Below are 56,766 nucleotides of genomic sequence, written 5' to 3' on the forward strand. Positions count from 1 at the left end.
CAGGACAGCAGCTCCGCAGGGTCGTCACACGGGTCATAGACCGGATCGGCCGGCGGCCGGGGTTCGGGGTGGAGCCGCTCGTACCGCTCGATGACGATGAGGCCTGGCTTGCGCCCGCCGATCAGACGCTGCGCCTTCGCGTTCACGTCGGCGGCCGTGGGGTTGGGCGTCGCGTCCACGACGAGAGCGTCGGGAACCGTGACGGGCGGGTAGCCGGTGTACAGCACGGTGGGAACACCCGCCCGGGCCGCATGGACGGCGGTGTCCCGCCCGATCTTCGCTTCCCGGCTGCCGCGCTGCGCGATCATGCCCACCTTGTGCCGGTGGTTCAGCTCGGCAAGCTCGGTCAACTCCGGCCAGGGAGTGGGAACGGGCCGCGAGTTCTCCAGGTCCCCGTACAGGCGCTCCCGTAACGTGCGCTTGTGAGCCGCCTGGTCACCTTCGATGGCCAACTCCGCGCTCCCCTCCGGTCAATGAACGACCAGTATGGGGCTGCGTGTCCGGCTCTCAGACCTTTTTCCGCTTCTGCCCATGGCTACGGCCAGGCGTTCGACCCCGGTGCCGCCGTACTCCCCCGCCACCGCGCCCGGTCAGACGCGGCCGGCTCGTTCGTCGGCGAGGCGCCTGAGGGCCCGCGTGTGGCTGGCGTCGACCGGCGACGCCCTCTGCCGGGCGCGCTCGCGCAGGTCCTCCAGATCGGCCCGCACGTCGGTGACGGCCGCTTCACGCTGCTCACGCAGGGCACGGTCCTGGCGTGCGATCGCGGCCGCGACAGCCGGGGCCGTCGGCCGCTCGGCCCGGACAGCACGGTGCGCTTCGAGGGCGCGGTGGTAGCCGGCCGACCCCGACTCCCGGGTGCGCACCGGTCCGGGCGCGGGCGCAGCGGGCACCGGTTCCGGGCCCGCGGGCGCCCTCTCCGTGGCGGGTGCGGTGGCAGTGGGGGCAAGCGCCAGGACGTGGATGGTACGGACGTTCGCGTCCTTGACCTGCTGGTTGGCCCGAGCGATCAGGTTCGGAGCGGTCCAGCGGAGTGTGGTGCCGTAGGCCGGCGCGTCGGGGACGACATCCAGCCCGGCTCACCGCCCAACGCCCGGCCGTCGCCTGATGCCCACACCGCAAAATCCACTCCGCCGCCAAGCAGCTGGAAACCATCACCAGTGAAGCCGAGCTCACTGCCCTGCTGCTCTAGCGGTTAACAACGATCGTGGTGGACGCAATAATCGGGGGTGCGGGAATGTGCCAGGCGGCTAGTACCACGGGCCCGCTCGCGAACTGAATCTCCTGATCAACGAGCAGGCGATTGACCCGGATGCCGTTGTGCTTCAGGACTCTCTTGATGAAGCCGGTTGGGTCCGACGCCGCAGCCTGCACGTCCTCAGCAGTCAATGCCAGCTCGTACTCCTCAAGCTCCCCCTGAACAGTCCCTTTCGGCGTCAACTCGGCCATGACTTCCTCCCAGCCATCACTTTGGGCGATCTGCCAATCTTCATCAAGAATGACCGATTCGCCGTAAATGGCAAGCCGAAGGTCAGCGGCAGCCCGGCAAGGCACCCTTCGATGGCCAGCTGTGCCCCTCTGGACGTGGACCTCGCGAGGCACTCCGGATTTTCGCCCGACGATTCGAAAAGCCACTGACCAGTGGTCGACTCGTGTCGAGCCGACCACGGCACCGGCGTATCGCGGCTGGTACCCAATGTGCCGTACGTGCCTTACACCTCGCCCAGGGCGCCGGCCTCTGTAAGGCCGGCAGCACCGGGTCCTGGGGGACGTGTGGTGGGTCCAGGCGGACATGACCCGCGCGGCCGCCGCGTACGAGAGGGCCCGCGTCGAAGCCGAGCAGCACGGCGTCGCCGGTGAACGGGCGACCGCGCAGGCCCAGCGCGCCTTCGTTCTCGCGTTTACCGACCCCGCCCGCGCCGACGACGAACTCGAACTCGCCCAGCAGCTGCTGACCGGACTCGATCTGCGCGCCACGACCTTCACCACGGAGATCGCCGCCCTGGTCCGCGACGCCGGATGCGCCCGTGACGTCGAAGACCGCGCACGCCGGCTCCGTACCGACATCCGGGTCGCCGGGCTCGCCTCCACGGAAGCCACCCTCGACCTCGCCCTGTGCTTCCACCACGCCGTCCAGGACGAGCGTGCCGCGCTGGCCACCACCATCGCCCGGCTGCGTGAACGCACCCACTCCGGCGACTACGCCTACTACACCGACCTCACCCACTTCATGGCCGGCCTCCCCCTCCCCGCCCCCTCACCGGCCCGCTGGCTCGACACCGAACAAGAAACCGCAACCGCTGGCACGCCCTGGTCACCACCCGACGCGAACACCTGCGCCCCGGGGCATAGGCCAGTGCCCCTCCTGGCCGGAAACGGCAGAAGGGTCCGCCACGGACGCCGTGGCGGACCCTTACAGGGCTATGGAAGCGGGGAAAGCTCAGCCTCGACCGGGATCCCTGCCTACGAGACCGGAAAGCAGTTCGGTCAGTGTCGCGTTGACGGCGCGCTGCTCGGTGGCAAAACTGTCCATCCGCGCCGCCAGGCCGTCGATCTTCTCGTCCAGGTGTCCGACCAGAGTGGCCAGACCTTCGACCTTGTCGTCCAGGTTCCCAACCTTCTGATCAAGGTTGCCGACCTGGAGGCGCACCGCGGTCAGGTCGCTCTTGACGATGCCGAACTCGCGGTCGTTCTTCTGCGCGGCGTCTTCGTAGCGGCGGGTCAGCGCGGCAATCTCGCTCTGAGCGATGGGGTCTTCAGGCACGGTCTCGGCTCCCGGAAGTCGTGTAGCGGTCAGGCCGCGCCTCCGATTGTCGCAGAGACCACAGAGGGGCGGTAGCCACTCCAGAACCGCCGCCCGACGTTCGGCGTCCGGCGTCTCGGGCCCCAGGTGGCGGCCGAACAGGTTCTTGATCTTGAGTGGCCGAGTCGCGGGAGGGGTGACAGTCCGATCTTGCTCCCCGCTACGTGTGCAGCCGACCCGGCCCTCCGCTGACGGGGGTGCAGCGGAGGGTCGGGCCAGCAGGCCAGCGTCGCCTCTCGCTGTACGGCGATGCGTGCGGGCCTCTAGCGCCACGCCGATTACACAGATAACAATCATGGTGACGAAGAGTTGCGGGGTGGGATGGTCGGAGGGGGAGACGGGTGAGTGTGCTGTGGGGGCTGGAACCGGCGACGGAGGCCAAGCACCGTTTGTACAGGCATTACTTCGATGCGTGGTGGCCGATCCTGCTGCAGCCCCAGGCCCGAACGGGCAGGAGCTGGTCGAAGGTCACCTTCCTCGACGCGTTCGCAGGTCCGGGGAAGTACGAGGGCGGGGAAGAGGGCTCGCCGGTGTTCACGCTGGACCGGCTGCTGAACCACGCGGCTGTCGAGCGCATGAACCTGTCCCGTCGCAGGGTCCAGCTCGTCTTCATCGAAAGGGACCGGGCACGGCATGAGCACCTGGTGCAGGAGCTCACCGGCCGGTTCGGGCCGTTGGAGGATCTGCCCGTACGGGTGGAGGTGCGCCGCGGGGACGCGGGGCAGGACAGCGAGCGGATCCTGACGGAACTGGGGGCCTGGGGGAATCCGGTCCTCGCGGTCTTCGACAGCTGGGGCAGTGTGAACGTGCCGCTGGGCCTGACGGCGCGGATCGCCCGGAACACGGCCAGCGAGGTCATCACCACCTTCGGGCCGAACTGGTTCAGCCGCCGCGAGGAGCTGAATCCCGACCTCCTGGACACGGTCTTCGGCGGGCGCGCGTTCTGGGCCGGCGCGGCCGATGTGGAGGCGAGCGACGAGAAGTGGCGGGCCTGGCTGGCGGCCTACCGCGACGCGCTCAAACGTGCCGGGTTCGGCTTCCGCCTCCAGTTTCAGGTCGTCCCCCGGACCGGTCAGCCCCTCTACCTGGTTTTCGGCACCGGTCATCAGAAGGGGGTGGAGGTGATGAAGGACGCGATGTGGAAGGTCGACCGCAGCGACGGCCTGAGCTTCAAAGACCCTCGCTGCCGCTCCGCCGTGTCGGTCGGTCAGGGCTCGATCTTCGAGATGGAGGAAACCGTCGACCCGGAGTTGCTGTCCCTGGTGGAGCAGAGGCTCCACCAGGGACCCACAGCCATGGAAGGGCTCGGGCAGTGGCTGCTGCTGGAGACCTCCCAGTGGCGCGTGCGGGACGCGGCCAAAGCGGTCCGGGCTCTGGACGACGACGGCAGGCTGTCGCTCCCGCCGGGCCGTCTGACCAAGGCCAGCGTGATCACCCTGAGGTAGCCGTTGCCGGCAAGGGCATCTGGTCCCAGGTCCGTCCCTCCAGCTCGCGTCCCAGTGTCTTCGGCGTGCGGCCGCCCCACTGCTTGAAGAAGAACGCGACCTCCGCCTCCAGGCAGGTGTCACGGATGCCGGTCACCCATGCCTCATCGATCGGCCGGTGCCGGGGCCCGGACTCTCCACCGGCGATCACCCAGTCGATGCCCTCAAGGTCCAGCCCCTCCAGCGGACCCAGGAGCGGCTCGCACGACAAGAACCGCACGGCCGCGGGCACCTGCCGCAGATCGTCCACCCGCGGCAGTTCCCGGGCGCTCTCCACCGATACCCCCATCCACACGTTCGGCGGCCACTCCAGACGGTCGGCGACCTGCCGCAAGCGCCGCGCCCGCTTGGTCAGTACCTGATACGTGTGCTGGGGCGTGGCGGCCATCACCTCGAAGACCTGCCGGACGAAACCGATCGGTACCCGCGCGTGGAAGAGGTCCGACATGGAGTTCACGAACACGGTGCGCGGGCTCTTCCACCCGTACGGCACGGACAGCGCGTCCGGATGTACGGTCAGGCCGAAGCCCGGCCCGGACGTCCTGGGGTCACCGTCGTTCTGGTACTTCGCCGACCCCATTGCCTTGAGGCGTTTGGCCAGCGTCATCGCGTAGCAGTTGTCGCACCCCGAGGACACACGGTCGCAGCCTGTCGTCGGATTCCACGTCGCCTCGGTCCACTCGATCGCGCTTCGGTCGCTCACCAGCTACCTCCCCGTCGTCCCGGCCCGCTCCCGCCGAACAGCGGAGCGGCATGCTCAACGAACCTCCACCGGCTTTGGCACCGGCCATCCAACCACCCCTGCCCACCGCGTTTTCCGGGTCTCGGTGACCTGCGGACATCACCCCGCGCCCTGTGCTCGCGCGCAGACCCCGGGCCCCCTTCACGCCGTGCTCCGCAACGGATCCGACCGGAACGAGGGCGCCGTACCGTCCTGCCGGGCACGCTCGGCACGGGCCCACTCATCCCTGTTTCCTGGCGGCGCGTTGCACTGCGGAAAACCGACGGGGACGCGCAGCGCGGGGGTGTGCTCGGCGGGCGGCCTGTGTGATGCCCGCGGCCAGCTCACCGACGACTTCCAGCACGCCCTGTCCGAACGCGGTGGGCGCCACCAGGACGCCGAAGACGAGGACGATGAGCACGTCCCGGGAGCGACACGCAGCCGGGAAGCCCTTTCTCGGCCCGCCGATCACCGTACCGCCATTCCGAGGCATGGTTGCGAACCGGCGTGAGGGAGGGCTGTCGGGTCAGGCCCGCGAGTCACCAGCACCGGCCGGGGCAGCTACTGCCGGAGCCCAGCGTGTCACAGGCTGCAACGGGCGTCGGTGGGCGGGGATTCGAGGTCGAGGAGATATTCATTGACCACGTCGTCGACGCACTTGCTGCCGCCGAGGAGGTAGGCACCGTGCTGCTTGCCGTCGACTGTGAGCAGGCTTCCGCCGAGAGCTCGCCGCAGCGCGATGCCGCCCTCGTGCGGTGTCACAGGATCGCCGGTGACCGACACGACGAGCGTCTCGGGGAGGTCTTCGACATCGGCGAGCCAGGGTTCGTCGCGTGTTGGCGGCGCGGGCCACGCCTCGCATTCGCTGTGGTGGTTGCCCGCCGTGAACACGTCGATATCGAACATGGGGGCGGCCTTCCCGATCTTGCGTGTGAGCGCGGTCTGTTCCTCCGGCGTCGGACGGGGTGAGTCCATGCAGCGCACAGCGATGTTCTTGTCGAAGTCCAGGCCGTAGGCGCCGTCCGCCGTGCGGGCGTAGAAGGTGTCGCGCAGGGCGAGCATCTCGTCGGCGTTCCCCGCTTCGAGCGCGGTCAGGGCGGAGATGACGTCGGGCCAATTCTTTTCGGAGTACAGTCCGCCGCTGATGCCGAGGTAGACGTCCCAGACGCTCAGGTCCCGGCCGTCGGTGGTCGGTGCTGGTGTCTCGACGAGCGGCTGGACGATCTCGTGCAGGCGGTCGTTCGCAGCCGCGGGGTCGGGGCCGAGAACGCAGTCGGGCGATTCTGCGCAGTGTGCGGCGAGGTCGTCGAACCGTGCCTGCAGACCGGTGAATGAGGAGAGGCGGAACTCGCTCGCCGTCAGGTCGGGCGAGACGGCCCCGTCGACCACGATCGCGCGGACCTTCTCGGGGTAGGTCACGGCGTACATGGCGCCGAGCTCGGAGCCGTAGCTGTAGCCGAGGTAGGTCAGCTGGTCGTCACCGAGCACCTGTCGCATGATGTCCATGTCGCGCACGACGTTGGTGGACCCGGCGTTCACGAGGTTCGCGATGCCGCCGGAGCCGGCTGCGCAGCGCTCTGCGAGCTCGCCCGCCTCCTCGGCGCTCGTGATGTCGTACACCGCGCCGAACCGCGGCGCGTCGCCTGCGTCGTACTCCTCGTCGGTGTAGCAGTCAAGGGCCGGGGTCGACGACCCGACCCCGCGAGGATCGAAGCCGACGATGTCGAAGCGCTTGGCGACGGGGCTTTTCTGCCACAGTGGCAGGGTGGACGCGACGAGGTCGGTGCCGGATCCTCCGGGTCCGCCCGGGTTCAGCAGCAGCGAACCCTCGGCCTCACCCGCGGCGGGGAGGCGCATGAGCGCGATGCGCGCCCTCTCGCCCTCCGGCTTGTCGTAGTCGAGCGGTACCTCGACCGAGGCGCACTCGAGCGCCGGGTTCGCGAACAGCTCGGCGTCCGTCGCGCTCGTCGCGGTGTCCTCGCACCCGACCCAGTCGAGCTCTTGCCCAAGATAGGCGCCGAGGCCCGCATCCGCGCCGGGGCCCGGTGGAGGAGCGGCGGGCGCGCATCCGGCGAGCAGGAGGAGGAAAGCCGTCGCGGCCGCGCCGAGCACGGTTTCGCGGTATCGGGATCGAGGGTCTGAGCGCATGCGTTTCTCCTGTGTCGAGCCGCGGCCGTGCGCGAGGGTGCGGCGCTGGTTGACGGACTGTTCTCGGTCGGGGCGCTGAGGTGGCAGACAGGGCGGCAACGTGACCGGTCAGTGCGGGGGTGTTAGCTCTCGATCCCGTCGGTCCCGGCGTCCAGGAGCCGGTGACGGCGGAAGGTGAGTGCTCGTTCGATCCCCGCGAGACCGGCCGTGATGGTGAGAACCGTGTTCCCCCATGCCGACAGGTCGATGGGCGAGGCGAACGGGGTGAAGCGATCAGCCCAGAGCGGCAGGTGGGTAACCAGATCGAGCAGCTGCGGGGCGAGGATCAGCAGATTCATCATCAGCACGATGACGGCACAGGCAGCGAGGGCGCGCCCGACCCCGGGGTGCCGGCGGGAGAGCTGGGCGCGCCAGTGCTCGGGCGTCCCCGGCGCGGGATCGAGACGTCGTCGGCTGTCGTCCGCGCTGATCAGGTGAATCCGCCGCATGCCGTACCTGCTGGCCGCGACCTCGATGCTGTCCGCTCCGAGCGCGAACCGTACCGGCATGTCGGAGCTCTGCACGTGCCGGTCGTCCCGGTAGAGCGAGGCCCGGCCCGACATGTGATCGACATCGACCGTCGCCGTCGACGCATCGGGGAGGCCGATCGCGAATCGTGTGCGCTGCAGTGAGAAGGAGGGGCGGAACGGTGGCAACGGTGAGCCCGGCTCCGGAGCGGGCGTCGACCACGCTTCCGCATCGCCGTCGAGCCCGTCGAAGCCGTAAGGATCCTTCCGCGCCGCACCGGTCCAGGGATCGTGCCGGTCGTTCATGTCTCCCCTGTCCGGGGTCGTGACGGGGCAGAGCACCGCCACGACGCCTTTCTAGCATGCCCGTGCTAGATAAAGTAGCACGGGCATGCCAAAGAATGACTAGGATGGGGTCATGTCCAAGAGAGCCAACCCGGATGTCCGCCGAGAGCAGGTCGCCGACGCCGTGATCGAGGAGATCGCCGCGCACGGGATCCGCTCGGTGACTCTCGCCCGGATCTCCGCACGCACCGGCCTGGCCATCGGGAGCATCCGACACTACTTCGGCGACACCGTCCGCGAGGTCATGCGCTTCACGTTGGGCGTCCTCATGCAGCGCGCCGCGCGCCGCGCCGCGACGATGTCCGACGACCCGGTCGCACGGATCGTGGATGTGATCGCATTCACCGCTCCGACCAGCGAGCAGGAGCGCCGGGAGAACATCGCTCTCGTCGAATACCGTGTCATGGCGCGCACGGACGCGGAGCTCGCGGCTGACATCGCTGCCACGTCCCTCGCGGGCGCGGAGGTCATCCGCTCGTTGCTGCGCGACGCGCTGGCCGACCGCGCGATCGACGAGGAGGCGCTGCACCGCGAGGCGCTCCTGCTGTTCGCCCTGGTCGAGGGCTTCTCGTTCAGTTCGGCGCTGTTCTCCGCCCCGTTGCACGAGGCGGACGTCCGTGCCGTCGTGACGGCGGCCCTGCAACGTCTGCGCGACGCCTTTCCGCCTTCCGGAGAGGCCGTCGAGGGAGCGGCTGGAACTCCTGAGGCCGCCGAGGAGTCACGGAGCCACCGCTAGTGCTGTGACCGCATAGGTTCGCCGGGGTGGGAAGTGACGGGTTTACCTGTCCCGTTCGGGCCGTGGTGCTGCCTTCAGTTCATCGTTGAGTGCCGGCGACGAGGGCGGCGACCTCTTTGGCGAGGGTGGTGATGTCGACGGTCTGGGAGGTGTCGATGATCAGGGGGCGTCTGCCCAGTCCAAGAGGTCCTGGGTGGGCGGCCCAGGCGGCGACGCGGTCGTTGATCTCCTCGCGGGTGAGGTCCTGATCGAGGTGTCCTGGGTGGCGTTTGCGTGTCCGGAACCGCTCAGCGACACGTCTGGTGTCGCAGTCGCAGAACACCTCGACCAGAGGGGCGTCGAGTTGGGGTGGGCGGGGACGACCGCGTCGATGTCGGCGGCTCCGGCCCGGAGCGTACGATCCGCCCGTGGCGAAAGAGTAAGAGACCCGAGGTGCCTGACCGTCTGATCGAGCTCCAGCGCGTGTCGAACGCGGCGCGCCGGGTAGCGACGCGTGAGGCGTACACCCCGGAGGGGTGGCGGCCGTGGCGGGATGCGGCCGACGAGGTGCAGGTGGCCGTGACCGCGCATGCGGCAGAGGCCGGGATCGACCGGTACGAGCTGGAGATGGAGACGAAGAGGATCGCCCGGCAGGCCGACGAGGCCGAGACCGTCTCCTGACCATGGGTGTTCCAGCGGTGGCGTTCACGGCGTACGGTTTTCCGCCGCGGCGTTGCCGCCGTCGCCGTTCAGCCGGCGCAGGGCATGAGGGCGTTCATCGGGATGGCGTTCGAGGCGGGCCAGCGTCCACGCGGTATCGGCGTCCATGCCCGGCCCGAACGACGCTGCCAGCCGACGGGCCCGCCAGCTCGTTCCGGGGGCGAGTACCCACCGCCACAGCCAAAGCCGGCTCCCGCGAGCCCTGGCCGTCCCGCCGGTGCGGGGCTTCGCCCTGCCGTCCCCGGCGAGGCGTTCGGGGGTGTTGTCTCCGGTATCGGCCACGGAGCGAGTCTCACGGCCGCCCCAGACCGCGCGGGCATGATCAGGCAGGGGCCATCACAACGAGTGAGTGCATGCCGTACCTGTCAGCGAACCCCGCACGGGCGCACCAATGAGGAAGGAGCGCGGCTGGCGACACCCGCGCACCCGCGCCCTCCCCTGGCATACGCCGTCGAGGCTGGCTGATGATCCCGCTGACACGGTCACAGCCACCGTGGCAGGGTGCGGTGACCGGATCACCTGACGGCAGGGGGCTCCCGTGGAAGCACGGATGTGGAACGGACTGGTCGGCGTCGCGAAGGGGGCGTCGGCCGTCTCGCTGGGCGAGGGGGTCGTGCCGCGTCCGCTGATGATGCCGCTCGTGCGCGGCGAGCTGGTGCGGCCGATCCGGACTGCGGTGGACTTTTCCTTCCCCCGGTTCGGCGTCACCGTGATGCTGAGTGACGAGGACGACTACCGCGTGCGCGTATGTGATGGACGAGGACCAGGCCGGGCTACTCGCCTGTCTCTTGGCGGGCTACGCCGACGCCGCGCAGGAGATCCAGGACCGTAGCCGCATGGGGTCGGTCGTCGCGCTGCTCCAGGTCGCCCGCGATGACCTGGAGGGCCTGGAGGGCGCCCTGCTGCTGGTCGCCCGTACGGCCAGTACCCGCACGGGCAAGACGCTGCTGACGTTCAAGAAAATCGCTGCCGCGCTCGGCGTCGAGTCCGAGCAGGCCGCCCAGGGCCGCTACCGCCGCAAGGTCGGCAACCTCAACGGCGCAGATTCCGGACTCGACGGCACACCGTAGGGGGCGGCCGGAGCAGACGGACGCACCGGGTGATGAAGCGTCAGCCCGCCCACATGGTGCTGTTCACATGCGCCGTGTCGTGGTGCTCATGATATGTGCTGATCTTTCCTCCACTGATCTCGAAGAGGAAGTGATAGTGGTTGCGGTAATCGCGCCTGTTCTTCAGTTTCATTGTCGAGTACGCCTCCACGGCGACCCGAGCACCTTGGATGGTCCACGCGGTCGGCGTTATGACCAGCGGGCCGCCCGTGACCGAGTCGAGCGGCTTGAGCATGGCGCGGAACTGCTCCTTGGTGACGTAGCCGTCTCCCGGAGCCCCGCTCATCCACCATTCAACGTCATCAGTGAGACAGTTCAGGAGCTCCTCCAGCGCTTCCGTGTTGTCGGCCGCTCCCCACCGGCCCTTGGCATAGAGGCCCAGAAAGTGTTCGACGATTGCCCTCTTCTGTACGTCGTCCATCACGTGTCTCCGACTTCATGTGGTTGGTGGCGAGTGTGTGCCACCCAGCGTGCACGACCGCAGATGCGCGCACAAATGATGATTGAACACTCCAGGTATGCCTTTTGGGAATACCTCGGCTGTAGGGTGAGGGCTATGGCGGATGTGACTCTCGTTGGGCTGCGGGTAGTGCGCGAAGTCGCTGCGACGGGGTCCTTCAGCGAGGCAGCAGCTTCCCTCGGCTACACGCAATCGGCTGTGTCCCGGCAGGTGAAAGTTGTCGAGTCCGCCGTGGGTGCGGCCCTTTTCGAGAGGAGGGCGCGCGGGGTGGCACCCACGCAGGCTGGTGTGGCGTTCGCACGGCACGCGGCCGACGTGCTGTCAGGCATCGACGCCGCCGTCCGTGAGGTCAGCGCACTGAGTCAGCACATCACGGGCTGTGTCACAGTCGGCGCCACCCCGGCTGCGGCTGTAGCGCTGGCTCCCCGTGCCCTCGCGCAGCTGGCGGACGAACACCCCCATGTGACTGTCGGTTTCGTGGGGGATTCAACCCCCGGCCTTTTGCGGCAGCTACGTTCCCACCGTCTGGACATTGCCGTCGTGGGCGTGTGCGCCGGGCCACAGGAGCGTGACCTCGACGGGCTGCGCCAGGAAACGCTCCTGGAAGACGATCTACGCGTCGCCCTACCCCGGCATCACCCATTGGCCACCCGGCACACGGTGAGGGCCGACGAACTGCGCCACGACAGTTGGATCGTCGAAAACGCTACCGGCGACACCCCGTACTACGGCGCCTGGCCCACCCTCGTTCGGCCAACGGTCACCCATCAGGCGCGCGAATGGTCCACGCGCCTGGGAATGGTGGCTGCGGGCCTCGGGGTCTGTCTGCTGCCGGGCATGGCGGTCCCCTCCGCTCCAGCCGGCGTGAGAATCGTCCGGGTCGAGGACCGCCACTGGCAGGGACGCGCAACCCTCGCCGTGACAAACGAACAGCGCTCAGCGGAAGCTGACGCGGCTGTCGCCGCCCTCAGGCAACAGGCGTCTGAACTGCGTTGAGCCTATTCCCCAACGTCATTCAGTTCGTTCTGCTCCGTGACCCTCGCCAGGGGTGCCGTTAACGAACGACGAACCAACCGATCGTGGTCATGTTCGTGGTCCTCTCGCCGCGGGGGTGCCGGACGACGCGCCCGGCCTGCATGGGTACGACGAACGGCCCAACGCTTCGGGTGCGGATCAGCCCTCGTCCTCGTCGTCGTCCAGCCCGAGGGCGTCCGGGTCGCGCAGCGGGCGCAGGCTCCCATCGTCGGGGACGGAGGCGGTGAAGCTGTAGCGGCCCAGCACGTTGAGGTTCTTGTGCTTGAGCGGGGAGAGCCGCGCGATGTCCTCGTCCCGGATCTCGTGGCCCTCGGCCCGCAGCTGGGCGACCGCGGCGCCGATGTACTTCGTTGTCCAGAGCACGACGGCGTTCAATACCAGTCCCAGAGACCCTAGCCCTAGCTGATCTTCCATTCCGTCCCGGTATGCCTGGTGGATGGTGCCCCGCTTGCCGTGGCAGATGTCCCGGGCGAGGGTGTGGCGGGACTCCTGGACGGACAGCTGCTTGCCCATCTGCCGCCGGTAGGTGTCATCGACCGGGTCGACGACCTGGAGCAGGTGCAGGGTTTTGGCGATGCGCCCGTACTCGGCGAACGCCTGCCCCAGCGGCGTGGGCCGTCCATGGTTGCCGAACATCCGTAGCAGGTCATAGGCCCGCACCTGGTTGGTGACCAGCGAGCCGGCCACCTTCAGCATGTCCTCCCACTGCGTGGTCACCTTCTTCAGGTTCACCTTGTTGGTGCGGGCGAGGTCGCCCAGGGCACCGTAGGTGCCGGTCTCGATCCCGTCCATCTCCGCCCGCCAGAACCCTTGGTCGTCCAGGTCCTTGAACCGCGGGGAGAAGTTGTAGCCGAGGATCTTGAACAGGCCGAACGCCATGTCCGAGTTTATGTGGACAGTTCAAGTTGATCTTCCTCTGAGGTGTTGTCAGGCCGTGCGGACATAGGGTGAGGCTTCCGACGAGGTGGCAGGGGGGAAGCGTTGTGGAGGTCAACGTTCAATGGATACGGACGTCGTGGACGAAGCAGTCTCGTGGAGGGGAGGCCGCGGCTCGCAGGAACGCCGTCCCGGTCGGCTTTCGCGTACCGCCTATGTCGCCCGCGGTCGCGCACGTGGTCCGTATGCATGAGAGCGACGGCTTCGACCCCTTCGACGGCCAGGAAGACCTGCGCAAGGTCGACGTCCAGCTCCGGGAGGACAACGGCCGGTTGCGAGTCCTTCCCCGGGTCCAGCCCCTCTTTGCCATACCTCCTCGGCCACGACGGCCCCCGGCCGTACGGCTTGTTCCCGGACAGTGGGTCCGCTGGCAGCTCAACTACCGTTTCAGCAGTGCGGCGGGGGTGCGGGGCTGGTCGTACTGGCTCGACACCTTCAATATCGCTTACGGCCCGGTGGAAGCTGACGTGTTCTTGTCTCCGCCCACGGTGCTTGTCGATGAGCGAGGACCGGTCCGATAACCCCCAGGTAGCAGTCACGGGCTGGTGTTCTCGGCTTCCTCTTCCGGATGGGCGGGTTGCCCGAGGCCCGCGAGAAGCTTGTCGATGCGGTCGCTGGTGCACCGGTGTCGTTCGACCTCGCGGTCCCAGCCGCGTTGGGCGGCGTCGATAGCGAGAGTCTGCTCGACTTCGCGTCGGGCCCGCAGACGTGGTGCGTACTCGGGCGTGGTGACGAACTTCGCGCAGGTCAGGTGGAGGTCGCACTCGCAGGGGCCTTCGGCGGGGAGACGGAGGCAGCGGCCGAGTTCGCGTTCGGTCTTGAAGAAGTTCGTCGTGAGCCAGTCGACCGCGGTGTCCGGCAGTGAGCCGTTGCGCAGTTCGTCGGCGGCCGGCCCGGCGATCGTGGCGCCGGGGCCGAGCACGGCCTTCTAGTAGGGCTTTGTTAGGTGGTGTCGTAGGGCTGTCATGGGGTGGGTTGTCGGCAGGTGGGGCAGGTCCCGGTCCAGGTGGCTAACAGGTGTTGGAGGAGGGTCAGGGCCTGGTAGAGGGTCAGGCCCTGGCAGGGGCTTTTGGGCAGGACCTCTGTTCGGTCAGGAAGAGGTGGGCGGCGGTGACGAGGGTGACGTGGCGGTGCCGGCCGGTGAATGAGCGGCCCTCGAAGTGGTCGAGTCCCAGGGTGGTCTTCAGCTCGCGGTAGTCGTGCTCGATGCGCCGGCGCAGTTTCGCGAGCCGGACCAGGTCACGGGCGGGGATGTCGGCCGGGAGGTTGGAGATCCAGTACTTGACCGGTTCGTTCTGCCCTTCGGGCCATTGGGCGATCAGCCACCGCGGTGCGATGACACCGTCCGGGGCGGGTTTCGGGCGGCGGCCGGTGAGGCGGACACGCAGGAAGACGAAGCGGGCGGACATGGCAGCTTTCGAGCCTTTGCGCCAGGTGACCGCGACTGCCGTGTCGCGTCCTGCGGCCAGGACGTGTTCACGCAGGCTGACCGGGCGGGTGCGGTAGCGGGGCAGCGGACGCGGTCCGCGCCCGCTGTAGGGCGGCTGGTGCGGCACGGCCGGCTCGGCGTGGGCGGTCATGTCGCCCTTGGCCTGCAGCGCGTAGGCCAGGCCGCGGTTTTCCAGGCCGCAGCGGAAGCCGGCGTTCGCCCCGTAGCCGGCACCACCACCCTCTTCGCGGCCCTGGAGGTCGCCACCGGCAAGGTCATCGGCTCCCTGCACCGCCGCCACCGCGCCGAGGAGTTCAAGAAGTTCCTCGTCAAGCTCGACCAGGAAGTGCCGGACGGCCTCGGCATCCACCTGGTGCTGGACAACTACGCCACCCACAAAACCCCGGCCGTCAAGACCTGGCTACTGGCCCACCCGCGGTTCCATCTGCACTTCACACCGACGGGATCGTCCTGGCTCAACCTCGTGGAGCGATGGTTCGCCGAGCTGACGAACAAACAGATACGGCGAGGCGCCCACAGATCCGTCCAAGCCCTGGAGAAGGACATCCGGACCTGGATCGCAGCCTGGAACACCGACCCCAGGCCCTACATCTGGACCAAGACCGCGGACGAGATCCTCGAACGCCTCGCTTCATATCTGAACAGAATTCCTGACTCAGAAGACTAGGGCCTGTCCGGCGGATCATGTGACCAGTCGGCGTTGTCTGGTTGGGGGCGGGGCCTTCGTTCCTGTTGAACCATCACGCAGAGGCTGCGCAGACGCAGAACTCGTTACCCTCCGGGTCGGCCATCAGAACATGGTGTCCGTCGAACTTCTCCAGGACGGTCCCGCCGGCTCGCACCAGCGATGTCCCTCGCTGTCTCATGCCCATTGACATGGCGTTGGTCTCAGAGCGTTGTCATTTCCTTGAGCGCCTGAAGGTCGTTTCGTCCGCCTTCGCAACTGCGGAACCTGGCACTGCGCCCGAGGTGCTACTCGTTCGGACATGCAGGTGGCCTTCGGTGGGGAAGGTGGGTGGCTGCGGCGGGAGTACGGAGCTCAGGACGTAGTTGCACTTTTCTGCCACCCGGCAGGATGCGCGGTTGCCCAGTGCGTGGATGAGGTCGAGACGTTCGAAAGGCAGGGGGCTCTGCGGGCCGAGCGCCCATCGGGAGACGGCTTCGAGCGTTCGCGGAGCAATGCCCCGACCTCTGGCTGCTGCCGATACCCAGTAGCCGACCTCTGCTGCGGGGATGCCGTTGTCGGTCACCGGCTTGAGCACTGCCTGGGCTATCGGCGGGTCGGTGTCGCGTTGCTTGGGCTCGTGCTCCAGCACGGCGAAGCTGAACCGTTCGCCGCTGGACCATCCTTCGTTCTGTTCATGGATCCATCGGCGGGCGTCCTCAACGCTGGTCACCGTGGTGGTGAGCCAGCGGCGCATTTCCGGGTCATGGTGGGCCCTCACGAGGGCGTCCGCGTCTTCGCTCTTCCACGGCCGCAGCTTCAAGGCGGGGGCAGTGAAGGTCGGGTCCGCAGTCAGGATGACGGTCATCAGCCCAGGTCCATGGGGCCGTAGGGGGCAGCAGCCGCTCCGGTTGTTAAAGCCCAGTAGCGGTCGCCGTATGACCAGTGCCACCACTCTGTGGGGTAGTTGACGAGACCGGCAGCGATGAGCGCAGCACTCAGGATGTCCCGATGGGAGCGAGCCTCGATGCTGATGTTGTCGGCCTGCGTGTAACAGGCTCCCGCACTCTCCTCGGGGGTCGCATTCATGCGGGTGCCCATGTCGAGTTCACGGCCGTCGGCATCTGCGAGCGTCAGGTCAACGGCTGCGCCTGCGCTGTGCGGTGCGATCTCGGGCGGGGACACGTAGCGGCTGGCTGCCGAGCGGACCTGCTCAGCAGCCCATTCCGGGTGTTCCGCGCGCAGTTGGGCTGCGTATTCGTCGAAGTAGCGACGTTGAAGGGACGGCGGGCGGTATCCCTCGACGAACAGCAGCCGCATTCCTTGAGGCAGCTGTGCCTGTGCTTTGAGGAGTCGATCGAGCACCCCTTCCCGCATGTGGGCGAAGGCACCGGCGGAGTCCTGCCCCTTCCGCTCGTCGACCAGAAGGGGGCTGCGTCGTCGCACATCTACGAGCCGTTCACCGCACTCGTGGACAGGCACGGCTGCGACCTTCGGGTCGGACATCAGAACGATCTCAGTCATGAAGCGATCATCTCGTGGCCTTGCGCCTGCCTTCAGCCGAGATCTTCTGGGCGGCTGCGACGACGCGTTTACCGAATCGGGTCAGCTTCATGGCCGTGCCGCGTTCGGCTCGTTCGAAGAGAGGCTGTCCGAGGTCCGCTTCGAGGCGGTTGATCTGGGTCACCAGGGCGGACTGATGGATGCCGAGATCTCGGGCTGCCTCGGTGAGAGTGGGATAGGACCGGGCTGCCAGGAAGCGGGAGAGCCGCTGCCGCGCGTATGGGCTGGTGAGGGCTTTGCGGAGCATGGCGGGGAGAGTGTCGACTTCGTCGGCAACACGGAGGGCGGTGTGGTGGCTGGCTCCGCCGCGAGCGCGGAGGGAGATGAGGAAGCCATCATCACCCCGGCAGTGTCCCGGACTCCTCGGCGGCTCGGACGTCGGTGGCGGTCATCAGCGGCGGCAGCGAGAACGGCGGCCGCGACAGGGACGCACGGATACGCCGCTGGAAGTGCGAGGCCTCGACCTCGTCACTCTGCTGCGGCTCTACATGCTTCGGGCGGGTGTCAACGTTCTCTACGGCACGGCGGCTCATGTCATCAGTCATGTGCGGAGCGTAGTCGCCGGACCGGCCCAGTCACCGCCGTCGCCTGGTCACGGACACGTTCCCACAGTACGCCGGGAGGTCGGGGCCAGCAGTCCGTACGGCGCGTGGGGCTCCGGGCAGTGCAATCACTGGCCGAGGGCGTCGACGCGGTTCTCGTACTCGCGGCGGGCCTTGCGCTGTGCCGGGATCACTGGGGTGTCCGAGGTGGGTCGAGGAGCTGGCAGCGGGCGAGGAGCCCGTGGTGCACGGCGGTGACGGCCGTGACGGCGGTGACGCGCAGGGTGTAGCCGTGGCCGCGCCGCACGGTCACCCCCTGGTCGAGCACGGCCCGCTCGGCCGGCTCCAGCTCGGTGGTGCGGAGGAATTCGGCGACCTCGCCGCTTCCCTGGCCGTGGCCAGGGCCTGGCGCGCGAGGTCCACGCGGCTCAGCTCCGACTTGGTGGTCATGCGATCACCGCCCCGGTGACGTCGGCGTCCAGCGGGCGCGCCGCGAGCTCGGACAGCCGGTCCGTCCACGGCACGGACACAGCCGTCTCGACATGGACTGCGGCCTGTTCGCGCAGCTGCTCCAGGCGCACCGTCAGCAGGTACTTCGCGGCGCGTTCCCGGGCTGCGTCGGCGGCCTTCGTCGCGGCGGCGATGGCGTCCGCGCCGTTCGGGTTGTGCTTGAACCAGTGCCGGCCCTGTTCGGTCTTGTATGCCCGCCGGGCCTCGGCTTCGGCCTCCTCGCTCCGGCCCAGCACTGCCAGGGCGTTGCGCTGGTACTCCGGGAGGGCTTGCTGGGCGGTGTGGAGGGCTCCGTAGGCGAGGACGGACGCGGTGCTCGCCGCGGTGCTGTCCTGGTCGGCCGGGTCCATGGCGCGCAGGTAGTCGGCGCGGACAGCAGCGATCTCGCGCTCCATCGACGCCCGCACATCGGCGGTGACGGCGGCGACGTCGCCCGGGTGGGTGACGTCGGCGGACCAGGTGGCCGTGACCAGCCCGGCCTCCACGATCAGGGCCTCGGTCCGGCGCCGGTAGCCGCACGCCTCACACAGCCCGGCCGCCCGCTCCTGCCCGCAGTCCTCGCAACGCAGCGCCTGGCGGACCACGTCGGCAGCCGCTGCGGCCTCGCGCTCGCGCTCCGCCCGATCCGCTGCTGCCGCACGGGCCTCATCGCGCCGGGCCTGCTCCGCGCGGGCCTGCTCACGGCGCCACACGTAGTCCTCCGCCTCGATGGCCGCCTGCTCGCGCAGCCGCTCCTCGAGGACGCGCCGACGTTCGTCGTCACCGAGGCCGGGCAGCTTCCGGTCGATCTCCGCGCCGATCCGGGCCCGGCGCGCACGACGGATGTGAATCACGTTGGCGCAGTTCTCGCACTCGCCCCCGGTGTCCAGCCGGATCCCGTCATCGCACCGCCGGTCCGAGCAGGACGGCCGCTGGACCAGACCCCGCCGAATCAGCCACCCGTACGGGCCAGTGACCAGGGCCTCGCCGCCGGTCTCCGCCAGACGGTCGGAGAGCCGGTCGGCCAGCAGCCGCGGCGCGCCACCCGGCAGCGCGAGCAGCCCCTCCAGGCGGGCCAACTCCGTCTTCGCGGCCTCCTCCACCTTGTCCTGCTGCCATCCGGACAGCCGCTCCCACAGCCACGAGGCCGGCTCCAGGGCCACCCGCAGACGAGGACCATCCGGAGGGCCCACCCTCCGCCGCTGCTGCGCCTTGTCCCAGCCCACGGCCTTCGGCCGCCCACCGGACCGAGCCCCGGCAGCGCGCTGCCCCACCCGCTCATCGACCGGGGACTCCTTCGGTTTTTCCCCGCGGAGCGGGCCGTCCTCCGCCACCGACGACCCGGTCCCGGCAACGCGGTCCTCGCCGTCGGCGGGCTGGTCCTCGCCCGCGCACACGCGTTCCGGCCGACGGCCTTCAGCCCCACGGCGTTCGCCGGAAAAACCACCATCAAGCTGCGGAAGAACTACCGGAGTAACCCCAGAAGCGTGGTCTGCGTGGAACTCTGCACCATTGGGACGCTCCTGATCCGCCGCATCCCCGGGGCCCTCAGCACCGCCGATCCCAGATGTACCAAGGGCACCAGCCGCACCGGCCGGAGCATGATCTCCGCACGCACCATCAGGACGCGCCGAAAACACCGCTCCAGCCGCCGAAACAGCCTCCACAGGGGCCAGGGCGCGGCCGTACGCGTGGGCGACCGGCAGCAGCATGACCCGGGCCCGGCCGCGCATCCGCGTCGACGTCTCCCGGTGCTGCCGCGCCACGACACCGGCCTCCGTCAGCCGGGCCAGCACCTTACGGGCCCCCGCGGGCGAGCAGCCCAGCAGCCGGGCCAGCGTCGCCGCCCCGCGCCCCTCGCGCTTCCTCACCGAGCCGCCGACCAGCTGCAGCCAGCCCGACGCCCGGGTGTTCAGCACCATCAGCAGCAGCCCGAGCCGGTCGGTCGCCGCGCCCTTGCCCGTACGGCCGGCGAGCAGCCCCGGCGGCGTCGGCTCCTTGTCCTCCGGCGCCCAGCCGTGCCCGAACAGCGCCTCGCACAGGTGCAGCAGCGTCGCGAGCTCCGCCTTCGTCAGGGCCAGCGGGTGCCCCGCTCCCCCGCCGTGGTGAGCGCGCCACAGCGGCATGACCAGGCAGTCCAGCCCGGTCGGGTGCCCCTGCCCGTCCCGCACCACATCGGTGTGCAGAGCGTCCGTACCGCGGAGCACGGGCAGCACCTTGTGGTGGACCGTCGACTCCTTCACACCCATCCACCGGCCGAGCTCCGCACCCCAGATGGAGGTCTGGAGGTCCTTCTTCTCACCCTTCGGCGCCCGCGACTTCGCGTACAGCACCACGGCCGCCAGCTTCGGCGCGTCCTTCAACCCGGCGATCGACGGATCCGCCAGCAGCGCCTGAACCGCGTTCCGCAGCCGCAGCCGCATCGTCCGCCCGAGGCGCAGCGGATCCTCCGGGCCCTCGCCGTCCGGCTTCCCGGAAGTCGGCACCGACCGCAGTACGTTCCGCTGCCGGGGAAGCCGAGGTCCGTCGACTGGGATGTCGACGCCCTCCCACAGAGAGTGGTCCAGCGTGGCAGCCGAGGATGCTGCCGCGGTGCTCACCGGACCGCCCGGACACACGAGATAGAGACCATCCCGGCAGCCTCGCGGGGATCGCCCGTGGACAGAGCCCGGGAACCGGCGAGGACCCCGATCCCTCCCGCCCGGCGGGCAGGAACTTCAGATCGCGTCCCGCCACACGGGACGGCCCCCTCAAGGACGTCGTTGACGGAGGTGCCGATGATTTCCCGGACGGGGTGGATCAGCGCGGCGGCCGACGTTACCTCCGGGACTCCCGGGGTCGGACGGCCCGCGGACACGGCGGCATCCGTACGGCGGTCAGGGGCGGTCACTTTCGATAGCTTCATCGCCGAGCTGGCGTACGCGCCAACCTGGGCAGTCGTGCCGGTCCCCTCACGCGCGCTGGACGCCAAACCGGCCCAGTCAGTGAAACCTATGGCCAACGATTTTTCTGGGCGAAAGCCTCGAAGCGGTGAAATGGGGCGAGTGAATCTCGTCGCGCGGGAAGCCGGAACTACCACAAACGACGTGAAACAGCCAGACTCGCGCTGGCAGGGGGACGCCAGATCAGGCATCATGACGACAGCACCGTTCAGATTCATGGCCGCACCCCACCCGCAACAAGGGCGGAGCGACCGATGGAGATGGCGGTTGCCCTCTCCGGGAGGAGAGGGCTCAGTACGAAGACCAGAGGCGGATGTCCTTTCTTTCTTTTCGTTTCGGTGGACTTGGTGCTGGTGTTCCGAAAGCCCTTGGCCGGGCCCTCGGAACGGGTAATGCGCAGCACCTCGGTGCTGGGTGACCGCGAAGCCCCTTGGCCGGGGTCCGCGGGTACTACATGGCCCTGATGAAGGGCCGGTTGAAATGAGCGGCTTGATGAGCCGCAGCTCAGGACCGGGGTGAACCGGGATCTGAGCGGACCGCTCTGGTAATCCAGGCGGTAGACGGGCCGCGCGCGGCCGAAGGGGATGGCTAGTCCATCTCGTTCTTGGCGCGTGCGGTCGATGGCCGGCTAGGTCATCCCAGCCCCCTGAATCCGGAGGCTGGCGTCAGCATGCGCGGGCACGACCCGGATGACGTGATCGCAGAAGATCAACGGCGTAGCGGCGCGTGTAGTTCCGCGCGGGCGGGTAACCTTCATCCCGCGATCACCTCCCAACCAGGTGCGTCGCCAACGGAGCCTTGCCCCGTTCGAGACCCCGTGGACCAGGCCCGGTCCCGGGGTTCTCGTCGTTTTGGATCACTGCTGCGCACAGCCTAGCTGCACGTCCCGACATATTTGGGGGGCGAATGTGCGAAGCGTCCGAGAAGCCCGGATCGACACCCTCCATAGACGCAAAGCGCGACGTGACTTTTCTGCTACACGGGAAGGTCATTGGCCGCCCCGAAGTTCACGAAGATGGGTGACGAACTCCTGTGCCTCGGAGGCGTGTCCGTAGTGCCTCTGGAGGGCCTGCCCGAGGTCGGCGGCCACCATCGCGAGGCTGGGCAGCGACTTCCGCTCCCCCCCCCCGTCAGAGCCCGCTCCCCGTAAGCGAGTGCGGTGTCCAGATCACCCTCGCGAGCGGCGACCACCCCGAGCGTGACGCGGGCCTCCGCTATCCGCATGGGCGACCGCTCCGTCCCGTCGAAGTCCGTACCCGCCCGGATGACTTCGTTGGCCAGCTTATGGCCAGCTGAAGAGGCACTTACCGGCTTGACCAGGTTAGTTGCTTGGCAGACATGTCCTCCACGCGGCAGAGGGAGGGGCGCAGGCTTCCTCCCTCTGCGTCCGGGAGACGTCGAGATTGACTTGGTCTGCTTTGAGGGTGCAGATGGGGTCCGGCACCGCCCACCCCAGAGATCGACTCAAGCAGAGAACAGACGAAGGCCCGCAGAACACCCACTCAGGAGGACAAGCTGGTGAGGGCGGTGGTGATCGCAGCGGCCAGGGTGAGGACCGCGGCGAACGTGACGGCTGCCTGTTTCAGCGCCGCGGGGTAGCCGACGCCGTCCAGGCGGGCGAGTTTGGCGGCCGCGACGCTGGCCAGCAGCGCGATCACGACGACCAGAGCGATGGTGAGCAGTACGGCCGTGAAGAACACGTCGAACTCCCGGTCAGTAGTGGGGTGGTGACGTGCTCGAAGTTCGCGTAATCGGTGTTCGCCGTGGGCCGCCGGAGAGAAAATGAACACCGGCGAACACTTCACGGTCGGAGGGCGAGAACGTGCACGGTGGACAGCCCGATCAGAATCCGGCGCTCACCGAACTGCGCGGCAGGCTCGGTGACGGACTGATCTGTGCTCGGTTGAATAAGACAGACCTTGGTGCCAGAGCGGGTCTGGGGCGCACGACTGTGCAGGGGGCGTTCCAGGACGGCGGGCCGGTGCCGTCGGCGCGTACGGTGGCAGCCCTGGCACGAGCATTGAGGCTGCCAACGGCCGAGCTGCTGGAACTGCAGCGGACGGCGGAGGAGCAGGCAGACTCGGCTTCGGCGGCGGGGAGTGAGGTGGGCCCGGGCCGGCCGATCGGTGATTGGGATCCGCACGACCTGGAGGTGCACCCTGCAGGTACCGTCCCTGGTAGCGGTTCGAGTGCGCCGCGGCGAGTCCTGCCCGGTTATGTCCCACGTGAGCACGACCGTCTGCTGGCGGAGGTGGTGCGGGAGGCTGGGAAAGGGCGTTCTCGGCTGGTCGTTTTGGTCAGTGACTCGTCGACCGGGAAGACCAGGGCATGCTGGCAAGCCGTGCAGCCGCTTGCGGCGTTGGGGTGGAGGCTGTGGCATCCCTCCGACCCGACACGGGCGGAGGCGGCTCTAGATGACCTGCACCGTGTCGTGCCGAGGACGGTGGTATGGCTGAACGAGGCTCAGCACTACTTCGGCGATCCAGCGACAGGGGAGCGGATCGCGGCCGCCGTCCACACACTGCTCACCCTGCCCGAACGCGGACCTGTACTGGTCTTGGGCACTTTGTGGCCTAGGTACGCCCGCCAGTACACAGCCCTGCCTGACCTGCGTAAACCAGATTCGTACAGCCAGGTCCGAGCGTTGCTTGAGGGGCGGACTCTGACCGTCCCTGACACCTTCGCCCCGTCCGAAATAGCTGCTGCGGTCGCCCTGGCCGAAACTGGCGACCACTTGCTGGCCGATGCCCTCACTCGCAGTCACGCCACAGGTCAACTGGCACAGGACCTCGCGGGGGCCCCTCAGCTCCGCGATCGCTATGAACAAGGCAGCCCCGCCGCCAGGGCCTTGTTGGGAGCAGCGATGGACGCGCGTCGGCTCGGTGTCGGTCTCTATCTTCCAGGCAATTTTCTCATCGACGCAGCCACCGATTACTTCAGCGAGAACGAATACGACCAGCGGGGGGACGAATGGGCGGAAGCAGCGTTCGCCGAACTCGCCCACCCTGTACATGGCAAGCAGGCCCCCCTGCGCCGCGCGATTCCCCGCCCTGCGCTTCGTCCGCCGGGCGCTTCGTCCTCTACGGGGGCCCCAGCGCAACCGGTTGGGACAGTGTTCCGGCTCGCGGACTATCTGGAACAGCATGGCCGCACCATTCGCAGGCTCCTGTGCCCACCCGCCTCCTTTTGGCACGCCGCTCACACCCATCTCAACCACCCTGACGACCTGCATGGCCTCGCCGAGGCGGCCAGAGCACGCCATCGCCTCCAGTGGCATCACCACCTTTGTCGGCGCGCCGCCGATGCTGGTCATCCCGCCGCACTATTCCGTCTCGCTTCCTTGCGACGAAAAGCCGGGGATCGTGACGGGGCGGAACGCTCGCTCCTCAAAGCTGCCGACGCGGGCAACGCTGACGCACTGCTTGCCCTGGGTGACATGCGGGAAGCGGCGGGAGACATGACGGGGGCAGAGGTTCTGTTCCGACGTGCCGCCGATACCGGCCCGCCCTACGCAATACTCAAGGCGGGTGGGAATCGGCTACGTGCGGGAGACATAAAGGGCGCCGAAATCCTGTTCGGGCGCGCTGCCGACGCTGGCCAACCCGCAGGCTTGCTGCTACTGGCCCGTGAGCGGGAGGACTGGGGAGATCTGGAAGGAGCTGAGGCCATTTACCAGCGCGTAGCCGCTAACGGTCGCCCTCTTGGTTGGTTCGAGCTGGTATTCAGACGCGCAGCCACGGGGCACGTGGATGAGGCTGAAGCATTGGCACAGCAGGCCGCCGACGCCGGTTACCCCTTCGCCCTTCTCCACCTGGCCAAAGAATCGCACTTCGAGGGTGATGTGGAGAGGGCCGAGACCATCTGTCATCGACTCGCCAGCACCGGCAACATCGACGCGATGCTTGAGCTGGCCGACATGCGGGAAAAGGCGGGAGACGTGGACAGCGCCCAAGCGTGGACGCAGCAAGCAACCGACACCGGGGATCCCAAGGCCCTGCTCTATCTGGCCCAGAAGCGGCAGAAAGCGGGGAGTATGCAGGACGCCGAGTCTTTGGCACAGCAGGCCGCTGACGCCGCCGATCCCGAAGCCCTGCTCTACCTGGCCAAGATGCGGAAAGAAGCAGGAGACATGCAGGGCGCCGAAACCATGCTCCAACAAGCCGCCGACGCCGGCCATGCCGACAAGATCAAGGTAGTTCCCGTGATCGCTACCAAATGGCCGTACGGGCTGGACCCTGACGGCACGCCAACGCTGCCGTGGCATTAGCCGGGGCGTGGTCTCGTGACGGTCATTTTGTGGCTTTGGTGCGAGGCATGCAGGAAGGGACGTTGCTCTCTTGTTTCTCAGATTCGAGCCCGCCGGAGTGGGAGATACCGCGCAACCTGCGGATCTCCCCGTAGGCCGTTTCCAGGCGGGTGGAGAGGTCGCTGTTCTCAGTCCGTAGCTGCTTGATCCGCGCGAGCGCGACGTCCAGGCGTCGCTGGATGGATGTAATCGAGGCTGGCTGTGGTCCGGTCCGCTGGCTGGAGGGCTGGCGGTTCTGCAACTGGCGGATGGCCGTGACGAGATCTTGCTGTGTGTAGAGCCAGGACCGTGAAACACCTGCTTCCTTTGCGATTGCCGCGAAGCTGGTGTGACTGCCATCTCGCTGGGCCAGCGAGATGGCCTTCTCGGCGTTGGTTCGGGCACGCCGGCTGCGGCGTCGGGTGGCCTCGGCCAGCGCGGTGGTGTTGTCAGCTGGGGACATCGACGTCCTCCACGCGGCCGCCGACGACGATCTGATTCCCGGCGGTCTCTTCGAGAGCACTGATGATTTTGTCGAGCTTCCCGAGGGTGCGGCAGTTCTTCTCCGCGACCCGGGCGAGCCCGGCCTGCTCGGCCTGGGTGATGAGTTCGTTGGTCTCCTGCCGCTGCTGGCGGTGCTGTTGGAGGAAGTCGCTGGTGGTAATGAAGAACCGGCAGTCCAGGCAGGGGTTGGCGTACTCGCAGTCGGTCTGTACCGGGGCGCCGCAGTAGCCGTTGGGCAGCGTCACTTTCGCACGGACCAGGCTCATCTTCGCCCAGGCCGCCCCGGAGAGCGGGTGGTTGGCGGCGATCTCGGCCTCCTGCCCCTCGTGGTTGACCTTGAGGGCGTTCTCCCAGTGTCGCCGCAGCGTCTTGTCGTGGAGCTTGGCGTAGACGGCGGTCATGGCCGGCGACATGTGATCGAGCAGGGTCTGGATCACAGGCTGGGGAACGTCAGCGTTGATCATTCTGGTGGCCAGCGTGTGTCGGAACTGGTGGAAAGTGACCTTCACCGGTTGGCCGTGTTCGTCGGTGAGGCTGAGTCGTTCCAGCCAGATGGCCAGGTGGTCGCGCATGCGGCGGTCGCTGACCGGCTTGCTGCCGTCGACGTTCTTGAGCGAGGCGGGGAAGAGCCGCTTGCAGCCCTGCGGGAAGCGTTCGAGGACGGCCTGCTGCTGGCGGCCGATCTCGGCCGCGAGGTCCTCGCTCAGCGGGAAGAACGCCGGGCGGTCGTGGATCTTGCGGTTGAGCCAGGCCAGGTAGGGGTTGTTCTCGGCGTCCCGGACGATGCAGTCGAAGGGCAGCCAGCGGGCGTCCTTGGTGCGCAGGCCGCAGGCCATGAGGATCTTCAGCAGCAGCCGTCCGTCGTCGGACGGGAACTGCGCGACGGCCTCGGGTGCCTCCAGCTGCCGCATGAGGTGTTCGGGGATGAACCGCGGCTTCAGCCCACGCGGTGTGGGCGCGTCGTCGTAGATGAACGCGCTGCGGGCCAGGTCGGGTTGCCACTCGTAGCGGTGGACGTCACGCAGGAAGACGCCGACGCAGTTGACGGTGCGCGAGCGGCTGCGCTCGCTGTGCCCGTCGGTCTGCAGGGCGGCCAGCCAGGTCTCGATGCGGGCCCGGTCGAGCGCTGCCGGTCCGGCATCGACGCCATCGATTTCGGCGAAGTGGCGGGCCAGCCGGGTGATGGCCTGGACGCCTAAGGTCAGGCCTGCTGGGTTGCTGCCGCGGGTCAGCCGCCAGCGGGCCCAGCGCTTGGCCAGGTCCCGCAGCCAGGGCTGGGGAATGCCGCCGAAGTGCAGGCGGCAGCAGTCCTCGTTGGCCAGGTCGAGCAGCCGCAGATCCCAGCTGTCGCGCGGGAACTGGTCGGCCCACGGATCGTCGGCGATCAGCAGCCGCTGCAGCTCGAACCGGGTGTCGCGGATGAAGCTGTAGGACAGCGACTGGTAGCCCTTGCGCGCGACACGGCAGAACTTAGGCCACTGCGTCTCGTCCCAGTCCATCAGGCTGCGCACGCCCGATTCGCGGATCCAGCTCAGTGCGCGGGTCACCGTGCGCGGGGCTGTGTGACGGTCTCGGATGTCGGCCCGGCACTGCAGCCCGAATTGCACCTCCAGGCGGACCTGGCGCCCCAGGTCGTGAAACCTGATGTAGGGGTCGCGCCGCAGCTCCAGCCGCCCGAACCACTCGATCAACTGGTCGTCGGGCAGCTCGGGATGGCCGTTGTTGCGTCAGCGGATGTAGTGCCGCCGGCACAACACCGACCCGGACCCTGTCGTCCACCACGGGCAGTCGGGCAGCAGACAGTCCCGCTCGCCGTGCGGCGGCGCCTCATAACGCGTCGTGGCCAACCACGCATCCAGGTCCGGCGCCCCGGCCGCCTGCCACAGCTCGGTGTGCCGGGTGCAGATGTCCCAGATGAGGACGATCGGTCCGTCGAGCTGCTGGTGGGCGGCGATGAGGAGGTCTCGGTACTCGGTCCAGGCGAAGCTCTTGCGGCCGCCACTCCTGTGATCGGTATGCCGTTTGGGCCGGTAGATCAGGCGGGACCGTTCGCCGGGTCTGTAGCAGCACAGGGCGGCTATGGAGAAGCGGCGCTGGGAACGGCCGCGGACCCGGATGACCGGCGTGGATCCGCGCCTGCTCCAGGTGCGGGAGGTCGGCGGCGTCGACGATCCAGGCCCCGAGCGCCGCCGCGGCCGTTCCAGGTGCGGCCACACCTCCTTCGCCCAGCCGGCCACGGCCGCCTCGTCACGCTCGACGGCCCGACGGGCCGGAACCTGGTGACTCCAGCCGTGCCGCCGCAGCATCTGCGAGATGCCCGACAGCGTCATGCTCTTGTGGAACCGCCGGCCGATCAGTGTCTTGACGCGGGCCAGGGTCCATCGCTGATCCGGCCGGCCGTGAGCGAGCGGGCCTTTGGCCGGCTTCTCCTCGAGCACGGCGAACAGTGCCTCGCCCAGTTTCGGACGGGACGCCGGGCCACGGGACCGAACCGCGTCCTCGCCGGCCTCCCGCCAGGCCCGCCGCCACCGCTGGACGGACCGGACGCTGACCCGTAACTCCTTCGCGATCTCCGTACTGCCCCGCCCGGCAGCGAACATCCCGACAGCTTCCATCCAGACCCGCTCGCGGAAAGCTTGCCTCTCCGCCGTCAGACCCCCACCCTGCGGATACCTCATACAACCGGCATACCGCGACGATCAACAACAGTCAGCCCCTACGACAACCCGCCTTCAAGGTCAGTAACGTCTGCGCCATGAAGCGCGCTGCTATGACGACGACGCCGGAGAGTGTCCCGGCGCGCTGACAGATGATCTGATCCGAAGCCCCGGGGCAAGTGCCCCGGGGCTTCGTCGTACGCCCGGTCACTTGCTCCGCAACCAGCAAGGAGACCGCGATGACCACCGTGCACGACCACCGCAAGATCGGCCGTGAACTGGGCCTGTTCGACACCGATCCGCTGATCGGCGCCGGCCTGCCGTACTGGCTGCCCGACGGCGCGGCCGTGAGGCACACCCTGGAGGAGTACATCCGCGCCGCCGAGCGGCGAGCGGGCTACCAGCACGTGTACTCACCGGTACTCGGCAAGCGGGAGCTGTACGAGATCTCCGGACACTGGGCGCACTACAGCGACGACATGTTCCCCCCCCGATGGACCTCGGCGCAGAGCAGGTCGTCCTTCGGCCCAGCCTGTGCCCCGATCACGCGGTGATCTACCGCTCCCGCTCCCACAGCTACCGCGAACTGCCCCTGCGGATGGCCGAACTGGGCGGCATGTACCGCTCCGAACTCTCGGGCGTGCTCGGCGGACTGACCCGGGTGCGGGCCATCCAGCTCAACGACGCGCACATCTTCTGCACCCTGGACCAGGTCGCCGAGGAGGCGCAGGCAGCCCTGGAGATGATCCGCCAGGCGTACGAGGCGCTCGGCATCACCCCGACCCGCTACCGGCTCTCCCTCCCGGGCATCAGCGGAAAGTACGTTGCCGCACCCGAGAAGTGGCAACGGTCCACCGCCCTGCTGACCGACGTCCTCGACTGCTGCGGCCTGCACTACGAGGCAGCCGAGGGAGAGGCCGCGTTCTACGGCCCCAAGATCGACGTCCAGGTCACCGACGGCGCCGGCCGGGAATCCACCCTGTCCACCGTCCAGGTCGACTTCCACCAGCCCGAGCAGTTCGACCTGCACTACATCGGCGCCGACGGCGCCAAACACCGCCCGGTCATGGTCCACCGCAGCATGATCGGCAGCGTGGAACGAGCCATCGCCCACCTCATCGAACAGCACGGCAGGGCCTTCCCCGCCTGGCTCGCCCCCACTCAGCTGGTCATTCTCCCGATCTCCGACACCGAACTGCCGAACGCCGTAACCCTCGCCCAACGCTGTACCCGTCTGGGACTGCGTGCCCAGATCGCGGGACCGGACCGCGGCAGCCTGGGCGCCCGAATCCGAGAGGCCCGCCTGGTTCCCTACCAAGCCGTCATCGGCGCCAAGGAGGCCGCTGACGATCACGTCGCACTGCGCTTGCGTGACGGACGCCGACTCGACCCGCAGCCGGTCTGTGACGCACTCACCCAGATCAGCGCTCTCATCGAGGATCACAGCACCGAACTGTGGACCGACCTGGCCTCATAGCAGGCGCCGCGATCACGGTGGGCCGGCTGCCCGTACTGCCGCAGCGGTGGCGGTTGGCCCACTCGTTCTTCGTGTGGCTCCACGGCTACTTCTCCTCGACTCCGGCCGCCTCCCCTTAGTCCGGACAAGGGCCAGCGGCCTTACTGAAGTCCTTGCCCGAGCACTTCGCGGACGCGGCCGAGAGGTCGAAGTCGAGCACCTCCACGTCCACCTCCCCCGCGTGCTGAAGGCACCGCAGTGAGCTGCAGCCACAGGATGCCGGCCTACGCGTCGCGCCAGCCGTCGGTGGCACAGGCGACCTCGAAGTGCCACCACCCCTCCTCTTGGCCGCGGATGAGCAACGCCTTGATCTGGGTGGCGTCCGGGCCGCAGGTGGTGAGGTAGTTCCACTGGCCGCCCAGCTGTCCGGCGAGTTCGGCGGCGCGCAGTTGCACCGTGGCGGAGACCACGGGGTCGGTCATGAAGTCGGCGACGTGGCTGCGGGGGAGGACCAGGAGGTGGCCGTCGGTGCAGCCGCCGCTTCGGGGGACGATCGCGAGGTCTCGCAGCGGAGGTTGAGCTCGAATACCAAAGCCGAACTCTGAGCGGGAGTCGGCTCCGCAGCCCAAGCCGGTGTCGTTACGGCCGGGTGTCCAGGGCTTCGCGCCGCGTGGAGGCGGCGAGTAGCGTGCGGTACACGTCGACGTTGGCCTGGTCTCGGGGGGAGGTGGCGCCAGGCGCGTGGCCGCAGCGGCGGCGGAAGGGGCTCTTCATCAGGTGGGCTCCTGGTGGCAAACCATCGGAAATTGGACATGCTGCTCCCCCGCTTGAGTCCCAGCGGCCCTGGCCCATTACGACGTAATAGGCCGCCCGCTCTACACGAAGCGGAGCACAGGTCATTACGACGTAATAGCCCTGGAAACTCCCTGCCCCGCCAACAGCGACGTGAGTGGGGAGAGCACAGCGGGTGGTCGGTCGGGCCGAGGCGGGCTCGACCAGGCGCCCGGCATCCTAGGCGGTCGTTTCCTGGATCCGGCCTCGTCAACCCGCGCACTGCCGGTAGCGTCGTGCTGGGGATGGCCTGATGTCCGTTGTCAGCCAGGTACGCCGCAACAGGTCGGACCCGCCGCGGGCCACGCGCTGGTCCTGGCGTCCGCGCTGCTGATGGAGTTGCGACTGCGGCCCCGTTCGCTGGCGCTCGGGCGCGCGATGGACGTCCTCGAGCGTGCTGCCGCGACACAGCCGGAGGGCGGCACGCGACGCGCGGAACATGCTGTCAAGCGGGGGACGTCACCACAGGGACAGCACCCGGCAACTGGGCTCTCTGCTCCTCAACCAGGACAGGCGCTCGGTGGAAGGGCTGCGCCTGATCCGTGAGCGGGCCGCTCCGGACGACCCTGAAGGCTCCGCGGCGGCCGCCGCCGACTGGTCCCGAAGCGTGGCCGGCATGGGCGCATGGGAGGAGGCGTCGAAAGCGGCACAGATCGCTCTTCGCCGGGCCCTGCCACGGCTGGAGGCTGCTGGCGAAAGCCTTGAGGACCGTCTCGCGCGGACTCATGACGCCGAGGTCATCGCGGTCCAGGCGGCCCTCAGCGCGGCCCACGCCGGCGACCTGGGAACGGCGCTACGCAGCCTGGAAACAGTGGGATCCGGACCTTGCCCGAGCCCCGGGGCAGGTCCGGATCTGCGGCCGCCTCCCGAGGGAAGCGTCGTCGTCCACCTGTGTGCCTCGACCGGGGTGAACGGCCTCGCTCTGGGCGCGGACGCATCAGGCCGGACTGAGGCCCTGTGGCTCCCCGTCTCCGGCGAGGACGTGATCAGCCAGGCGGGCCTCTCGGGACTGAGCCAGGGCGCCACACCAGATCCCGCCTGGTACCGGCAGACCGTGGACATACTTGCCGGCTGGGCAGGCGAGCACCTGCTGAAACCGGTGCTGGATAAGTGGCCCACCTCCTGGCTCTGCGTGATCCCGCACGGCACGCGTCTCGGATCGCTCCCCCTGCACGCCGCGTGGTGGCCGGATCCCGCGTTGCCTGAGGGACGGCGCCATGTCCTCGACGCGGTACTGGTCACCGTCGCGAGCGGCGTCCAGCGGCCGAGGGCAGGCGAACCTCGCCTCGACGAACCGGACAGCATCCTTGCGGTCGCCGATCCTGAGCCCATACGTGAAAAGCCGTTGCCCGGGGCCCGACGCGAGGCCGGAAGAGCGGTACTTCACTTCACTCGATCCACGCTGCTCACCGGCACCGACGCGCGTCGCAACGCGGTTCTCGCAGCCCTCCCGGGAGCCGATGTCGTTCATCTGGCCACCCACGGCCGTACCGACCCGCTCCGTCCCCTCTTCAGCGAGCTGGTCCTGGCCGACGACGAGACCCTCAGCATGGCCCAATTGCTGGAGCAACCCCTGTCGGGCACCCGCCTGCTGGTGCTCTCCGCCTGCTCCCTAGGCCAGGGAGGAATCTTCTTCCTGGGGCCCCGCCCGACGGGCTCGCTGGTGCAAGCCCTGCTGCGCACATCGGCCGACAGCGGCGAACCGGCGGCCGCCGCCATGCTGGGCTTCTTCCTCGTGGAAGAGACACCAGCGCAGGACCTGCAGGCCGCGCGACACTGGCTCACCATGGCGGCACGCTCGGGCGACACCGACAGTGAACTGCGTCTGGGACAGCTGCTGGCCTCGACCGGTGACCGCGAACAGGCCCGGCGATGGCTCACGCGCGCCGCCGACAAGCTCGACCAGCAGGAAGAACCCGGTGACGGTACGAGACAGGAGAGCAGCCTGCCGACGGCCAGCGGCGATGACTTCATGCTGCGGGTCCCCGGGCCTTCCGGCTCCTCGCCGTCAGCACAGGCAGCGTATCTCCTGAGCCAACTTCACGGTGAGGATGGCGACACCGACGAGGGCCAGAGCTGGCTGCGCCTGGCTGTCAGGGCGCGTGCCTGAGGCCATTCTGCAGTTCATGGACATCCACGAGGACGAGACGGAACCACGGAACGACAAGGACATGGTGTGGGCTGGACTCACCGGGGCCGAACCCGGAACCGCACAACAGGACCCCGTGGCCGTGACCGATGGGAGCGGCCCGCCCCTGTCGGACGCGATCCGGCAGGGACAGTGGTACCTACTGCCGGAACAAGGCGTCACAGCCCTAAGAACCGTCCGAAAGCCGGGACCTGCCCACAGACCTGGTGGTCGGCGGGTGGCCACTCGACGAAGACGGGCGCTGCGGGCCGTTCGAACCCAATCCTCACTATGTGCCGGACAACGCCGCCAAGCCGACCGACCCGGCACACGCGTTACTACGACTCCTCACCAAGGGCCAGGGCTCCGCAGACCGGCTCCTCGCGCCGCTGCCCGACACCGTTCTTGAAATCGCCTGCGACGAGCAAGGCCAACCACTTCTCCTATCCGCCCCGAACGGGACGCTGTGCCTGCCGGTAGTCACTTCGGCCCTCCACAAACGCCGCCTGCCCCCGCCCGCTGGGAGCGCGTACTGGGAAGGACTCTGCCCGAGCTCGCGCCCGCCGGAGTGGAGATCCTCCTCAATCCCGGCGACCGAGCCCAGATCCTCCTGTTCACCCAAAGCCTGCTCCGCTGACGGAAAACCGATACAGGCTGAACCGTCTGGACGAACAAGCCCTCCAGCAGGAGCCGGTCTCGCACGCATCGGTAGCAGCGGGCCGCTCCATCACCGCGTTGGAGCGGGAAGAGACCCAGCTGCGCCTACTGCCGTCAACCCTCCGACCCTGGGCCACGTCGAGTCCCGTGCGCTCTGGCGTCAGGAAGCCCACGAAGGCCCCTACTCGCCACGAGAACCTTCCGCTCTAGTGGTCGTCTCCGGACAACTCCGGCGCCTCCCAGAGGGCTCAGCCTCCCGGCCTATTACGCCGTAATGGCCAGCTGCCCGTCGAGGAGGGCACGGAGGCTATTACGGCGTAATAGGCCAGATGGCTTCCTGACACCCCGACAGTTTCGGAAAACTAACGTGTCGATGAAGCAAAGGATCACTGTCGTTAGTAAGGTGTCGGCCATGAGTTCTCCAGCTACCTCCGGCGACCGCGAGAAGGTCGTCTCCAAGCTGCCGGGATGGCTCCGGCAGAACCTCAAGATCAGAGCCGCCCAACACGGCACCGAGATCCAGACCGCCGTCGAACAGGGCATCAAGGACTGGTGCAATCTGGCCTCCGCCACGGCGCCCGTCGATACCGCCGGCGCCGACTCCTTCTCCACGTTCCTCCCTTCCGGACAGTGGGAAGACTTCCGTCAGGTCGTCGCAGACCGCCGTGTCTCCCTCATCCAGGGCCTGGCCCAGTCCGTCCAACTCTGGCTCGACTCCAACCCCGCCCCACACGTGGAACGCCCCGAGGTCACCCGCCGCATCGTCGTCTGCAACCAGAAGGGCGGCGTCGGCAAAACCGCGATCACAGCCGGCCTCGGAGAAGCACTCGCCGAAAACCCCAACGCCCTGCACTCCGTCCGAGTCGCCAAGGCACTGGCCAAGGCACTGCGAGCGAGCGACAGCCAACCCGGCACCGAAACCGTCAGCGATCCGCTCGACATTGAAAACCTGCCCGGCCTCGGCATGCGCGTCCTGCTCGTCGACTTCGACCCGCAATGCCACCTCACCAACCAACTTGGGGCCACGCCACTGCCGATGAATGGCGACAGCCTCACCAACCACATGGCGGGCGATCCCAAGGGCAATCTCGGTGACCTCATCGTCTCCATCGACGACGACACGTTCGGCGGCCGACTGCATCTTCTGCCCGCCTGCAACGACGCCTTCCTCCTCGACGTGCGTCTGTCCGCCGTGAGAGCACGAGAAGCAGCCCTCGAACGCGCCCTTGCTCCGCTCGAAGCCGACTACGACGTCATCCTGGTCGACTGCCCGCCGAGCCTCGGACTCAGCATGGATGCCGCCGCTTACTACGGCCGCCGCCGCGATGGCGAGAAGGCCGGCCAGTCCGGGGCCCTGATCGTCGTCCAAGCCGAGGACAGCTCCGCCGACGCCTACGAGCTCCTGACCACACAGGTCGACGACCTCCGCAGCGACCTGAAGATCGACATCGACTACCTCGGGATCGTCGTCAACCTCTACGACTCACGACGCGGTTTCATCGCGACGTCCTCGCTGCAGGGGTGGGTCGACATAAAGGACCCGCGGGTCGTCGGCCTCATCGGAGACCTCAAGGAACAGAAAGAAGCAGTCCGCGTGAAGCAGCCCCTGCTGTCCTACGCCCCCAAATCACAGCAGGCGATCGGTATGCGAGCGCTGGCCAGGGAGATCGCATGAGCAAGGCAAGGCAACTGGGCGCCGGCCGATTCGGCGGGGGGGTGGGATCCGTCAGCGCACGCCGACAAGCCGTAGCCGCCGCTACCGGAGTACCCACCGACGGCATCGCCCCGCCAACCGAACTCCCCCCGCACCACATCAGCCTCAACCCGGAAAACCCCCGCTCCACCCTTGGCGACCTGACGGACCTGGCCGGCAGCCTGAAGACTCACGGCCAGAAGCAGGCCATCACGGTCATGAACCGTGACGCCTACATCACAGCCAATCCCGAGCGCGAAGCCGACCTCGAAGCCGACACCACCTACGTCGTCATCGACGGAAGCAGCCGCCTTGCTGCCGCCCGAGAAGCCCAACTGGAGACCGTTAAGATCCTGGTCAGCGACGACCAAGGCACCACCCCCGAGGAACTCCTCGAATCCGCCCTCGTCGCCAACATCCACCGGCAGGACCTCGAAGAAGTCGACGAAGCCCGCGCCCTCCAGCGCCTCCTGACCATCCACGGCAGCCAGACCGTCCTGGCCAAGCGACTCCACCGCTCCCAGGGATGGGTCTCACAACGCCTCGCCCTGCTCAACCTCACCCCCGAACTCCAGGCCCGGATCGGCGAAGAACCCATCGACCTGCTGCGGGCAGTCGGCAACAAGCCGCCTGCCCGCCAAGAAGCAGCACTCGCTGAACTGAAGACAGAACGAGCCCGCAAGGAGACGGAGAAGAAGGAGCGCAGTCGCAGAAGCTCGGCTCGGATGTCTGAGCGTCCCGAGACGGGTACATCCAACGGCGATTACGACGTAATAAACGAACCGCGAGAGCCTGCCGCGTCCACCTGCCCTGAAGAACAGAGCCGCAGCGCGGATCAACCTGCAGTCCCGACACCAGCGATCGCAGAGGATGAGCCCCCCACTCCCGGATCAGAGAGGGCCACGCCTCCCCTTCCGGCACAAGCCACAACAGCCGAAGCCGCCGCCTCAGCTGACCAGCAGCCGAAACCGTTCCCCTACGAGGACGGCACGTTCGCCGCACAACACCTGATCCGCAAGATGCCGCCAGGCGAACTCCTCAAGATGCTGGACATGCTCATCAAGCACAGGGACAACCAACCTGTCTCTGCGGGCTGATTTCATTGGGGACCGACTCAAGGGGAGGTACCCCGCGTAGGAAGTGCCGTAAAGGGCCGGGTCCCGGACTGGAGATTCGGCCCTTGAGGCTGGAACAGCGAAGGGTCGGCGCCCTGATGCGGACGGGATCGAGCACGAGCGCCTGGAGGCCGGGGACGAGCGGGCGACGACGTGGTCCGTGGTGATCATCATGCGGGAGACTGTGTGCGTGACGCTTCCTGCTCCCTTTGCCGCTCCTGAAGAGATCCACGATCACCTCATTGATCACCTCATTGATCAGCTCAACCTCACCCTTCGCCGGCCCGGGATGTTCGGGGGCGAGGTAGCTTTTCAGGTCCTGATTAACCACCTGCTGTTCGTGGAGCGCCAGCCCGAGGCGTGGGCGGAGCTGAAGCAAGGCTGGCAAGAGCGGGGGCTGTGGACCTCCACAGGCCCCACCGGGGCCTTCCGCGCCGTGTTCCCCTTTCAGGTCGACTGTTGCGAGGTCGCCTCGGTGTACGGAGTCACCACACTGCGCGAAGACGACTTCTTCCACAACCGCCAAGTCGTCAGCCTCGGTGACACCCGCCATCTCAACTCCGCCGGGTATGAGTAGTTGCGGTACAGAAAGTGCCGCTGAGATTGATCTTGCTGTGGCGGGGGCTTCAAGCTGCCGGGGCACGGCTCCGGCGCGCAGTTCCCGCAGGTCCGGGATGTGGTTGTACAGGGTGCCTGGGGAGACGCCCAGCAGTTTGGCGATCGAGGTGATCGAGAGGCCAGGATCGGGTAGCAGGTCGCGGGCCGCACGGATGACTTCCTCGGTGGCGACGGTGGGACGTCCGCCGACCCGGCCGCGGGCGCGGGCGGCGGCCTCCCCGGCCTCGGGGAACATCGGTACAGCGGTTGGCGCTGAGAACGATCATGGTCAGGGCGTGAGCGTGCTGACCCGGTTCTCGTACTCGCGGCGGGCCTTGCGCTGGGCCAGGACCGCGGGCACGCCCTGGCCGCCGTCGAGCGGCCGGCAGCGGGCGAGGAGCTGGCGGTGTACGGCCGGGACGGCGCTGACGCGCAAGGTGTAGCCCTGGCCGCGCCGTACGGTCGCCCCCTGGTCGAGCGCGGCGCGCTCGACGGGCACCAGCTCGGTGGCGCGGAGAAAGTCGGCGCCCTGTTCACCGAGAACAAGGTGTTGCAGGTCAGGGTGGTGCATCGCCCGTCGCAACGGCCACGGTTACGACTAAGCCGAGCCACACCAGAAAAACATCGGCGTGGAAGACCGGCCGCCTGTCGGTCTTCCACGCCGATCAGGAACCGTTACCGCCCAACGCCAGAGTGCTGGCGAAGGGCAGGAAGCCGGGCTCGAACTGGGCCGTTACGGGCGGCGTGAGCGGGTCACGGATCGCATGAGCTGCTCCAGGTCGGCCTCGCCCTCCGGGGTCTGCGCGCCGTGCTCCAGCGCCCTGCCCATGAGCGCGAGGGCGATCGGGTCCGCGATCAAGCTGGCCCAGGCGATCTCCTCACGCTCGTAGCCCTCGAGCGGACGAGCGGGCGCCAAGATCTCCTTCGCGCGCAGGGCGACGTTGTCTGCGAGACCGGCGATGTTGCGCGCGACGCGAGCAACGAACTCGTCGAGTTCCGCTGCGGGCACCGCACGGTTGACCCACCCGTATGCGGCAGCCGTGGTCGCGTCGTAGAGATCTCCGGTCAGCACGATCTCCAAAGCTCGATTACGGCCGACACGCTCAAGGAGATACTGCGTCCCGCCCCCAGCGGGCACGATACCCATGAGGCTCTCAATCTGCCCGAGCCCGGCAGTCTCGGTCGCAGCGAACACCATGTCGGCGGCCGCGACGAACTCCGCCCCGCCGCCTCGCGCCTTGCCAGCGAGCTTGACGATGATCGGCTGCGGCTGATTGCGGAGCAGTTCCCCGACAGCCTGGAACACGTTCACCCCCTGCGGGGTGGCGTCAACGAGCTCGTTGAAAAGACCTTCGTCGTCGAGGATGTGCATGTCGACGTGGGCAAGGAAGAACTCCGGGTTCGCCGAGGAGAACACGATCACCTTCACCGACGAGTCGTCGCGAAGCTCTCCCAGAACGCTGGCGAGGTCCTTCATCAGCATTGCGCTGATGACGTTCACCGGAGGATTGTCGAGCACGATCTCGGCGACACCGTCCGCGACGGTCACGTGCAGGGTCGAGCAGGACTGTGGCATGAGCGCCTTTCGTAAGTATGTGTTAAGCATGTAGGTTTGCGATGCATACCCATACTGCGTTAACACGCAAGACGTCGTCTAGAACGCACTTTGGAGGACCTAGAGCACATGACTGATACCACCCCCTACACGGCGCACGGTGATCAGAGCGTGCTGTTCGCCGTGGACTGCCCCAGCCGGCCGATCCTCGATCAGATCGCCGACAAATGGTCCATGATGGCCCTCGCAGTGCTCCAGCAGCCGACCCGGTTCAACGAGATCAAGCGCCGACTCGATGGGGTGACCCAGCGTGTCCTCACCCAGACGCTCCGACGTCTGGAGCGGAACGGCATGATCACCCGCCGCATCATCCCCACATCCCCGATCGGCGTCGAATACGCCCTCACCCCCCTCGGTGAATCACTGCTCGAACCATTCGGAAGGCTCTACGACTGGACCATCGAACACGCCTCGACCATCCGAGCAGCACAAGCCGACTACGACGCAGAACCCAGACCATTCACGACCACGGGACGGCCCAAGCTGAACGTGCCCTCTGACAGTCCGATCCGTGCACATCACCTGCCGCAGCGCTGAGTCGGAAGCAGCCCGCAAGGAGCACTACAAGCAGATCTACGCTCCCGCGCAGGAGCGGCGGAAGCAGGCGAAGACGGACCCGGCCACCGAGGCACAGGTGAAGTACCTGACCACGCTCGCGGAGAAGTTCGGCAAGGAGCGGTTCGACGCCGAGTTCATCAAGGTGATCAAGGACAGCGACATCGCCCCGCGCGCTCCCCGCCAGCGGTGCGCGACGGCCGCGAGACGGCTGACCAGGGCCAGGGCCCGCAAGCTCATCACCGCCCTGGTCAGCCACGACTAGGGCCTGTCTGACAAAAGATCACCGAGCGGGAATCTACATGCTCGGGTCTGATTGCCTTGCCGTCCCGAGAGCGGCCCGTGATTCTGGGCTGGTGCCAGGACAAGGGAAGAGAAGGCGGCGGCAAGACGCCGAGAGTCAGCGGCTGGCCGCTCGCACCGCGCCGGACGCGGGACAGTGGGAAGTGATCGTGGAGACTCGGGACCAAGCGGAGATACGTACGCGATTGCGCCTCCTTCGGGAGGCAGGAGTCGACGGGGCGATGATCCGGATCGACACGCTGTGCGGGCGCCAGGCGTTCCCGACCACATACCGGCTGAGCCGGTATGTGACGGCCCCCGGGTGGGAGCCCGCGCACGAGCACTCTGATCATTGATGTCGTGGCAGGGCGAGGTGGGTTGACGGATGCGGCATGGGGGCGGATAGCACCCCTGCTGCCTGGGGTAGCTGGACGTGGACGGCACTGGCGGGATCACCGGCAGGTCATCAACGGGGTTTTGCGGCGGTTGCGGACCGGTGCTCCGTGGCGTGACCTGCCGGAACGGTATGGGCCGTGGCAGACGGCCTACGAGCGGTTCGCTCGCTGGGAGGCGGACGGAACCTGGGCCCGTCTGCTTGAACAGGTCCAGCGCGGAAAACGCGAGGTAGTGACAACAAAAGCGGCCATCTGGTGACAGATACCGAGAGCAATAACCCGCGGCCCACGTCAGCCAGCAAAACAGTGACAACTATCTCGATCAATCACACTGGTGCAGACGCAAGCAGCCTGGAACGCGACCTACACGGCGCTCGCCGCGCCCCGCCCCCGCGACATCACCGCCCTGCGCCGTCGCCTGCTGCTCCTGTCCCTACGGCTGTGATGGCACCCCTACTGGGAGACCGTCCCCTCGGTGCCCGCGGCACGCTCCGGGCTGCGGGCAGCTGGTCCGCGCCCGGGAAGTCGTACGGGCCGCGTCTTCCCCTGCACCTGCCGGCGTTCCTTCGCCCAGCGCCACGCGGACGTCGGCGTGTCCGCCGACGTCCCGCTTCGAGGCTGACAACGCACTAGCAGCCCACCCGCCCTGATGGTGTGCTGGGGGGAACGAGGCTTCTGGGGGGGGAGAATGCTTGAGACGGTGTTTCATACCGACGATGTACCGGCAGGCATGGGGGCGGACGCGTATGTGGAGGGGCTGTCCAGGTTGCATGCGCCGGTGGCCGTGGTCAGCAGCGCGGACGAGGGGTTCTGGGCGTACAAGCGGATAGTGGAGATGGGCAGGGTGTCCCTATACACCACGGGGCTCGATTCCCTGACGATACGCAGGACGCCGAGGATGATCCGGCAGTCGGACCCGGAAATGTACAACCTGGCGCTGATCACCCGGGGCACGACCGTCCTCACTTTTGACGGGCGGGACAGGGTGTACGGCCCGCTCGAATTGCGCACCGGCGAGTCATCCCGGCCGTTCGAGTTGCGCATGGACAGCCGCGGCGAGCGTGTCGAGGCCATCTGCGTGGATGTGCCGAAGGCCGTACTGCCGTTGCCCCGGGCCATGGCGGACCGGGTCATCTGGCGCCCGCTCGACGGGCGCGGCGGCGTCGGGGCCCTGTTCGCCGGTTTCCTCACGACCCTTGCGGCGAACACCCGTTCCTACACCGCCGCCGACGTGCCGCGGCTGGAGACGGTCCTGACCGACCTGCTCGCCACGCTCTTCGCCCACGAGCTCGACACCCTCGACGCCCCCCGGAAACCCGCCACCACACCCTCACCCTGCGCGTGCGCTCCTTCATCCACCAACGCCTCGGCGACCCCGACCTCACCCCAAACGCCGTGGCCGCGGTCCACCACATCTCGGTCAGCCAGCTGCACCGGATCTTCCAGGAGAAGGCTCTGGCGGAGGGCGGACCGAGCACGGTGATGGGCTACATCCGCCACCAGCGTCTGGAAGGCGCCCGGCGCGACCTCGCCGACCGGGCCCAGTCCACCGTGCCCGTCCACCGCGTCGCCGCACGCTGGGGCTTTACCCACCACGCCGTCTTCACCCGGACCTTCCGCGCCGTTTACGGCATAGCGCCCCGTGACTACCGGCATCAGAAACTTGATACCGGACAGTAGGAAAGTATGGGCGGGTACCTGCCCGCAAGGCCGTGGCACTGGAGAGTTCGACTGCTCGCGGGGTATCGGTGTTGCGGGCCCGTCACCAAAAAAGCGGATCGCGCGGCCATGACGCTGAGGTCGGTGGGTGTGGGACGTGCGAAAGCCAGGTCACGGAGCTCCTTCGCACGGGCCGCGGCTTCGGCAGCACACGGGCAGATGGCCATGGGCCGACGGTGGCGTACAGCCTGGCTCCGGACGACGAAATGCCGCTGCCCCCCACCACAGGCGGTGGGGGGCAGCGGGTGCACCACGGAGTGGGGTTGCCTCCTACTGCCCGCAGAACTGTCCCGTGCGTGCGACGGTTGGTCATGGTGCGGTGGAACCGGAGGCGAATGCTGTCGGTGGTCTGGTCGGCCAGCGGCAACGGCTGACGTCGGCATGTCCGGCGTCCAGGGCAAAGCCGACGAGCAGCGCCCACGCGTTGCTGGCTTCTACCCGGCTCGCTCGATGTAGTCGAGTTTGTTGTTCCACGTTCCGCCGCCAGAACAGGGAGTGGCGGTCAGTTCGGAAGCGACGAACTTCGCGGGAAGCCTCACCGTGGCGCATTGATCTGAGTAGAGGTAGACGGCCCAGTTGGAGTTGTTGGCGGCGCTGGAGATCTTGCCCCGGAGGTTGGCAGGTACGTTCCACCGCTCGCCGGGTCCCAGGTCCACGGCCGAGGAGGCAGCACCTGTGAAGTCCTCCCACTCCCAGAAACAGACCCAGCCCACGCGGCAGTCCGAGAGGGCCCGAGTGCCCGGACTCACGGACGGAGCGGCGTTGGCCGTGCCGACCGTGAGCGTTCCGGCTGTGAGGAGTGCGCTTGCGAAGAGCAGAAGCCTACGGCGTGGGCGCCATGCGGTCGATGTGGACGAGATGCTGTTCTTTCGCACGGTGATGGACCTCCCATGATGGCGTTCCAACGGATGTCAACGTGCAGTTTTCAGAATCCTTCGCACCCGCAGGACAAAACCGACCAGCTTGAACAGATCAACGCAATCACTCATCGTCTCTGCGGACATTTACCAGGTTGGGTCTGACAGCACCGTGCCGTCATTGACCCTGGGGCGCGACTTCTTTGACGACGCGTCGCATGTGGCAGGGCGGGCAATAAGACCGTGTCCTACATGGTCAGTTTTTGGGGGGCGTGACCGTTGTGATGGTGGGCAGCGAAGAGACCCGGCTGGTGGTGCTGAGAGGCAACAGCGCCTCGGGGAAGTCGTCCGTCGCGGCCGGCCTGCGTGAGAGGTTCGGCCGCGGCCTGGCTGTGGTCGGCCAGGACAACCTCCGCCGCATCGTGCTCCGTGAACGGGACCGCCCCGGCGCCGCGAACATCGGCCTGATGGACCTGACCGCCCGCTACGCCCTGGACGCCGGATTCCACGTCGTCGTCGAAGGCATCCTCTCCGCCGACCGCTACGGCGATATGCTCGCGGCGCTGCGGGCAGACCACCGCGGCCCGACCCACGGCTTCTACCTGGACGTGCCGTTCGGCGAAACCCTTATCCGGCACGCCACCAAGCCGATCGCCGATGACGTCAGCGAGACGCAGCTGCGCGACTGGTACCGGCCGCGCGATCTGCTGCCCGGCGGCATCGAGACCGTCATCGGCGCCGACAGCGCCCTGCACAAGACCGTCGACCGCATCATGCTCGACACTGGCCTGTCCCACCTGCCCGCCGTGGACCGCTGACCTGCGTAACGCGCCGGCGCTACCCCGACCATGAGACGGACAGAGGCCGACCCGGGCACGGCCGAGCCTGTGGTCGGCCCCGACCATGGCTGGTCAGCACCGGCCGGCGCCTCTCCGTAGGCGGTCGTGCTTCATGCCTGGTGATGTCCGGAGCTGGTCCAGGGGACTCGCTGGTCGGGGTCGTGGACGGGGCGCCACACGGGTGCGGAGGGGCCGTGGCGGAGCACGTCGGCCAGCGGCGCGGCGAAGACGGGGACGTCGCAGATAAAGCGGGACGACGTCAGCAGTCTGGCTCCCGCACGCAGGGCGCTGATCCGGTTTTTGACACCGGCGGGCCCGGTGCCGTCCAGGACGAACAGGACGAACAGGACGCGCGGGAAGAGCGGGTGGCGCCGCCGCCACTCTTCCACCGCCGGTTCCTGGAGGGCAGGCCGGCGCCCCGGCACCACGGGCACGTAGCGGTAGAGACGCTCGTACACAGACAGCTTGGCAGCGAGCCGCTCGGGGCCCATCGTGGCCCGGTCGACCTCCACGAACGCCCGCAGCATCGGCCCGTCGCTGCCGCCGACGGGGCCGCGCCGGTAGTACAGGAGCGCGTCGGGGATGACGGCCTCGCCGTTCCCGATCGGGTGGTGTACCTCGGTCATCCAGTCCAGCGGTCGGCACAGCTCCCCGCGGCGGCGGGCGTCCTCGAGGAAGACGAGCGCGGTCTCGGTCAGCGCGTGGCCGGCCTTCAGCTGCACGGTGGTCGGATCGGACACCACCCTGCTGGAGGGCCGGTGCCCGTGCATCTCGTGCCACTCGCAGGCGAGCCGCACACCGTACAAGGTCGGGAACCACACCCGGGTCCGCCCGGCCTGCGGCAGCGTGATGCGCTCAACCAGCCCCTCGGCGCGCAGCCGGATCAGCCGCCGCCGGGTCTGCTCGATCCGCACCGAGGGAGCGATCACCCGGTGCAACTGCTCGGCAGTGGCCATTCGGTACTGCGCCAGCACGCCCAACGCCAGCCGGTCCCCACCACCCACATCCACACCGATCATCACCATTGGTCCGCCTTCCGTACGGTGCGGCGCCCGTCCTGCCGGGCGCCGCGCGTACCGCTCACCGCAGCAGCCGGCCCCGACCAGAGCCCTAACCACGAAGATCCGACCACGGTCACGAGACGACAACACCGCCGCAGACCAGGCGCACGTCCCCTCCGACAACCCGGCCGACAACCACCCACCCCCTCTGTCACGCCAGCCCGTGAACCCGCAGGTCACCACGGTGGCCCGGCCGTGGTCGGCAGGCGGACATCCCCGTTGCGGCCGCTTTTGCCCATGTTCCTGGAAGGAGTTGAAGGTGAGGAAAAGGGAAGGCGTGCGTGCCGCTGCCGGGGTTCGGAGCCCGCTCGCTCTGATTGCGCGTCGGCAGGCCGCCGCGCCGGGTCCGCGGTTGAATCCGGCGGGCTCGGTTCCTGGAAATGCGTGGTGACGGCCTGATGATCCCGTTTAGCGTGATCTGGCTGGCGATCGTCAGCAGCATGTGGTGAAGACACTGGAGTTCCGATGGTTCTGCCCGCACGACTCACCGCCGCCCTGGGACGACACCCCGACGACCTCACCGAGGACGATCTGCAGCGTGCGGTCGACAACCGGATACCCGAGAGTGTCGACCTCGACTGGAAGAAGGACTTCTACAAGGGCGCCGACGCGGACAAGAAGGAACTCGCCAAGGACGTGTCCGCCATGGCCAACACCGCCGGCGGCATGGTCGTCATCGGCGTCGACGACGGCAAGCAGGACCACGCCCACGACCTGGCCCCCTTCGACCCGGTCCCGGGCCGCGGTGAAGAGTGGATCCGCTCGGTGCTCGCGAACTGGATCCAGCCCGTCGTTCCCAACGTCGGCGTACGGGCCGTGAGGTCCGCAGCCCACGAAGGCAAGATCTACTGGCTGCTCACCGTGCCCCGAAGCACCCAGGCCCCGCACGCCGTCGCGGCCCCGGGCAACGACTACCACTTCCGGGTCCACGTCCGGCACGGCACCACGACCCGCACCCTCTCCGAATCCGAGATCGCCCAGCGCTACCGTGACCGTTTCCAGGCCGCCTCCGACGACGTCGACCGCCTGAAGCAGGTCGCCGACGCAGGCATTGGCTACTTGTCGGCCTATCTGACCAGCACCGAGCACGGCGGCAGCCCTAGGGCGACCTTCTCTCCTGCCTGGGTCGGCCTAGCCGCGGTCCCGGCCGCCCGGGGCACCTACCCCCTGAGCACACGGGCGGACCGAGACGCAGCCTTCGCCCGCTTCCGCACGCTCGCCTGTGAAGGAGTGACCATCAGCGCGATGCCGGAAGGCATCGCGCTGGTCGGACGCCGCCAGGCCCGCTTCGAGGGCAAGACAACCGGCCAGCTCCACCAGGACGGCAGCTTCTACGCGGCACTGCCCCTCAACTTTCAGAGCGATCACTACAACGAAGACGGCCCCAAGCGGCTGTATCACCGCCGGCTTGAACTCGATCTCGTGGCTCTGGTTCAGGCTGCGGCAGCCTGGGCGGCGGAGACCGGAGCGGTCGGTGACATGGTGCTGTCCGCTGCGCTCCACCGCTTCGACGGCGGCGACGGGCCGGTGCGCCTGGTCGAGTCAGAGGAGGCCTACCCGAGGGAGGGCACCGTTGCGCCGTTCCCGGAAAACCCGGCACAGACCACGGTGGACCTTGGTGCCATCGTCACCGACAAGCGGGAGGCCGTGGTCGCGGCCTACGTCCTCGTCGCCGATCTGTTGGCCGACATGGGAGCGCACCAGCCTTACGTCCTGACCCCTGACGGGGACATCCAGACTGGCCGGCTCAACGCCGACTATCGCCAACAGCTCACCGGTTGGACCGCGTAGGGCGATGCCGCCGACCGAGCCACAGCTCGAGACCCTGGGCCTCGACAGGCCCGGGGTCCGGTGGGGGAGCGGCCGGAGGACGTCTCAGTAATCGTCCCGTTCGGAGGGCGGTCCGTACTGCTCGATCAGGTCGCAGGTGCAGGCGCCGCCCTCGTACACTGCCTTGTCGCACTCGTCATGGTGGTGCCGTACCGGCGGCCGCTTCGCCGGGACGACAGCCGTGGGCGGGGCGGGAGGCCGGTCGGCTCCGGCCTGGGCGGCGGCCCTGAGCTCCTGGTCCACGACGGCGGTGGCGATCTCGTCCTTGCGCCACTGCTCGGGGGAGTTGTGGCGTACCAGGCCGCCCGCGTAGGCCATGCGCAGCAGTTCGGCCTTGGTGTGCTTCCGTGTCAGCTCGGTGAGGCGCTTCATGCGCGCCAGGCCGCGGGCCGCCTCGGCTTCGCTCTCATCGTCCGCCCCTGCGTCGCCCGCGTCGGGCTGCTCCGGCACGGGCGCTTCCGCCGGTGCAGGCTGCTCAGAACCTCTGTCCGTCGGTGCCGGGCCTGCCCAGTCGACGCCCAACGCCGCCAGGGCGGCGCGCTGTTCGGCGCTGAGCTTGTCCCGCCTAGCGCGGGTGTTCGAGACCCATACGCCCAGCTTCACGACCACCGGCTCCGCCTCGCCGCCGACCGCGATCTGTTCGCTCGCCCCGCGCGGCACCGGACGGCCTGCGCCTTCCCGCTCCACCCATTGGGCGAGGGACTGTACACCCCGCTGGAACGCCTGCTGGGCCTTCCCCGAGCCCTTCGACCGCGTGGCCGATGGGGCGGGAGACGGCGCCTCAAGCGGCTGTACGCCCAGTGATGGTCTGCAGGAGAGTGTCAGTCGGACATCGTCATTTAGGTGTCAGCGGCACAAGCCAGGTGACCTGGTGGTTGGCACTGACTCCGGTGCCGATTCAGTACTGACATGAGTGACGAAGGCCCATGTCGTTCTCGTGCAGACCGTTATAGCGGGTGCAGGGTCTGCGCTGGTCAGAGACGTTACTGACTTCGGCTCGGCAGGGTGATCTTTCGCGAAGTCCCTGCTGGGGATGGCGTGTCGGTTGTATTCCGTGGTGTGTGAGGTATGCGGATGGGGGCGGGCTGACCGCGATGGGGCGTCAGCGTCGGGAGTCGGTGCGGTTGCAGGCGGCCGAGTTGTTCGAGCAGGACATCAAGCCGCCGGAGGTCGCGCGGTGGCTGCGGGTGAGCCGGAAGTCGGCCTACCAGTGGCATGAGGTATGGCGCGAGGGCGGGACGGCGGCCCTGGCCTGACGTGGTGCGGGCGGCACTCGTTGTCGCCTGTCGCCGCGCTGCCTGGAGAAACTGGCCGCGTATCTGGAGCAGGGGCCGGCTGCGCATGGCTGGGTGGAGGACCAGGTGTGGACCGGGCCCGGGTGGCCACGCTGATCGGGAGGAAGTTCCACGTCTCCTACCGCGTCTCGGGTGCCACGCGGTTGATGCACCGGCTCGGGTTCTCCCCGCAGGTGCCCGCCAGGCGGGTGGCCGAGCGAGACGAGCGGGCGGTCGACGTCTGGAAGGAGGCGACCTGGGCGGAGGTAAAAGAGCCCGGGCGGCCTGCGGGGGTTACATCTGCTTCGAGGACGAGGCCGGGTTCACCCGCAGGCCGCCCAAAGGACGCACCTGGGGCCGGCGTGGGATCACCCCGGTCGTGACGGTCAGCGGACGCCGCTTGGGACGGCTGTCGGTGGCCGGGCTGATCGCGATGCAGCCCGGTTCGCGCACCCGGCTGTGTCATCGCCTGCGCACCCATCCCGTGGGCAAGGGCGAGCGCCGAAGCCTGGGCGAGCGGGACTTCATCGCGCTGATCGACGGCGCCCACCAGCTCGTGCGGGCGCCGATCATGCTGGTCTGGGACCGGCTGAACACCCACCTCTCCCACGCCATGCGTGAGCTGATCGCCGAGCGTGAGTGGCTGACGGTGTTCCTGTTGCCCGCGTATTCGCCCGACCTCAACCCGGTCGAGTGGGTGTGGGCGCACGTCAAGCGCAGCCTGGCCAACCTCGCCGTCGTCGCTCTTGACCGGCTCGAACGGCTCGTACGCAACCGGCTCAAACGACTCCAGTACCGGCCCGGCACCCCCGACGGCTTCATAGTCGGCGCCGGCCTGACCATCGACGCCCCAGCGTCACCTGACAAGCCGAAGTCAGTAACGCCCTCTCAGACGGTGACGACGAGCTTCTTCGCGGAGACGCCGTCGCGCAGCCGTCCCAGTCCCGCGGGGATGGCCTCGAGCCCGTGACCAACGACTTCCGCTTCTGGTTCGGCGCGGTAGGCACCGGTGGCGAGGGCTGTGGGGAGGAAGTCGGTATAGATGGCGGGACCAACCTCGTTGTCCTTGAGTGAACCGCCCCAGATGCTGCTCACATACACGCCGCGGGGTGCACGCAAAGCGAGCATGCGCGTCACGAGCCCGGGCGCGGCGCATGAGACGCGTTTGGTCCCCGGCGCGCGTGCCGCAACGCGCATGACCTTCGGCAGCGATCCGTTGCCGATTGCGAGCGAACCGGCGAGCGGGACCTCGCCGATCGCCGCCACGAGTTCGTCAACTGCCTCCGAGCTGTTCCGGTCGATCGCGGCGGCGGCGCCCAGCGAGTGCAGGTAGTCGAAGTTGCGGGGCGAGGCGGTGGCCACCACGCGGTATCCCGCGTTGCGGGCCAACTGGATCGCGTTGCTGCCCACACCGGTCGATCCGCCCCACACCAGCACCGTCTCCCCGCGGTCGGCAGGATCGGCGGTCGGCAGGTCCAGGCCGAGTCCGTCGTGCTGGAACATTCCGCTTGCCGCCGTCGACAGCTGAAGCGGCAGCACCGCAGCCTGCTGGAAGGAGAGCGAATCCGGGATCGGGGAGACCACGTGGGCCATGAGGATGACGTAGTGCTGGAACGCGCCCTCGGCTGCCCGGTTCTGCGACCGTTCGAGGCCAAGCGCATGTCCGAGTACCCGGTCGCCCACCGTGAATCTGTCCACGCCGGGGCCGACCGCGACGACCTCGCCTGCGACGTCCCCGCCGACGACGGCTGGGAAGGTCAGCCACGGCACGACGAGCCGGTAGGCGAAACCAGGGATGCCATCCACCAGGTTCAGGCCGATTGCCCGGGTCCGCACCACTAGCTCATTCGCCCCCGGGCGCGTATACGGCGCGGGTCCTGCTTCGAACTTCCGGCCACGTTTGGGCAACCACAGAGCCAGGTTCTCGGGTGCCCGGTGCATCGGGCTCACGTCGTTCACGTAGTTCACAGCCCTCAAAGTAGGCGCTGACTAGAAACTAGTCAATGTCTATTTTGCGGTACGATCGAGTCATGTCCAGGCAGCCCTTCCACCACGGCAACCTCCGTGCCGAGTTGCTGGAGCGGGCGGAGGCGGTGCTGCGTGAACGCGGCGTCGAGAAGCTGTCACTGCGTGAACTCGCCCGAGACGCAGGCGTCAGCCATGGCGCGCCCCGCAGTCACTTCATCGACCGCGGCGCTTTGCTGGACGCCCTCGCCGAACGCGGATTCGACCGTCTGGCCAAGGCCGTCGAAGCCGCCGTACGCACTCTCCCCAAAGACTCTCGAACGGACTTCGGCCTACTCCGCGCGGCTGGCAGCGCCTACCTCGATTTCGCCGCCCACAACCCGGACCTGGCGGCCCTCATGGTCGCCGCGAAGGCCGACGACACGTCCAGGCCGGTCCACGACGCCGCGCTCCGGCTCTTCACCACCATGACCGCGCTCGTGACCACCGCACTCTCCCCTCGCTTCAACGACCGGGAGACCGCCGAGCGCCTCACACTGCTGCTGTCGGCGACAGTCCAGGGCATTTGTTCACTGATGACCTCCGGCCGAATCTCAGCCACACAAGGCGACGCCCTCCTTGATGACGCCATCCACGTCTTCATCGCCGGAGCCGTCAGCAACACCCCGTAGCCCGATCCCGCATTGCTGATTCCGGCGGGTCAGTTCGGTCTGTCGAGAGCGAGGCCTGTCCCGGCGAGGAATCCGCCGAGGATGCCGTGCCGGCGCCGCGGCACCTTGACTTCTCCTCGACGGGCGCACAAGTGCCGCCTCGCCCAGGCGCTCCGACGCGGCTCGCCGCACTGCGAGGACACCGCTGCGGCCAACCGACTTTGCGATGGCCGATGGCCTACCGGATGCATGAGGCTGGACCTGCTTGCCGACCGGCGGGCCGGTCCATGTGCGCCGAGCTCAGCTGGTCGGAGTACGTTTCGGTGAGCCGCACGGCATGGACCAAGGCGAAACGCCAACCGCAACCGCCCCGCCACCTCTGGCGGGTTGATCTCCTGCTCGAACAGCTCGGCCGCCCGCATCCGCACCGACTCCCGGCACGAGCCGGGCCCGGGTCAGAGCCTCGTAGTCGGGGTTGACCACCAGGGCCGGACCGATGTTGCACGCCTCCGAGACGAACAGTGCGACCATCGAGGTGGGCAGGTCCTTCATCCGGGTGGTGCCGTCGCCGAGGTGGACGAACGCGTCGAGGAAGGCGGTGCAGGCGTTCACCTCGAACAGCAGGTCCGGCAGGTCGGTCTTCGGGAGTATCTTCTCGACCCGCCCCCGCAGCCAGGTCAGGGACTTCGGTTCGCCGAGCGCGCCGAGCTTGTCGACGTTCAGCTTCACCCGCCCCTCGTCCTGCACCTCGATGGAGACCTTCGCCGCCGGCCCCGCCTCTTCCAGGCGTGTGGCGAGCAGTTTCCATCCGGCGTCCAGGCCGCGCACCAGCTCAGCCAGGTGCTCGGTGACGGGCATGTCCAGGCTCAGGGCCGCCAGGACGTTCTCCCCGACCGCGTCCCAGTCGGGTCCGTCCAGTAGGCGGGCGCGCGGGTTGGACCAGCGGTGTGAGGGCGAGGCGAAGACGTCGCGGTTGTTCAGGGTCCGGTGCAGTTGCTCCAGCACGCACACCACGTACGCGTCCCGGTCCACCGCTCCCTGCGGCAGGTCGGGGTTGGCGTACACCGCCTTGCGCCAGGCCGGTGGCACGAGCTTGTCGTCCACCTCGCGCGGTAGCAGCGGCTCGACGCCCACCTTCCGCCGCGCCGGCGGCGGAAGACCCCGCACCCCGGCCAGGACCCGCTTCCCGGCGCTCGCCGCGTCCAGCGCCTTCGACTCGCCCAGCAGAGCGAGGAACGGGCGCACCGTGGCGTACCGGTTCGCCAGCGCGGCCCGCATGGCGACCTCGGCCGAGTTCTCGTCCTCGGGCACCAGCGTGACCACCGTGGCCGCCGCGGTCATCACGGCGGCGCGCGGGGCGACCTCCTCCACCGCCGCCCACAGCGCGGCCACGTCCAGGTCCGCCTCTTGCTCCTCGAACAGCTCCAGCTCCTCGAACAGCACCTTCGCCGCCTGCGCGAGCACCCGCGACGCCTTCTCCAGCTGTGGCAGCATCGACAGTCGTTCCTTCTCCGTTTTCCGCTTCGCCGTGTTCAGCAGCCGGGTGGCCATGAGGACCTGGAACAGGTTCAGGGCCTCGTCAATGGCCTTCGCCTTCAGGTGCCGCTTCACCGCGGTGAGCATCGCCGTGCGCTTGGACTCCGCCGCCCGCACCAGCAGCGGTTCGACCCCAGCGCGTACCGGGCCAGCGCCGCCATCCGGTTCGGCGGGATCTGCGACAGCCTCAGTGCGATGTGGCACACCGGATCTTGTTCGAGCGGCAGTGGGTGATCGTCTGGACTGAGGTTCGAGCGCGGTCGCGAGCATGAGGGAACGGGCTCCCTTGGTAGTGACGCGGTTACGACACCAGCACGACCAAGGAAGCCCGTTGCCTGATCAGTTGAGCAGAATCTCTGTGCGTGCGTCCACGGCGGTCACGCCGCCTCAACCGTGACCACGAACGCCGCCCCGACCACCACGCCCAGCTGGTGTGGTGGGCCGCTGTGATCAGGCTGTCGAGGCGCCTGGCCGCAGACGCTCCGCGCTTGCCGGAGAAGCGTCCCGGCCGGCCGCTCCGGGCGCGGGCATGAACCGTCCGTCCTTCGCCCGCACCAGCCAGCCCCGCTTCTCCAGCACATAAGACACGGTGACGGATCTTCTCCACCTCGCTCTTGATCTCCGCCTCAACGCACTCAGTCAGACGATCTCCACCGTGGACACCGACCGCCGACCAGCCCGAGTATCCCGAAGCTCGCGCACACCGACCCCATGATCTGCAACTTCACAACGCACACCACTCATTCATGGTCCAGAGGCCGAACTGCCCGACTCCGCACGGGTGATCGCGGGGACGGTACGGCCGCGGGGACGGCTCCCGGTGCCGGTGCCACGGGCGGACACCCGGCCCGCGAGCTCTACCCGCTCGGCCACGGGCTGACGTAACCCGGGCGGTCTCGTGCGTCAACCCGTGGGTTGACGTCAGGTATCAAACCAGGAGTCAACCTGCGGGCCGAGGCCGTGCGGCGCCGCGGGCGGCAAGCTCTTCCCCATGACGACGACTGACTACCTCATCTCCGCCGCCCTGATCCTTCTGGTGATTCCGCAGATGCGCGGCGGCCGTCTGACGCCCCGCACGCTCCTGCTGCCGCTGGTGTCCGTCAGCGCCGCGGCCGCGCACTACCTTCATTCCTTCCCGACCGAGGGCCACGACATCCAGCTGGACCTCTTCGGCGTCACGATGGGCATCGTGCTCGGACTGGCCAGTGGACTGGCCACCCGCGTCAGCCTGACCGAGGACGGCGCCGCGTACTCCAAAGCCGGGTGGCTGGCTGCCCTTTTGTGGGTGCTGGGCATGGGCGCGCGCTCGGCCTTCGTGTACTGGGCCGAGCACAGCGGCGCTCACACCATTGCGCAGTTCAGCCGCGACAACCTGATCACCGGCACCGCTGCCTGGACCGCCGCGCTGCTGCTGATGGCCGTCACTCAGGTGGTATGCCGCCTGGTGGTAGTGCGCGTCCGGGCCTATCGGCTTACCTCCCCCCTTGTCACTCCCGCCGTGGCCTGAAGCGTGGCACCCAGCAGAGCGCCGCTCGCATTACACTCCGCCCTGGCCCGGTTCCGCGTTCGCGGGCCCGGGCCGGGCTTTGCGATCAGCGGCGCAGCGTGCATCTATTCTTCAGAAGTGACGGACATACTTCAGCCGACGGGCGCGGTCAGTCCACGGCTGGCCGTGGCTCTTGCCAGTGCCCGGGAGCGACGCGAAGGCAGGGGCCGGCGTATGCAGCCCGTGTTGTGGGGGGTCATGGCCGCCATCGCCGTCCAGTCCCTGCACGCTTCCCCCGCCCCCGGCGTCAGAGGCAGGCACCTGGCAGTCACCCTGGTGCTCGTCGGCTGTCTGCTGCCCATGGCCGCGGTCGCGTCGAACCTGTGGCCCCTCACCGGTCGTCCTGCCCGCTGCCTGGTGTTCTGCGTGCTGGTGGACGGCTTCGGGTTTGCTCTGGGTATCCTGCAGCCCGGCTCGATGTCCACCCTGCCACCGTCCGTCGTGGTCCTGATGGCCTTCCTCATCCTGGAGCGACGGGCGGCCACTGTGCTCGCGGTCGTCGTCATGGGCTGTCTGACCGGCGCGGCGGCCGCCGGGTTGGACGGCGGTACCGACAACTTCCTGCATCAGGTCCTGTTCGGCGTCATCCTGGCCGTCGTAGGCATCGTGGTGCGGCAGTCGATCATCAACGAGGTGGCCGTGACGGTGCTGCTGGCCCAGCTCGAGGACGCCCGGGAGGCGGAGACCGAGGCGGCGGCGCTGGCCGAACGCACCCGTATCGCCCAGGATCTGCACGACGTGCTCGCCCATACCCTGTCCGGACTGGCCGTGCAGATACAGGCCGCCCGGCGGATGGCCCGGCGAGACCAGGCGAGCGGGGATCTGCGGGGGCTGCTGGACCGGGCCGGTGAGCTGGTCAAGGAGGGTGTGGCCGATGCGCGCCGGGCTGTGCGGGCGCTGCGCGGCGAGCGCGTGCCCTCTCTCGAGCGGCTGCCCGAACTGGTCGAACGCTATCGGGTGGACCTGGAGCTCGACGTGACGCTGTCCGTGACCGGGCCGCACCGCGAGCTGCGGCCCGACGTTGGCGAAGCCCTGTACCGCGGTGTGCAGGAGGCGTTGACCAATACGGTCCGCTACGCACGCGACGCGCAGGCCACGGTGACGCTCGTCTATGAGCCCGGTGCCACAATCCTGACCGTCGAAGACCGCCGGACCGGGCCGGGACCGGTCCGGGCGGCACTGGTCGAAGGCTCCGGCCTGGGGCTGACCGGCATGCGCGAACGTGTGACCGGGGTCGGCGGCACCCTGCGAGCGGGGCCGACAGCGCACGGATGGGAAGTACGGATGGAGATACCCGCGTGACGGATCCCGGCGAGAGGGCATCTGACGGCGAGAAGATCAAAGTACTGGTCGCGGACGATCAGCAGATCGTACGTAAGGGCCTGGTCCTGCTGATCGACATGCTGGACGGCATCGAGGTGGTCGGCGCAGCCCGTGACGGTGCGGAAGCGGTGCTGCTCGCCGGACAACTGGCTCCGGACGTAGTACTGATGGACCTGAACATGCCGGTCCTCGACGGTGTCGCGGCCACTGCGACACTGCGTGAGCAGGTACCCGGCTGCAAGGTACTCGTGCTGACCACCTACGCCGACGACGGCTCCGTCTTCCCGGCACTGCAGGCGGGAGCGCGGGGCTATCTCACCAAGGACGCCGACGACGACGCGATCGAGGACGCCATCCGCAGCGTCCACGATGGCCGTATCTGGCTCGATCCTGAGGTACAGGCCCGCCTGGTCGCGGCCGTGCAGACCAGCGTGGTCGCATCGCCCGCCGCGCAGCGAGAACAGGCCCACACGCCGCGAACTCCCGCACCCTCCGACGTTCTGACCCCGCGCGAGACCCAGGTACTCACCCTCATCGCCCGGGGCCTGTCCAACGCGGAGATCTGTGCCCGGCTCGTCGTGAGCCCGGCCACGGTGAAGACGCACATCAACCGCATCTTCACCAAGATCGGCGTAGCCGACCGTGCCCAGGCCGTCGGCTACGCCTATCGCAACAACTTGGTCCAGCCCTGGGACTAACTGATCGTTTCAGATTGAAGTTTCATGTGATCCTTGGCAGTTGGGTGATGTGTCGGCAGGATCTGTGGGGTGTCTGGTGGTCTTGTGTCTGATGTCCTGTGGGAACGTGTGTCTCCGCTGCTGCCGGTTCGTGCGCGGTGTCGGCACCGCTGCCCGGGGCGGTTGTCTGCCGATGACCGTGCTGCGCTGTGTGGGATCGTTTACGTGCTGCGCAAGAGTGTGAGCTGGCGGGACGTACCCGCGGAGCTGGTCGGGTGCAGTGGGGTGACGGACTGGCGTCGTCTGCGGGACTGGACAGAGGCCGGAGTGTGGCCCCGCCTGCACGAAGTCCTGCCGGCAGAACTTCGTCGGGACGGACTGCTGGAGATGGACGACGCAGCGATCGACGCCTCGCACGTCAGGGCCCTCAAAGGGGGGCTCACATCGGACCTTCGCCGGTTGACCGAGCGCGGCCGGGCAGCAAGCACCACCTCTTCGTCGGCCGGAACGGAACTCCGTTCGCTGTCTCTCTGACCAGCGGAGATCGTCACGACGTCACTCAGCTCATGCCCCTGCTGGACGCGATGCCCCGTATCCGTGGTCAGCGCGGCCGGCCCCGGCACCGGCCCCGGCGGCTGTTCGCCGACCGCGGCTACGACTTCGACGAATACCACCGTCTCATCCGAGCTCGCGGCATCACACCCGAGATCGCCCGCCGTGGAGCCCCGCATGGTTCCGGCCTGGGCAAGACCCGGTGGGTTGTCGAGCGGACCTTGTGCGCCACGAGGCGCTCTGTTTGTATCCCCGGTTCAACCGGGAGGAACTCGGAAGGAAGTTTCTGGGCCGAATGACTTACCTGGATCCGAAAGGTGAAGGGGACAACAGCATGTCAGAAAACGAGGTGACCGGGCTCAGTTGTCAGGGACGGTGTGCTGGGCGGCCCGCGCGATATGGCGAAGACTGGATTGTTTGAAGCCCAATCTCCAGAAGATGCAAGTTCCCATCCGCCGGAAATGGCAGCTGTAACCGGCGCCGCACCCTGCCCTGGCTTCTATGGTTGGCCAGGGCAATTCCGGGGTGCGGGGCGATGTCCAGCGAGGGCATTCAAGGAGATGAGTGGGACGCCTAAGTCGCGCTAGAACGTACAGACAGAGACGTACGTGGGATCGCCTACGGGACGCGAGTCCTATGGCGACGGAGGCCCCGTAGTAGTCGCCGGAGTCACGACCGGCCAGGGAGGACGGGAAAGCCGTCCGCATTGGGCGAAGGGGGCCAGGTGATTCGGACACCACAGAGTCGGAAGGTATGCGAAATGCAGAGCGCCAAAACGGTGCTGGGTGTCCTGCGTGAACGCGGCAGGCGTGGCCTGCCGTGCGAGGAACTGTATCGGCAACTGTTCAATCCGCAGTTGTATCTGCTGGCTTACGGGCGGATCTGCGCCAACCATGGCGCGATGACGCCCGGGGTCACACCGGAAACCGCGGACGGCATGTCACAGCGGAAGATCGTCCGGATCGTCGAGGCAATGCGTCACGAGCGCTATCGTTTCCGTCCGGTCCGGCGTGTCCATATCCCGAAGAAGAACGGGACGATGCGTCCGTTGGGGCTGCCGACCTGGCCGGACAAGCTCGTCGGTGAAGTGATCCGCCTTTTATTAGAAGCGTATTACGAGCCGACATTCTCCGACCGCTCCCATGGATTTCGTCCCCGCCGTGGCTGCCATACCGCTTTGCGGGAGGTGGACCACACCTGGACCGGGACGTCCTGGTTCATCGAAGGGGACATCGCCGACTGCTTCGGTAGCCTGGACCATCAGGTTCTGCTGTCGATCCTCGGCGAGAAGATCCATGACCAGCGGTTTCTGCGGCTGGTGCGCAACATGCTCAAGGCCGGATACCTGGAGGACTGGAAGTGGGGTGCCATGCTCTCCGGAGCGCCGCAGGGCGGAGTGGCCTCCCCGGTCCTGTCCAACATCTACCTGCACAAGCTGGACGAGTTCGTCGAGAAAGTTCTTGTTCCGGAGTACACCCGAGGAAAACGCCGGGCCAGGAACCCGGACTATCTGGAGTTGCAGAATCTGCTGGCGAAGG

At 68.0% G+C, this 56,766-nt stretch carries 50 protein-coding genes and 12 pseudogenes (2 of these 62 only partly in view); 30 read left to right on the forward strand and 32 right to left on the reverse strand.

The genetic code is table 11. The features are described 5' to 3' along the window. The 3 genes from ACFTZC_RS28375 to ACFTZC_RS28385 form a co-directional block, all read right to left on the reverse strand. A protein-coding gene (locus ACFTZC_RS28375) for a hypothetical protein (RefSeq protein ID WP_382894448.1) crosses the window boundary here: on the reverse strand, positions 1-452 show its 5' portion. 280 nt of this gene lie to the left of the window's left edge; 452 of the gene's 732 nt are visible here — the first part of the coding sequence; it begins with the start codon at positions 450-452; its stop codon lies off the left edge, out of view. A 138-nt stretch (positions 453-590) separates the two neighbouring features. After that, the gene (locus tag ACFTZC_RS28380; protein ID WP_382894450.1) at positions 591-890 is read right to left on the reverse strand and encodes a hypothetical protein; all 300 of its coding nucleotides are present in this window, start codon (positions 888-890) and stop codon (positions 591-593) included. Positions 891-1,185: 295 nt separating this feature from the next. After that, complete coding sequence (locus tag ACFTZC_RS28385; protein WP_382894452.1) at positions 1,186-1,551, reverse strand: hypothetical protein; 366 nt, start codon at positions 1,549-1,551, stop codon at positions 1,186-1,188. 238 nt (positions 1,552-1,789) lie between these two features. On the opposite strand from ACFTZC_RS28385, the gene ACFTZC_RS28390 reads away from it, so the two are divergent. Beyond that, positions 1,790-2,836, forward strand: a complete 1,047-nt coding sequence (locus ACFTZC_RS28390) for a hypothetical protein (RefSeq protein ID WP_382894454.1) — start codon at positions 1,790-1,792, stop codon at positions 2,834-2,836. A gap of 305 nt (positions 2,837-3,141) precedes the next feature. Further along, positions 3,142-4,245, forward strand: a complete 1,104-nt coding sequence (locus ACFTZC_RS28395; RefSeq protein ID WP_382894456.1) for a three-Cys-motif partner protein TcmP — start codon at positions 3,142-3,144, stop codon at positions 4,243-4,245. Here the strand turns inward: ACFTZC_RS28395 and ACFTZC_RS28400 are convergent. From ACFTZC_RS28400 to ACFTZC_RS28410, 3 genes are all read right to left on the reverse strand, one after another. Beyond that, positions 4,232-4,987 carry a DUF5131 family protein gene (locus ACFTZC_RS28400; RefSeq protein WP_382894458.1) on the reverse strand — a complete coding sequence of 252 codons (756 nt, stop codon included), beginning with the start codon at positions 4,985-4,987 and terminating at the stop codon, positions 4,232-4,234. The genes ACFTZC_RS28395 and ACFTZC_RS28400 overlap by 14 nt on opposite strands. 600 nt (positions 4,988-5,587) lie before the next feature. Continuing rightward, entirely contained in the window at positions 5,588-7,153 is a 1,566-nt protein-coding gene (locus ACFTZC_RS28405) for an alpha/beta hydrolase (protein ID WP_382894459.1), read from the reverse strand. Between the two features lie 122 nt (positions 7,154-7,275). Next, complete coding sequence (locus ACFTZC_RS28410; protein WP_382894461.1) at positions 7,276-7,965, reverse strand: hypothetical protein; 690 nt, start codon at positions 7,963-7,965, stop codon at positions 7,276-7,278. 112 nt (positions 7,966-8,077) lie between these two features. On the opposite strand from ACFTZC_RS28410, the gene ACFTZC_RS28415 reads away from it, so the two are divergent. Next, complete coding sequence (locus ACFTZC_RS28415; RefSeq protein WP_382894463.1) at positions 8,078-8,740, forward strand: TetR/AcrR family transcriptional regulator; 663 nt, start codon at positions 8,078-8,080, stop codon at positions 8,738-8,740. A gap of 79 nt (positions 8,741-8,819) precedes the next feature. Here the strand turns inward: ACFTZC_RS28415 and ACFTZC_RS28420 are convergent, their stop codons facing one another. Then, complete coding sequence (locus tag ACFTZC_RS28420; RefSeq protein WP_382894465.1) at positions 8,820-9,062, reverse strand: hypothetical protein; 243 nt, start codon at positions 9,060-9,062, stop codon at positions 8,820-8,822. 110 nt (positions 9,063-9,172) lie between these two features. On the opposite strand from ACFTZC_RS28420, the gene ACFTZC_RS28425 reads away from it, so the two are divergent. Then, entirely contained in the window at positions 9,173-9,400 is a 228-nt protein-coding gene (locus ACFTZC_RS28425; RefSeq protein ID WP_382894466.1) for a hypothetical protein, read from the forward strand. 24 nt (positions 9,401-9,424) lie between these two features. Here ACFTZC_RS28425 and ACFTZC_RS28430 read toward each other — a convergent pair whose 3' ends face one another. Next, on the reverse strand, positions 9,425-9,721 hold the full coding sequence (locus ACFTZC_RS28430; protein ID WP_382894468.1) for a hypothetical protein: 297 nt from the start codon (positions 9,719-9,721) through the stop codon (positions 9,425-9,427). Between the two features lie 437 nt (positions 9,722-10,158). On the opposite strand from ACFTZC_RS28430, the gene ACFTZC_RS28435 reads away from it, so the two are divergent. Continuing rightward, the gene (locus ACFTZC_RS28435) at positions 10,159-10,509 is read left to right on the forward strand and encodes a hypothetical protein (RefSeq protein WP_382894470.1); all 351 of its coding nucleotides are present in this window, start codon (positions 10,159-10,161) and stop codon (positions 10,507-10,509) included. Between the two features lie 40 nt (positions 10,510-10,549). Here the strand turns inward: ACFTZC_RS28435 and ACFTZC_RS28440 are convergent, their stop codons facing one another. Next, positions 10,550-10,969, reverse strand: coding sequence for a nuclear transport factor 2 family protein (locus tag ACFTZC_RS28440; RefSeq protein ID WP_152867913.1), 420 nt, complete (start codon positions 10,967-10,969; stop codon positions 10,550-10,552). Positions 10,970-11,104: 135 nt separating this feature from the next. Between ACFTZC_RS28440 and ACFTZC_RS28445 the strand changes: the two genes are divergently transcribed. Further along, on the forward strand, positions 11,105-12,004 hold the full coding sequence (locus ACFTZC_RS28445; RefSeq protein ID WP_382894472.1) for a LysR family transcriptional regulator: 900 nt from the start codon (positions 11,105-11,107) through the stop codon (positions 12,002-12,004). Between the two features lie 177 nt (positions 12,005-12,181). Here ACFTZC_RS28445 and ACFTZC_RS28450 read toward each other — a convergent pair. Beyond that, a pseudogene (locus tag ACFTZC_RS28450) lies at positions 12,182-12,928 on the reverse strand (Tn3 family transposase); the annotation flags it as partial. A gap of 98 nt (positions 12,929-13,026) precedes the next feature. Between ACFTZC_RS28450 and ACFTZC_RS28455 the strand changes: the two are divergent. Next, positions 13,027-13,500 carry a hypothetical protein gene (locus tag ACFTZC_RS28455; RefSeq protein ID WP_382894474.1) on the forward strand — a complete coding sequence of 158 codons (474 nt, stop codon included), beginning with the start codon at positions 13,027-13,029 and terminating at the stop codon, positions 13,498-13,500. A 14-nt stretch (positions 13,501-13,514) separates the two neighbouring features. On the opposite strand, the gene ACFTZC_RS28460 is transcribed toward ACFTZC_RS28455, so the two are convergent. Then, positions 13,515-13,901 (reverse strand): hypothetical protein, encoded by a 387-nt coding sequence (locus ACFTZC_RS28460; protein WP_382894476.1) that lies wholly within the window; start codon positions 13,899-13,901, stop codon positions 13,515-13,517. 127 nt (positions 13,902-14,028) lie between these two features. Next, entirely contained in the window at positions 14,029-14,709 is a 681-nt protein-coding gene (locus ACFTZC_RS28465) for a transposase (protein ID WP_382894478.1), read from the reverse strand. Between ACFTZC_RS28465 and ACFTZC_RS28470 the strand changes: the two are divergent. Then, a pseudogene (locus ACFTZC_RS28470) lies at positions 14,638-15,096 on the forward strand (IS630 family transposase); the annotation flags it as partial. The gene ACFTZC_RS28465 and the pseudogene ACFTZC_RS28470 overlap by 72 nt on opposite strands. 73 nt (positions 15,097-15,169) lie before the next feature. On the opposite strand, the pseudogene ACFTZC_RS28475 reads toward ACFTZC_RS28470, so the two are convergent. The 5 genes and pseudogenes from ACFTZC_RS28475 to ACFTZC_RS28495 all read right to left on the reverse strand — a co-directional run. After that, a pseudogene (locus tag ACFTZC_RS28475) lies at positions 15,170-15,274 on the reverse strand (VOC family protein); the annotation flags it as partial. A gap of 54 nt (positions 15,275-15,328) precedes the next feature. Further along, complete coding sequence (locus ACFTZC_RS28480) at positions 15,329-15,961, reverse strand: GNAT family N-acetyltransferase (RefSeq protein WP_382894480.1); 633 nt, start codon at positions 15,959-15,961, stop codon at positions 15,329-15,331. Continuing rightward, positions 15,961-16,617 (reverse strand): M15 family metallopeptidase, encoded by a 657-nt coding sequence (locus ACFTZC_RS28485; RefSeq protein WP_382894482.1) that lies wholly within the window; start codon positions 16,615-16,617, stop codon positions 15,961-15,963. The genes ACFTZC_RS28480 and ACFTZC_RS28485 overlap by 1 nt, the downstream gene beginning before the upstream one ends. A 7-nt stretch (positions 16,618-16,624) precedes the next feature. After that, positions 16,625-16,903: a LysR family transcriptional regulator gene (locus tag ACFTZC_RS28490; protein ID WP_382894484.1), complete on the reverse strand. Its 279-nt coding sequence runs from the start codon at positions 16,901-16,903 to the stop codon at positions 16,625-16,627. Between the two features lie 91 nt (positions 16,904-16,994). Next, entirely contained in the window at positions 16,995-17,201 is a 207-nt protein-coding gene (locus tag ACFTZC_RS28495) for a hypothetical protein (RefSeq protein WP_382894486.1), read from the reverse strand. 241 nt (positions 17,202-17,442) lie between these two features. On the opposite strand from ACFTZC_RS28495, the gene ACFTZC_RS28500 reads away from it, so the two are divergent. Beyond that, on the forward strand, positions 17,443-17,667 hold the full coding sequence (locus ACFTZC_RS28500; RefSeq protein WP_382894488.1) for a hypothetical protein: 225 nt from the start codon (positions 17,443-17,445) through the stop codon (positions 17,665-17,667). On the opposite strand, the gene ACFTZC_RS28505 is transcribed toward ACFTZC_RS28500, so the two are convergent. After that, a complete protein-coding gene (locus ACFTZC_RS28505) occupies positions 17,645-20,173 on the reverse strand; it encodes a hypothetical protein (RefSeq protein ID WP_382894490.1) in 2,529 nt (842 codons plus the stop codon). The genes ACFTZC_RS28500 and ACFTZC_RS28505 overlap by 23 nt on opposite strands. Before the next feature lie 1,958 nt (positions 20,174-22,131). Then, complete coding sequence (locus ACFTZC_RS28510; RefSeq protein ID WP_382894491.1) at positions 22,132-22,329, reverse strand: hypothetical protein; 198 nt, start codon at positions 22,327-22,329, stop codon at positions 22,132-22,134. Positions 22,330-22,970: 641 nt separating this feature from the next. Here ACFTZC_RS28510 and ACFTZC_RS28515 point away from each other — a divergent pair. Then, positions 22,971-24,896 (forward strand): hypothetical protein, encoded by a 1,926-nt coding sequence (locus ACFTZC_RS28515; RefSeq protein ID WP_382894493.1) that lies wholly within the window; start codon positions 22,971-22,973, stop codon positions 24,894-24,896. Between the two features lie 22 nt (positions 24,897-24,918). Here ACFTZC_RS28515 and ACFTZC_RS28520 read toward each other — a convergent pair whose 3' ends face one another. The 4 genes and pseudogenes from ACFTZC_RS28520 to ACFTZC_RS28535 all read right to left on the reverse strand — a co-directional run. Beyond that, entirely contained in the window at positions 24,919-25,377 is a 459-nt protein-coding gene (locus tag ACFTZC_RS28520) for a DUF6262 family protein (protein WP_382894495.1), read from the reverse strand. Continuing rightward, positions 25,364-27,109 (reverse strand): tyrosine-type recombinase/integrase, encoded by a 1,746-nt coding sequence (locus ACFTZC_RS28525; RefSeq protein ID WP_382894497.1) that lies wholly within the window; start codon positions 27,107-27,109, stop codon positions 25,364-25,366. Before ACFTZC_RS28525 ends, ACFTZC_RS28520 begins: the two co-directional genes overlap by 14 nt. A gap of 123 nt (positions 27,110-27,232) precedes the next feature. Then, a pseudogene (locus tag ACFTZC_RS28530) lies at positions 27,233-27,535 on the reverse strand (IS630 family transposase); the annotation flags it as partial. A 30-nt stretch (positions 27,536-27,565) separates the two neighbouring features. Then, positions 27,566-28,096, reverse strand: a pseudogene (locus tag ACFTZC_RS28535) (winged helix-turn-helix domain-containing protein); the annotation flags it as partial. Positions 28,097-28,323: 227 nt separating this feature from the next. On the opposite strand from ACFTZC_RS28535, the pseudogene thrS reads away from it, so the two are divergent. Further along, positions 28,324-29,552, forward strand: a pseudogene (gene thrS / locus ACFTZC_RS28540) (threonine--tRNA ligase). A gap of 263 nt (positions 29,553-29,815) precedes the next feature. Here thrS and ACFTZC_RS28545 read toward each other — a convergent pair. Further along, a complete protein-coding gene (locus tag ACFTZC_RS28545; protein ID WP_382894499.1) occupies positions 29,816-30,013 on the reverse strand; it encodes a hypothetical protein in 198 nt (65 codons plus the stop codon). A 157-nt stretch (positions 30,014-30,170) separates the two neighbouring features. After that, the gene (locus ACFTZC_RS28550; RefSeq protein ID WP_382894500.1) at positions 30,171-30,305 is read right to left on the reverse strand and encodes a hypothetical protein; all 135 of its coding nucleotides are present in this window, start codon (positions 30,303-30,305) and stop codon (positions 30,171-30,173) included. Between the two features lie 577 nt (positions 30,306-30,882). Here ACFTZC_RS28550 and ACFTZC_RS28555 point away from each other — a divergent pair. The 4 genes from ACFTZC_RS28555 (at position 30,883) to ACFTZC_RS28570 (ending at position 36,532) form a co-directional block, all read left to right on the forward strand. Further along, positions 30,883-32,472 carry a CHAT domain-containing protein gene (locus ACFTZC_RS28555; protein ID WP_382894502.1) on the forward strand — a complete coding sequence of 530 codons (1,590 nt, stop codon included), beginning with the start codon at positions 30,883-30,885 and terminating at the stop codon, positions 32,470-32,472. 1,087 nt (positions 32,473-33,559) lie between these two features. Further along, entirely contained in the window at positions 33,560-34,822 is a 1,263-nt protein-coding gene (locus ACFTZC_RS28560; RefSeq protein ID WP_382894504.1) for a ParA family protein, read from the forward strand. Further along, the gene (locus ACFTZC_RS28565) at positions 34,819-35,937 is read left to right on the forward strand and encodes a ParB/RepB/Spo0J family partition protein (RefSeq protein WP_382894506.1); all 1,119 of its coding nucleotides are present in this window, start codon (positions 34,819-34,821) and stop codon (positions 35,935-35,937) included. Before ACFTZC_RS28560 ends, ACFTZC_RS28565 begins: the two co-directional genes overlap by 4 nt. 178 nt (positions 35,938-36,115) lie before the next feature. Next, a complete protein-coding gene (locus ACFTZC_RS28570; RefSeq protein ID WP_382894507.1) occupies positions 36,116-36,532 on the forward strand; it encodes a hypothetical protein in 417 nt (138 codons plus the stop codon). A 309-nt stretch (positions 36,533-36,841) separates the two neighbouring features. Here the strand turns inward: ACFTZC_RS28570 and ACFTZC_RS28575 are convergent, their stop codons facing one another. Together ACFTZC_RS28575 and ACFTZC_RS28580 are read right to left on the reverse strand one after the other, a co-directional pair. Next, a complete protein-coding gene (locus tag ACFTZC_RS28575; protein WP_382894509.1) occupies positions 36,842-37,123 on the reverse strand; it encodes a hypothetical protein in 282 nt (93 codons plus the stop codon). Between the two features lie 162 nt (positions 37,124-37,285). Then, a complete protein-coding gene (locus tag ACFTZC_RS28580) occupies positions 37,286-38,101 on the reverse strand; it encodes an enoyl-CoA hydratase/isomerase family protein (RefSeq protein WP_382894511.1) in 816 nt (271 codons plus the stop codon). Positions 38,102-38,236: 135 nt separating this feature from the next. Here ACFTZC_RS28580 and ACFTZC_RS28585 point away from each other — a divergent pair, with 135 nt between their 5' ends. From ACFTZC_RS28585 to ACFTZC_RS28605, 5 genes and pseudogenes are all read left to right on the forward strand, one after another. Continuing rightward, positions 38,237-38,704, forward strand: a complete 468-nt coding sequence (locus ACFTZC_RS28585) for a winged helix-turn-helix transcriptional regulator (RefSeq protein ID WP_382894512.1) — start codon at positions 38,237-38,239, stop codon at positions 38,702-38,704. After that, positions 38,679-38,987 (forward strand): hypothetical protein, encoded by a 309-nt coding sequence (locus ACFTZC_RS28590; RefSeq protein ID WP_382894514.1) that lies wholly within the window; start codon positions 38,679-38,681, stop codon positions 38,985-38,987. Before ACFTZC_RS28585 ends, ACFTZC_RS28590 begins: the two co-directional genes overlap by 26 nt. A gap of 377 nt (positions 38,988-39,364) precedes the next feature. After that, a pseudogene (locus ACFTZC_RS28595) lies at positions 39,365-39,613 on the forward strand (transposase); the annotation flags it as partial. 474 nt (positions 39,614-40,087) lie between these two features. Further along, a complete protein-coding gene (locus ACFTZC_RS28600; protein WP_382894516.1) occupies positions 40,088-40,882 on the forward strand; it encodes a hypothetical protein in 795 nt (264 codons plus the stop codon). Beyond that, a complete protein-coding gene (locus ACFTZC_RS28605) occupies positions 40,795-41,079 on the forward strand; it encodes a helix-turn-helix transcriptional regulator (protein ID WP_382894518.1) in 285 nt (94 codons plus the stop codon). The genes ACFTZC_RS28600 and ACFTZC_RS28605 overlap by 88 nt, the downstream gene beginning before the upstream one ends. Positions 41,080-41,552: 473 nt before the next feature. Here the strand turns inward: ACFTZC_RS28605 and ACFTZC_RS28610 are convergent, their stop codons facing one another. Beyond that, positions 41,553-41,867, reverse strand: a complete 315-nt coding sequence (locus ACFTZC_RS28610; protein WP_382894520.1) for a peptidase inhibitor family I36 protein — start codon at positions 41,865-41,867, stop codon at positions 41,553-41,555. Positions 41,868-42,259: 392 nt separating this feature from the next. Between ACFTZC_RS28610 and ACFTZC_RS28615 the strand changes: the two genes are divergently transcribed. Then, positions 42,260-42,793, forward strand: a complete 534-nt coding sequence (locus ACFTZC_RS28615) for a kinase (protein WP_382894558.1) — start codon at positions 42,260-42,262, stop codon at positions 42,791-42,793. A gap of 131 nt (positions 42,794-42,924) precedes the next feature. On the opposite strand, the gene ACFTZC_RS28620 is transcribed toward ACFTZC_RS28615, so the two are convergent. Further along, positions 42,925-43,833 (reverse strand): replication-relaxation family protein, encoded by a 909-nt coding sequence (locus ACFTZC_RS28620; RefSeq protein WP_382894522.1) that lies wholly within the window; start codon positions 43,831-43,833, stop codon positions 42,925-42,927. A gap of 507 nt (positions 43,834-44,340) precedes the next feature. Here ACFTZC_RS28620 and ACFTZC_RS28625 point away from each other — a divergent pair. Then, on the forward strand, positions 44,341-45,666 hold the full coding sequence (locus ACFTZC_RS28625; RefSeq protein WP_382894524.1) for a helix-turn-helix domain-containing protein: 1,326 nt from the start codon (positions 44,341-44,343) through the stop codon (positions 45,664-45,666). A gap of 84 nt (positions 45,667-45,750) precedes the next feature. On the opposite strand, the pseudogene ACFTZC_RS28630 reads toward ACFTZC_RS28625, so the two are convergent. Beyond that, positions 45,751-46,509 (reverse strand): annotated as a pseudogene (locus ACFTZC_RS28630) (helicase associated domain-containing protein); the annotation flags it as partial. A 320-nt stretch (positions 46,510-46,829) separates the two neighbouring features. On the opposite strand from ACFTZC_RS28630, the pseudogene ACFTZC_RS28635 reads away from it, so the two are divergent. Together ACFTZC_RS28635 and ACFTZC_RS28640 are read left to right on the forward strand one after the other, a co-directional pair. Then, positions 46,830-47,362: pseudogene (locus ACFTZC_RS28635) on the forward strand (winged helix-turn-helix domain-containing protein). After that, a pseudogene (locus tag ACFTZC_RS28640) lies at positions 47,278-47,841 on the forward strand (transposase); the annotation flags it as partial. The pseudogenes ACFTZC_RS28635 and ACFTZC_RS28640, both read left to right, overlap by 85 nt. Positions 47,842-47,867: 26 nt before the next feature. On the opposite strand, the gene ACFTZC_RS28645 reads toward ACFTZC_RS28640, so the two are convergent. Further along, the gene (locus tag ACFTZC_RS28645) at positions 47,868-48,947 is read right to left on the reverse strand and encodes a zinc-binding alcohol dehydrogenase family protein (RefSeq protein WP_382894525.1); all 1,080 of its coding nucleotides are present in this window, start codon (positions 48,945-48,947) and stop codon (positions 47,868-47,870) included. Positions 48,948-49,009: 62 nt separating this feature from the next. Between ACFTZC_RS28645 and ACFTZC_RS28650 the strand changes: the two genes are divergently transcribed. Further along, the gene (locus ACFTZC_RS28650; protein ID WP_382894527.1) at positions 49,010-49,615 is read left to right on the forward strand and encodes a TetR/AcrR family transcriptional regulator; all 606 of its coding nucleotides are present in this window, start codon (positions 49,010-49,012) and stop codon (positions 49,613-49,615) included. 417 nt (positions 49,616-50,032) lie between these two features. Here the strand turns inward: ACFTZC_RS28650 and ACFTZC_RS28655 are convergent. Continuing rightward, a pseudogene (locus ACFTZC_RS28655) lies at positions 50,033-51,321 on the reverse strand (Tn3 family transposase); the annotation flags it as partial. A gap of 800 nt (positions 51,322-52,121) precedes the next feature. Here ACFTZC_RS28655 and ACFTZC_RS28660 point away from each other — a divergent pair. From ACFTZC_RS28660 to ACFTZC_RS28680, 5 genes and pseudogenes are all read left to right on the forward strand, one after another. Continuing rightward, a complete protein-coding gene (locus ACFTZC_RS28660; protein WP_382894529.1) occupies positions 52,122-52,637 on the forward strand; it encodes a hypothetical protein in 516 nt (171 codons plus the stop codon). A gap of 237 nt (positions 52,638-52,874) precedes the next feature. Further along, positions 52,875-53,978, forward strand: coding sequence for a sensor histidine kinase (locus tag ACFTZC_RS28665; protein ID WP_382894531.1), 1,104 nt, complete (start codon positions 52,875-52,877; stop codon positions 53,976-53,978). Continuing rightward, positions 53,975-54,697, forward strand: coding sequence for a response regulator (locus ACFTZC_RS28670; protein WP_382894532.1), 723 nt, complete (start codon positions 53,975-53,977; stop codon positions 54,695-54,697). The genes ACFTZC_RS28665 and ACFTZC_RS28670 overlap by 4 nt, the downstream gene beginning before the upstream one ends. Positions 54,698-54,766: 69 nt before the next feature. Further along, positions 54,767-55,449: pseudogene (locus ACFTZC_RS28675) on the forward strand (IS5 family transposase); the annotation flags it as partial. Between the two features lie 539 nt (positions 55,450-55,988). Continuing rightward, a protein-coding gene (locus tag ACFTZC_RS28680; RefSeq protein WP_382894534.1) for a reverse transcriptase domain-containing protein crosses the window boundary here: on the forward strand, positions 55,989-56,766 show its start. It continues 1,004 nt past the right edge of the window; 778 of the gene's 1,782 nt are visible here — the first part of the coding sequence; the start codon lies at positions 55,989-55,991; its stop codon lies off the right edge, out of view.

It is taken from the genome of Streptomyces sp. NPDC056987 (genome assembly GCF_042673865.1).
GTDB lineage: Bacteria > Actinomycetota > Actinomycetes > Streptomycetales > Streptomycetaceae > Streptomyces.

Coding starts and splice junctions, on each gene's coding strand:
- ACFTZC_RS28390 (WP_382894454.1), top strand. CDS start 1,790: ATGACCCGCGCGGCCGCCGCGTACGAGAGGGCCCGCGTCGAAGCCGAG.
- ACFTZC_RS28405 (WP_382894459.1), bottom strand. CDS start 7,153: ATGCGCTCAGACCCTCGATCCCGATACCGCGAAACCGTGCTCGGCGCG.
- ACFTZC_RS28410 (WP_382894461.1), bottom strand. CDS start 7,965: ATGAACGACCGGCACGATCCCTGGACCGGTGCGGCGCGGAAGGATCCT.
- ACFTZC_RS28415 (WP_382894463.1), top strand. CDS start 8,078: ATGTCCAAGAGAGCCAACCCGGATGTCCGCCGAGAGCAGGTCGCCGAC.
- ACFTZC_RS28440 (WP_152867913.1), bottom strand. CDS start 10,969: ATGGACGACGTACAGAAGAGGGCAATCGTCGAACACTTTCTGGGCCTC.
- ACFTZC_RS28445 (WP_382894472.1), top strand. CDS start 11,105: ATGGCGGATGTGACTCTCGTTGGGCTGCGGGTAGTGCGCGAAGTCGCT.
- ACFTZC_RS28480 (WP_382894480.1), bottom strand. CDS start 15,961: ATGACCGTCATCCTGACTGCGGACCCGACCTTCACTGCCCCCGCCTTG.
- ACFTZC_RS28485 (WP_382894482.1), bottom strand. CDS start 16,617: ATGACTGAGATCGTTCTGATGTCCGACCCGAAGGTCGCAGCCGTGCCT.
- ACFTZC_RS28490 (WP_382894484.1), bottom strand. CDS start 16,903: ATGCTCCGCAAAGCCCTCACCAGCCCATACGCGCGGCAGCGGCTCTCC.
- ACFTZC_RS28495 (WP_382894486.1), bottom strand. CDS start 17,201: ATGACTGATGACATGAGCCGCCGTGCCGTAGAGAACGTTGACACCCGC.
- ACFTZC_RS28520 (WP_382894495.1), bottom strand. CDS start 25,377: ATGTCCCCAGCTGACAACACCACCGCGCTGGCCGAGGCCACCCGACGC.
- ACFTZC_RS28545 (WP_382894499.1), bottom strand. CDS start 30,013: ATGACCGACCCCGTGGTCTCCGCCACGGTGCAACTGCGCGCCGCCGAA.
- ACFTZC_RS28550 (WP_382894500.1), bottom strand. CDS start 30,305: ATGAAGAGCCCCTTCCGCCGCCGCTGCGGCCACGCGCCTGGCGCCACC.
- ACFTZC_RS28560 (WP_382894504.1), top strand. CDS start 33,560: ATGAGTTCTCCAGCTACCTCCGGCGACCGCGAGAAGGTCGTCTCCAAG.
- ACFTZC_RS28565 (WP_382894506.1), top strand. CDS start 34,819: ATGAGCAAGGCAAGGCAACTGGGCGCCGGCCGATTCGGCGGGGGGGTG.
- ACFTZC_RS28575 (WP_382894509.1), bottom strand. CDS start 37,123: ATGCACCACCCTGACCTGCAACACCTTGTTCTCGGTGAACAGGGCGCC.
- ACFTZC_RS28585 (WP_382894512.1), top strand. CDS start 38,237: ATGACTGATACCACCCCCTACACGGCGCACGGTGATCAGAGCGTGCTG.
- ACFTZC_RS28600 (WP_382894516.1), top strand. CDS start 40,088: ATGCTTGAGACGGTGTTTCATACCGACGATGTACCGGCAGGCATGGGG.
- ACFTZC_RS28615 (WP_382894558.1), top strand. CDS start 42,260: ATGGTGGGCAGCGAAGAGACCCGGCTGGTGGTGCTGAGAGGCAACAGC.
- ACFTZC_RS28620 (WP_382894522.1), bottom strand. CDS start 43,833: ATGATCGGTGTGGATGTGGGTGGTGGGGACCGGCTGGCGTTGGGCGTG.
- ACFTZC_RS28625 (WP_382894524.1), top strand. CDS start 44,341: ATGGTTCTGCCCGCACGACTCACCGCCGCCCTGGGACGACACCCCGAC.
- ACFTZC_RS28650 (WP_382894527.1), top strand. CDS start 49,010: ATGTCCAGGCAGCCCTTCCACCACGGCAACCTCCGTGCCGAGTTGCTG.
- ACFTZC_RS28660 (WP_382894529.1), top strand. CDS start 52,122: ATGACGACGACTGACTACCTCATCTCCGCCGCCCTGATCCTTCTGGTG.
- ACFTZC_RS28665 (WP_382894531.1), top strand. CDS start 52,875: ATGGCCGCCATCGCCGTCCAGTCCCTGCACGCTTCCCCCGCCCCCGGC.